The 57,671-nt window shown below is 58.5% G+C and carries 43 protein-coding genes (1 of these 43 running past the window's edge); 31 read left to right on the top strand and 12 right to left on the bottom strand.

Annotation, left to right across the window (positions count from 1 at the left end; all coding sequences use genetic code 11):
* Together ACI5FR_RS18110 and argH are read left to right on the top strand one after the other, a co-directional pair.
* Window positions 1-1,223, top strand: partial view of an argininosuccinate synthase gene (locus tag ACI5FR_RS18110; protein ID WP_405456802.1) — the 3' portion only. Its footprint begins 16 nt before the window's first position; only the last 1,223 of its 1,239 coding nucleotides appear in the window; its start codon lies off the left edge, out of view; the stop codon is at window positions 1,221-1,223.
* 390 nt (window positions 1,224-1,613) lie between these two features.
* Window positions 1,614-3,029, top strand: a complete 1,416-nt coding sequence (gene argH, locus ACI5FR_RS18105; RefSeq protein WP_405456799.1) for an argininosuccinate lyase — start codon at window positions 1,614-1,616, stop codon at window positions 3,027-3,029.
* A 75-nt stretch (window positions 3,030-3,104) separates the two neighbouring features.
* On the opposite strand, the gene ACI5FR_RS18100 is transcribed toward argH, so the two are convergent.
* Window positions 3,105-4,682 (bottom strand): VanW family protein, encoded by a 1,578-nt coding sequence (locus ACI5FR_RS18100; protein WP_405456798.1) that lies wholly within the window; start codon window positions 4,680-4,682, stop codon window positions 3,105-3,107.
* A 286-nt stretch (window positions 4,683-4,968) separates the two neighbouring features.
* On the opposite strand from ACI5FR_RS18100, the gene ftsE reads away from it, so the two are divergent.
* The 15 genes from ftsE to ACI5FR_RS18025 all read left to right on the top strand — a co-directional run bounded on the left by ftsE (window position 4,969) and on the right by ACI5FR_RS18025 (window position 27,730).
* Window positions 4,969-5,655, top strand: a complete 687-nt coding sequence (gene ftsE, locus ACI5FR_RS18095; protein WP_405456796.1) for a cell division ATP-binding protein FtsE — start codon at window positions 4,969-4,971, stop codon at window positions 5,653-5,655.
* Window positions 5,645-6,562: a permease-like cell division protein FtsX gene (gene ftsX, locus ACI5FR_RS18090; RefSeq protein WP_405456795.1), complete on the top strand. Its 918-nt coding sequence runs from the start codon at window positions 5,645-5,647 to the stop codon at window positions 6,560-6,562. Before ftsE ends, ftsX begins: the two co-directional genes overlap by 11 nt.
* 45 nt (window positions 6,563-6,607) lie before the next feature.
* Entirely contained in the window at window positions 6,608-7,804 is a 1,197-nt protein-coding gene (locus ACI5FR_RS18085; RefSeq protein WP_405456990.1) for a murein hydrolase activator EnvC family protein, read from the top strand.
* A 146-nt stretch (window positions 7,805-7,950) separates the two neighbouring features.
* Window positions 7,951-9,402 (top strand): S41 family peptidase, encoded by a 1,452-nt coding sequence (locus ACI5FR_RS18080; RefSeq protein ID WP_405456793.1) that lies wholly within the window; start codon window positions 7,951-7,953, stop codon window positions 9,400-9,402.
* A gap of 247 nt (window positions 9,403-9,649) precedes the next feature.
* Entirely contained in the window at window positions 9,650-10,933 is a 1,284-nt protein-coding gene (locus tag ACI5FR_RS18075) for a PDZ domain-containing protein (protein WP_405456790.1), read from the top strand.
* 352 nt (window positions 10,934-11,285) lie between these two features.
* Window positions 11,286-12,554: an FAD-dependent oxidoreductase gene (locus ACI5FR_RS18070; protein ID WP_405456787.1), complete on the top strand. Its 1,269-nt coding sequence runs from the start codon at window positions 11,286-11,288 to the stop codon at window positions 12,552-12,554.
* 45 nt (window positions 12,555-12,599) lie between these two features.
* Window positions 12,600-13,913, top strand: a complete 1,314-nt coding sequence (locus tag ACI5FR_RS18065; protein WP_405456786.1) for an ABC transporter substrate-binding protein — start codon at window positions 12,600-12,602, stop codon at window positions 13,911-13,913.
* A 49-nt stretch (window positions 13,914-13,962) separates the two neighbouring features.
* Window positions 13,963-16,491 (top strand): right-handed parallel beta-helix repeat-containing protein, encoded by a 2,529-nt coding sequence (locus tag ACI5FR_RS18060; RefSeq protein WP_405456784.1) that lies wholly within the window; start codon window positions 13,963-13,965, stop codon window positions 16,489-16,491.
* Entirely contained in the window at window positions 16,476-17,384 is a 909-nt protein-coding gene (locus ACI5FR_RS18055; RefSeq protein ID WP_405456782.1) for a helix-turn-helix transcriptional regulator, read from the top strand. Before ACI5FR_RS18060 ends, ACI5FR_RS18055 begins: the two co-directional genes overlap by 16 nt.
* 311 nt (window positions 17,385-17,695) lie before the next feature.
* Complete coding sequence (gene uvrB, locus ACI5FR_RS18050) at window positions 17,696-19,705, top strand: excinuclease ABC subunit UvrB (protein ID WP_405456780.1); 2,010 nt, start codon at window positions 17,696-17,698, stop codon at window positions 19,703-19,705.
* Window positions 19,706-19,817: 112 nt separating this feature from the next.
* On the top strand, window positions 19,818-22,751 hold the full coding sequence (gene uvrA, locus ACI5FR_RS18045; protein WP_405456778.1) for an excinuclease ABC subunit UvrA: 2,934 nt from the start codon (window positions 19,818-19,820) through the stop codon (window positions 22,749-22,751).
* A gap of 87 nt (window positions 22,752-22,838) precedes the next feature.
* Entirely contained in the window at window positions 22,839-23,303 is a 465-nt protein-coding gene (locus ACI5FR_RS18040; protein WP_405456776.1) for a GNAT family N-acetyltransferase, read from the top strand.
* A 232-nt stretch (window positions 23,304-23,535) separates the two neighbouring features.
* Window positions 23,536-23,745: a hypothetical protein gene (locus ACI5FR_RS18035; RefSeq protein ID WP_405456774.1), complete on the top strand. Its 210-nt coding sequence runs from the start codon at window positions 23,536-23,538 to the stop codon at window positions 23,743-23,745.
* Window positions 23,746-23,898: 153 nt separating this feature from the next.
* Window positions 23,899-25,683, top strand: coding sequence for a hypothetical protein (locus tag ACI5FR_RS18030; protein ID WP_405456772.1), 1,785 nt, complete (start codon window positions 23,899-23,901; stop codon window positions 25,681-25,683).
* A gap of 136 nt (window positions 25,684-25,819) precedes the next feature.
* Complete coding sequence (locus tag ACI5FR_RS18025; RefSeq protein WP_405456769.1) at window positions 25,820-27,730, top strand: ABC transporter ATP-binding protein; 1,911 nt, start codon at window positions 25,820-25,822, stop codon at window positions 27,728-27,730.
* Here ACI5FR_RS18025 and ACI5FR_RS18020 read toward each other — a convergent pair.
* The 5 genes from ACI5FR_RS18020 to ACI5FR_RS18000 all read right to left on the bottom strand — a co-directional run bounded on the left by ACI5FR_RS18020 (window position 27,706) and on the right by ACI5FR_RS18000 (window position 34,771).
* Entirely contained in the window at window positions 27,706-28,854 is a 1,149-nt protein-coding gene (locus ACI5FR_RS18020) for an MBOAT family O-acyltransferase (RefSeq protein WP_405456767.1), read from the bottom strand. The genes ACI5FR_RS18025 and ACI5FR_RS18020 overlap by 25 nt on opposite strands.
* 141 nt (window positions 28,855-28,995) lie before the next feature.
* Window positions 28,996-30,033, bottom strand: a complete 1,038-nt coding sequence (locus tag ACI5FR_RS18015) for a hypothetical protein (protein WP_405456765.1) — start codon at window positions 30,031-30,033, stop codon at window positions 28,996-28,998.
* Window positions 30,034-30,048: 15 nt separating this feature from the next.
* A complete protein-coding gene (locus ACI5FR_RS18010) occupies window positions 30,049-31,266 on the bottom strand; it encodes a hypothetical protein (protein ID WP_405456763.1) in 1,218 nt (405 codons plus the stop codon).
* Between the two features lie 9 nt (window positions 31,267-31,275).
* The gene (locus ACI5FR_RS18005) at window positions 31,276-31,530 is read right to left on the bottom strand and encodes an acyl carrier protein (protein WP_405456761.1); all 255 of its coding nucleotides are present in this window, start codon (window positions 31,528-31,530) and stop codon (window positions 31,276-31,278) included.
* A 4-nt stretch (window positions 31,531-31,534) separates the two neighbouring features.
* Window positions 31,535-34,771, bottom strand: a complete 3,237-nt coding sequence (locus ACI5FR_RS18000) for an FG-GAP repeat domain-containing protein (RefSeq protein ID WP_405456759.1) — start codon at window positions 34,769-34,771, stop codon at window positions 31,535-31,537.
* A 254-nt stretch (window positions 34,772-35,025) separates the two neighbouring features.
* Here ACI5FR_RS18000 and ACI5FR_RS17995 point away from each other — a divergent pair, with 254 nt between their 5' ends.
* Window positions 35,026-37,470 carry a U32 family peptidase gene (locus tag ACI5FR_RS17995; protein WP_405456989.1) on the top strand — a complete coding sequence of 815 codons (2,445 nt, stop codon included), beginning with the start codon at window positions 35,026-35,028 and terminating at the stop codon, window positions 37,468-37,470.
* 271 nt (window positions 37,471-37,741) lie between these two features.
* On the opposite strand, the gene ACI5FR_RS17990 is transcribed toward ACI5FR_RS17995, so the two are convergent.
* Complete coding sequence (locus tag ACI5FR_RS17990; RefSeq protein WP_405456757.1) at window positions 37,742-37,996, bottom strand: hypothetical protein; 255 nt, start codon at window positions 37,994-37,996, stop codon at window positions 37,742-37,744.
* 335 nt (window positions 37,997-38,331) lie between these two features.
* Here ACI5FR_RS17990 and ACI5FR_RS17985 point away from each other — a divergent pair, with 335 nt between their 5' ends.
* From ACI5FR_RS17985 to ACI5FR_RS17970, 4 genes are read left to right on the top strand one after another with little or no spacing between them, the layout of a single operon-like run.
* Window positions 38,332-39,354 carry an ABC transporter ATP-binding protein gene (locus ACI5FR_RS17985; RefSeq protein WP_405456756.1) on the top strand — a complete coding sequence of 341 codons (1,023 nt, stop codon included), beginning with the start codon at window positions 38,332-38,334 and terminating at the stop codon, window positions 39,352-39,354.
* The gene (locus tag ACI5FR_RS17980; RefSeq protein WP_405456752.1) at window positions 39,347-40,057 is read left to right on the top strand and encodes an ABC transporter permease subunit; all 711 of its coding nucleotides are present in this window, start codon (window positions 39,347-39,349) and stop codon (window positions 40,055-40,057) included. The genes ACI5FR_RS17985 and ACI5FR_RS17980 overlap by 8 nt, the downstream gene beginning before the upstream one ends.
* Window positions 40,058-40,069: 12 nt before the next feature.
* Complete coding sequence (locus tag ACI5FR_RS17975) at window positions 40,070-41,464, top strand: GldG family protein (protein ID WP_405456750.1); 1,395 nt, start codon at window positions 40,070-40,072, stop codon at window positions 41,462-41,464.
* Window positions 41,461-42,372 (top strand): DUF4340 domain-containing protein, encoded by a 912-nt coding sequence (locus tag ACI5FR_RS17970; protein ID WP_405456748.1) that lies wholly within the window; start codon window positions 41,461-41,463, stop codon window positions 42,370-42,372. Before ACI5FR_RS17975 ends, ACI5FR_RS17970 begins: the two co-directional genes overlap by 4 nt.
* A 42-nt stretch (window positions 42,373-42,414) precedes the next feature.
* Here ACI5FR_RS17970 and ACI5FR_RS17965 read toward each other — a convergent pair whose 3' ends face one another.
* On the bottom strand, window positions 42,415-42,621 hold the full coding sequence (locus tag ACI5FR_RS17965; RefSeq protein WP_405456746.1) for a DUF1657 domain-containing protein: 207 nt from the start codon (window positions 42,619-42,621) through the stop codon (window positions 42,415-42,417).
* Between the two features lie 201 nt (window positions 42,622-42,822).
* Between ACI5FR_RS17965 and ACI5FR_RS17960 the strand changes: the two genes are divergently transcribed.
* From ACI5FR_RS17960 to gap, 3 genes are all read left to right on the top strand, one after another.
* Entirely contained in the window at window positions 42,823-43,683 is an 861-nt protein-coding gene (locus tag ACI5FR_RS17960; protein ID WP_405456744.1) for a DUF421 domain-containing protein, read from the top strand.
* Between the two features lie 19 nt (window positions 43,684-43,702).
* Window positions 43,703-44,725 (top strand): stage V sporulation protein AD, encoded by a 1,023-nt coding sequence (spoVAD, locus tag ACI5FR_RS17955; RefSeq protein WP_405456742.1) that lies wholly within the window; start codon window positions 43,703-43,705, stop codon window positions 44,723-44,725.
* A gap of 203 nt (window positions 44,726-44,928) precedes the next feature.
* A complete protein-coding gene (gene gap / locus ACI5FR_RS17950) occupies window positions 44,929-45,978 on the top strand; it encodes a type I glyceraldehyde-3-phosphate dehydrogenase (protein ID WP_405456741.1) in 1,050 nt (349 codons plus the stop codon).
* Between the two features lie 14 nt (window positions 45,979-45,992).
* Here gap and ACI5FR_RS17945 read toward each other — a convergent pair whose 3' ends face one another.
* Complete coding sequence (locus ACI5FR_RS17945; protein ID WP_405456739.1) at window positions 45,993-46,604, bottom strand: class I SAM-dependent methyltransferase; 612 nt, start codon at window positions 46,602-46,604, stop codon at window positions 45,993-45,995.
* Window positions 46,605-46,798: 194 nt separating this feature from the next.
* Between ACI5FR_RS17945 and ACI5FR_RS17940 the strand changes: the two genes are divergently transcribed.
* Window positions 46,799-47,725 carry an acetamidase/formamidase family protein gene (locus ACI5FR_RS17940; RefSeq protein ID WP_405456737.1) on the top strand — a complete coding sequence of 309 codons (927 nt, stop codon included), beginning with the start codon at window positions 46,799-46,801 and terminating at the stop codon, window positions 47,723-47,725.
* A 15-nt stretch (window positions 47,726-47,740) separates the two neighbouring features.
* Entirely contained in the window at window positions 47,741-48,832 is a 1,092-nt protein-coding gene (locus ACI5FR_RS17935; protein ID WP_405456735.1) for a F0F1 ATP synthase subunit beta, read from the top strand.
* Here the strand turns inward: ACI5FR_RS17935 and ACI5FR_RS17930 are convergent.
* From ACI5FR_RS17930 to ACI5FR_RS17920, 3 genes are all read right to left on the bottom strand, one after another.
* Complete coding sequence (locus ACI5FR_RS17930; RefSeq protein WP_405456987.1) at window positions 48,805-49,278, bottom strand: dihydrofolate reductase; 474 nt, start codon at window positions 49,276-49,278, stop codon at window positions 48,805-48,807. The genes ACI5FR_RS17935 and ACI5FR_RS17930 overlap by 28 nt on opposite strands.
* 72 nt (window positions 49,279-49,350) lie before the next feature.
* Complete coding sequence (gene thyA, locus ACI5FR_RS17925) at window positions 49,351-50,145, bottom strand: thymidylate synthase (protein WP_405456732.1); 795 nt, start codon at window positions 50,143-50,145, stop codon at window positions 49,351-49,353.
* Window positions 50,146-50,234: 89 nt separating this feature from the next.
* Entirely contained in the window at window positions 50,235-51,029 is a 795-nt protein-coding gene (locus ACI5FR_RS17920) for a DeoR/GlpR family DNA-binding transcription regulator (protein ID WP_405456731.1), read from the bottom strand.
* Window positions 51,030-51,284: 255 nt separating this feature from the next.
* Here ACI5FR_RS17920 and ACI5FR_RS17915 point away from each other — a divergent pair, with 255 nt between their 5' ends.
* The 4 genes from ACI5FR_RS17915 to ligA all read left to right on the top strand — a co-directional run bounded on the left by ACI5FR_RS17915 (window position 51,285) and on the right by ligA (window position 57,403).
* The gene (locus tag ACI5FR_RS17915) at window positions 51,285-51,863 is read left to right on the top strand and encodes a PspC domain-containing protein (protein ID WP_405456729.1); all 579 of its coding nucleotides are present in this window, start codon (window positions 51,285-51,287) and stop codon (window positions 51,861-51,863) included.
* 317 nt (window positions 51,864-52,180) lie between these two features.
* The gene (pcrB, locus tag ACI5FR_RS17910) at window positions 52,181-52,876 is read left to right on the top strand and encodes a heptaprenylglyceryl phosphate synthase (protein WP_405456726.1); all 696 of its coding nucleotides are present in this window, start codon (window positions 52,181-52,183) and stop codon (window positions 52,874-52,876) included.
* 36 nt (window positions 52,877-52,912) lie between these two features.
* The gene (gene pcrA / locus ACI5FR_RS17905) at window positions 52,913-55,309 is read left to right on the top strand and encodes a DNA helicase PcrA (RefSeq protein ID WP_405456724.1); all 2,397 of its coding nucleotides are present in this window, start codon (window positions 52,913-52,915) and stop codon (window positions 55,307-55,309) included.
* Between the two features lie 93 nt (window positions 55,310-55,402).
* Window positions 55,403-57,403: an NAD-dependent DNA ligase LigA gene (gene ligA, locus ACI5FR_RS17900; RefSeq protein ID WP_405456985.1), complete on the top strand. Its 2,001-nt coding sequence runs from the start codon at window positions 55,403-55,405 to the stop codon at window positions 57,401-57,403.
* Window positions 57,404-57,671 lie beyond the last annotated feature (268 nt).

The raw sequence follows: 57,671 nt of genomic DNA, 5'->3' as shown, positions 1-57,671 counted from the left end.
TCGTCCTGGCCTACTCCGGCGGTCTCGATACGTCCGTCATTCTGGCGTGGCTGAAGGAGACGTACGACGCGGAAATCATTACGTTCACGGCGAATATCGGCCAAGGCGACGAGCTGGACGGCCTCGAGGAGAAGGCGCTTCGCACGGGCGCGACCAAGGCGTATATCGACGACTTGACCGAAGAGTTCGCGCGCGACTTCATCAACCCGATGTTCGCGGCGGGCGCGCTGTATGAAGGGCAATACTTGCTCGGCACGAGCATCGCCCGTCCGCTGATCGCGAAGCGGATGGTCGAGATCGCCCGCGCGGAAGGCGCGAAGTATATCGCGCACGGCGCGACCGGCAAGGGCAACGACCAAGTGCGCTTCGAGCTGACCGCGGCGGCGCTGGCACCGGAGATTGAAGTGATCGCGCCTTGGCGCGACGAAGTGTTCCGCGAGACGTTTCCGGGCCGCGCGGAGATGATCGCCTATGCCGAAAAGCACGGCATCAACGTCACCGCGAGCGCGGCCAAGCCGTACTCGACGGACCGCAACCTGCTGCACATCAGCTTCGAGAGCGGCATGCTGGAGGATCCTTGGTTCGACGCCGCGGCGGATTCGAACCGCGATATGTACGTGCTGAGCGTAGATCCGCAGGATGCGCCGGATGAGGCGGAATACATCGAGCTGGAATTCGAGAAGGGCATCTGCGTCGCCATCAATGGCGAGCGTATGATCCCGCTGAAAATTATGGAGACGCTGAATGAGATCGGCGGCAAGCACGGCATCGGCCGGGTGGACATGGTCGAGAACCGCTTCGTCGGCATGAAGAGCCGCGGTGTGTACGAGACGCCAGGCGGCACGATTCTGTTCACGGCTCACCGCAAGATGGAGTCGCTGACCATGGACCGCGAAGTGATGCATCTGCGCGACGGCTTGATTCCGCGCTATGCTTCGCTTGTGTACAACGGCTTTTGGTTCGCACCGGAACGCCTCGCGATCCAGGCGCTCGTGACCGAGAGCCAGAAGAACGTGACGGGGACGGTTCGCCTGAAGCTGTACAAGGGCAACGTCATCGGCGCCGGTGTGAAGAGCCCGGTCAGCCTGTACAACCCGAACATCGCAACGATGGAAGCCGACCCGACACAAGCGTACAATCAGAACGACGCGACCGGCTTCATCCGGTTGAACGCGCTTCGTCTGAAGGTCGCTTCGGGCGTGCATCAAAACGCGGACAAGTAGGCTTACAGCAACGAAGCTGCAGAACGAATCCAGAATTCAACGTGCTACATCCAGAAGGGGCCGCGCATAGCGGCCCATTTTTGGGACAAAAAGAAGAAGGCTTTCGGCTCTCGGCGGATCGGAGAGGGAAAACCTCCTCTGTTTGCGCCGATTTTATGATTTTCGGCTGCTTCAGGGGGAAAAGCTCCCTCTCTTTCGGGATGAAACCCCTAATTGGATGGATTTCGTCTAAAAGAGAGGGAGGAATTCCTCTACATGGAACCGATACATCGGAAAATCCATCGAAAAGGGGGAGAAATTCCCTCTTAGGCGAGGATTTACGGGGATATTTTTCGGAAGAGGGCGTTTTTTGAACAAAAGAGACTCGAAGTGCGAAAGGAAGTGGATGGCGTGTCCAAACTGTGGGGTGGCCGGTTCACCAAAAAAACGGATCAATTGGTTGAAGAATATACAGCTTCCATCATGTTCGACAAGGAATTGGCGGAGGAAGACATCCAGGGCAGCCTCGCCCACGTCGCGATGCTGGGCAAACAAGGCATTCTGCCTATGGCGGACGTGGAAGCGATCCAGGACGGCTTGCACCGGGTGATGAACCGGATCCGCCGCGGAGAGCTGGAGTTCTCCATTAGCGACGAAGATATCCATATGAACATCGAGAAGGCGCTGATCGACGATGTAGGGCCGGTAGGCGGCAAGCTGCATACCGGACGGAGCCGCAACGACCAAGTGGCGACGGACATGCACTTGTATTTGCGCAAGCGCGTCGTCGAGTTCGTGGGGCTGCTGGGCAAACTGCAGGAAGCGCTGCTCACGCAAGCGAAGGCGAATCTGGAGACGATCGTGCCGGGGTATACGCATCTGCAGCGGGCGCAGCCGATCCTGTTCGCGCACCATCTCATGGCGTATGTGTCCATGTTCCAGCGGGACGCGGAGCGGCTGCAGGACAGCTACAAGCGCATCAATGTGCTCCCCCTGGGCGCGGGCGCTTTGGCCGGGACTACCTTTCCGATCGACCGGCATTTCGTCGCGTCGAAGCTGGGTTTTGACCGGGTGTACGAGAACAGCCTGGACGCCGTAAGCGATCGCGATTTTATCGTCGAGTTCCTGTCGAACGCTTCGATGATCATGATGCACCTGTCGCGCTTCTGCGAAGAGCTCGTGCTGTGGTCGAGCACCGAGTTCCAATTCGTCGAGCTGGACGACGCCTTCTGCACGGGAAGCAGCATCATGCCGCAGAAGAAGAACCCGGACGTGGCCGAGCTCGTGCGCGGCAAGACGGGGCGCGTCTACGGCAATCTGGTCGGGATGCTGACGGTGCTGAAATCGCTGCCGCTCGCCTACAACAAGGACATGCAGGAAGACAAGGAAGGTATGTTCGATACCGTACGGACGCTTCAAGGCGCCTTGCAGCTGTTCGCGCCGATGGTGGCGACGATGAAGGTGAACAAGGACCGGATGCGCCAGGCGGTGAACCAGGATTTCTCCAACGCGACGGACATTGCCGACTTCCTCGTGAACAAGGGATTGCCGTTCCGGCAAGCGCATGAAGTGATCGGCAAGACGGTGCTGTATTGCATTCAGAACAAGAAGTATTTGCTCGACCTGACCCTCGAAGAGTTCACCCAGTTCTCCAAGCTGTTCGACGAAAATATCTACAAAGTGCTGCAACCGGAGCATGTCGTGAACGCCCGCAACGTCTATGGGGGAACGGCCTCGAACCAAGTGGCGGAAGCGATCGAGCGCGCCGAGCAGGAATGGCGGAAGACGCAGGAATGGGTCGACGCTTATTTGGAGAAAAGCAAGTAGAAGGATGTAGACTGTATGAGCCGCAAGTGCGAGCGAAAAGCAAAAAGCCGCATTTAGCGGCTTTTTTGTATGTCTCTACTGCCGGAAGGCTCCCGTGATGCGGTTGAATGTAGGCCCGCTGATGCCGTCTTCCAGGACGTTGCGCTTTTCCTTGGGGGCGCCTGGGGTGGGCTTCTGGGGCGAATCCGCCGCTTTTTGCCGTGCCACTAATGTCGGCTGGGGCGAATAGGTGTCTTTGGAAATGCGCTCTTGGGCTTCAACAACCCCGTTCTTTTTACGAATGCGGTACGTTTCGACAACATAACCGGGTTTGCCTTCGAGCAGCAGCACTTCCTGGTTCGCGGCCAGCGTCGGGTTGGCGACGACTTTGACAGGCGGGGCGATCGTCTCGATCGTGTTGGAGACGATCTCATAGGTCACGGCTTCGTCCATGCGGCCGAACAGCTTCACGGTAATTCCCGTCTCGGTCACATCGGTTCGGATCAGCAGATGGCTGCCCGTGGTGTTCCGGAACCGAAAGTTGATCCAGCCATCCGCGAACGTGGCGTCCTGCCCCAAGGGGGCATAGCTGATCGGCAGAGAGTGGTTTCGGCGCTCCGTAATTTTCAGGCCTGCCCGCAGGACCGCATTGTATAATGTGGTCGACACCTGACAGATGCCGCCTCCGATGCCGGGGACGAGCTTGCCGTTCAGGATGACGGGAGCCTCCTGGAAACCGAATTGCTTCTCCGTGGCCCGGATGATTTGGCTGTAGTCGAACTCCTCGTCCGGTTTCAGCAAGGTGTCTTGAATCGTTTGCGCGGTCGAGCGGATATTGTGCTTGCGTCCCTCTCCGCTGATGGGGAAAAAGGTGCTGAATTCCGCGATTTTGCGATCGACCCCCTGGGCGCGAAGCATGTCGACTGTCACGGCGGGCGGGATCGTCTGCAGGGGGAGCGTGACCGGGATCGGATCCTTGGCGTTCGCCGCCAAGCGGAGGTCCGGAGCGCCCGTCGCGGAGGCGGACCGCTCGCGAAACAGCTGCTCGGCTAGAGTGCCGAGCTGGGTGAGCAAGGCGTCGGCGTCCACCTGGAGCGCCGACTGCCCCGGCACATAGCCGACGCGATCGTCGGCCGTGATGATGCGCCGCGCATCCTGCGGGCGGGCTTGCAGCAGCTGCGGCCAGCGCGAGCCTACGGCGCGCAGGGCGGCGGTGCGCTCGGCGCGCAGCTCGAGCGGCAGGCGCGTTCCGCGGAGGCTCCAGCGGGCGCGCGCCCGCTCGAGCCGGGAGCCGCGGAACAGCCGCTCGGCGTCGGCGTCCAGGCGCGACGCGTCCACCTTCAGCCCTAGCTCCGCTAGGCTGAAGGTGGACGTCGCGCCTGCGCCCGCGGCGCCTGCGCCCGCGGCGCCTGCGCCCGCGGCGACGGCGCCTGCGCTCGCTGCGCCCTGCGGCAGCTCGAAGCGGATGCGGCGCTGCAGCAGCGCGTCGAGCCGCTGCCCCAGCTCGTCACGGAAGGCGGCTTCGCTCATGCCGCCAATCCGCCAATCGCCCCAGGCGAAGCCGGCGGGGAAGGTCTTTTGTCCGCCGTAGACGGCGATCGCCGCCATTCCGAGCGCCCATAGCGCGATCGCAACCGCCAGGACGGTTTTCCACTTCTGCCACATCCACCTCATTTGCGATCCCCCTAGGATGTACGACATGAAAACGGCCCCACGCGCCGGAATGAACGCGTTTTTGAGGCTGGCGATTTATTGGATGGCTCATCCAACCCCTTGTACAACCATCTATATGCGTCTCTCCCGCGAACTATTTCCCCCTCCTAAAATCCGACAACCCGGCCAAATGAGGTCAAACGCCGAAGCACTGTGCTAAAACGTGTTGAAAATCACGAATTTTTAGAGGAATTGCGGCATTTATGTCGAACCCTTAGTAGCTAACTATTTTCAGGATGTGATTTGGTTGATTGAAATGCAGGACGTTTGGAAGACGTATCCTGACGGGACACAGGCTTTACGCGGCGTTAGCGTCAAGATTGACCCGAGTGAATTCGTTTACGTAGTGGGTCCTTCCGGTGCCGGGAAGTCCACTTTTATGAAACTAATATATCGCGAGGAACGCCCGACCCAAGGGCACATTTTCGTGAACGGCTTTAATCTCGACCGGTTGAAGCCCCGCAAAATCCCGTATGTCCGGCGCAACATCGGCGTCATTTTCCAAGACTTCAAGCTGCTCCCCAAACTCACCGTGTATGAAAATGTCGCTTTCGCCATGGAAGTGGTCGAAGCCCCGAAGAAGCTGATCAAGAAGCGTGCCCTCGACGTGCTGGAGCTCGTCCGGCTGCGCGGGAAGGCCGACAGTTATCCAACCCAGCTCTCCGGCGGCGAACAGCAGCGCGTAGCGATCGCCCGGGCCGTGGTGAACAATCCGTCGGTCATAATAGCGGACGAGCCTACAGGCAACCTGGACCCGGACAATTCCTGGGACATCATGAAGCTGCTGGAGGAAATCAATTTTCGCGGCGCCACCATCGTCATGGCCACCCACAACCGGGAAATCGTGAACACGATGCGCAAACGGGTGCTAGCCGTCGAACACGGCCTTATCGCTCGCGACGAGCTCAGAGGGGAGTACGGCTATGAAGATTAGAACCTTCGTCCGTCACACCCGCGAAGGCACGCGCAACGTAATCCGCAACGGTTGGATGACGTTCGCCTCCATCGGAGCCATCTCCATCTCCCTGTTCATCCTAGGCGTGTTCTTGATTCTGGCGCTGAATGTGAATTATTTGGCGACTCAGATCGAAAGTCAGGTCGAGATTCGCGTCTACCTCGAGGTGAACACGAGCGACGCCCAGATCCAGGCGGTACGCAACGAGATCGCGGGAATTCCGAACGTCCGGCAAGTAACCTTCGTGTCGAAGGAAGACGGCATGAAGCTGCTGCGGGAGAAGCTGGGGAACGACGGACGGGAGCTGCTGGAGGGCTTCGACGGCGACAACAATCCGCTGAACGATTCCTTCACCGTGGAAGTCGACGATCCGCATGCGGTCAATCAAGTGGCCGATCGGATTCAGCAGGTGAACCAAGGCAAGAACCCGAAGCCGATCTACAAAGTGAGCTACGGCAAAGGCACGGTCGAAACGCTCTTCCGCGTCACCGCCATCGTGCGCAATGTCGGACTCGTCTTCGTCGGGCTGCTGTCTTTCACCGCGATGTTCCTCATCTCCAACACGATCAAGATCACCATCGTCGCGAGGCGTAAGGAGATCGGCATCATGAAGCTGGTCGGCGCGACCAACGGCTTCATCCGCTGGCCGTTCTTCATCGAGGGCGGACTGCTAGGGCTGGTCGGTTCGGCTATTCCGGTGGCCATCCTGCTCTACGGATACATGGAATTTTACAATTTTACGAAGCTCGAGCTCGGGCTCATGCTCATTAAACTGATTCCCATCAATGAGCTCATGTGGATGTTAGCCGGTCTGCTGTTAGGCATCGGGATCATGATCGGCATTTGGGGTACGCTGCTGTCCGTCCGTAAATTTTTGCGAGTGTAACCATAGATGGATTCGCCCAAGAAAGAAGGAGGCCCTGCATTGAAAGTGAACAAGAAATCGTCCCTGTCCCTGTTCATGGCCGTAGGCATCACCTTGATGATCGCCCTGCCCGGCACCGGCTACGCCCTGACCGACAAAGAAATTGACGACCAGCTCCGGCTGAATGAGAAAAAGGCGGTGGAAGCCGCCAAAGCGGCGCAGGACGCCGAGAAGCAAAAGAAGGAAGTTACGCAGCAAAAGGCGCAAGAGGTCAAAAGCGCGCAAGAAATCGCCAAGCAAATCGAAGATCAGAACGATCAGCTGACCGCGTTGTATCAGCAGACGGAGCAAGTGACCGAACAGCTGAAGCAGACGAACAAGCAGCTCGTCGAAGCCGAGGATCGGGTGACCGCCCGCGACAATCTGATGAAATCGAGAGTCCGGCTCATGTATACGAACGGCTTCGTCTCCTACCTCGAAGTGCTGCTCGACTCCACCAGCTTCAGCGATTTTCTGGACCGCTATCAGGCGCTCAAGTCGATCGTCGGGCAGGATAAGGAAATTCTCGAGGCGAACAAAAAGGACAAGCAGGCCGTAGCGGACAAAAAAGTTCAGGTGGAAGGGCAGCTGGCGCAAGTGCAGACGCTCACCACCCAAGCGGAGATCATTAAGAATTCGCTTGTGGCGAAGGAAAAAGAAAAGGAAGTGTTGATCGCCAGCTACACTAGTAAAGAGAAGGCGCTGGAAATGATCAGCGAGCAGCAGCAGCAGGAGTCGGCGAAGCTGGCCCAGCAGAACAAGGAATTGCTAGCGAAGAAGCGCGAGAATCAGGCGAAGGCGAGCACCGTTTCCCCTTATACGGGCGGACAGCTGCTCTGGCCATTGCCGGGCCGTACGGCGCTGTCCTCCGGGTTCGGCTACCGCGTCGATCCGATCAACAAGGCGGACGCCAACCACACGGGTGTCGATATCCCGGCTCCCGCGGGGACTTCGATCCTAGCGGCCGAGTCCGGCACTGTCATTATTGCGCGTTACGTGAACGGGTACGGCAATACGGTGGTGATCGACCATGGGTCCATCGAATCATGGTATGGGCATATTCGCAACGGCGGGATCGTCGTGAAGGAAGGCGACGAGGTGAAGCGCGGGCAGAAGATCGCGGAGGTCGGCTCGACCGGTCGGTCCACCGGCAACCATTTGCATTTCGAAATTCGCAAAAACAGCACGCCGGTGAACCCGCTGCCGTATGTAACGGCTAAGTAAGCGAGACGCGGGACGCGGGACGCGATTCATAAATCGTACATGCCTGTCATACAATAGGGAAGTCCAACCAATAGAACCCGAATTTCGCATGTGAACGGCATGGAAGTTGGGGACACAAGCCGGGTATGAAGGGCGGTGCGAACCGAATGTTTTTGAAGGGCCGCAATCTGGTAGTATTCATTGCCTTCCTGCTGCTCGGGATGTTTGCCAGCAGCATTCTGACTTTGACGATCGTACAGCCTTCCAGTTTGGCGGAGAGAGGACAAGCAAACCCGCCGGACGGGGCGAGCGGTCTGTCGGCGGCCGAATGGAACAAGCTGTCCACCACGTTCAAATTGATTCAAGACAACTATGTCAGCGAAGTGGATAAAAGCAAGTTGATCGACGGAGCGGTGAACGGCATGCTGGGAGCTCTGGACGATCCTTATACGACCTATATGGATCCGAAGGAAGCGAGCCAGTTCCAGGACGTGCTGAACTCCTCCTTCCAAGGCATCGGAGCGGAAGTCTCGCTGGAGGAGGGCCGGGTGAAGGTCGTTTCGCCGATCAAGGGGTCGCCGGCCGAGAAAGCCGGGATTCTGGCGAACGACATCATCTTAGCGGTGAACGGCGAAAAGCTGGACGGCCTGACCTTGACGGAGGCGGTGGCGAAAATTCGCGGACCCAAAGGGTCGCAAGCGAAGCTGCAAATTAACCGGCCTGGCATGGACACCATCGAAGTGATCGTCGTCCGCGACGATATTCCGGTAGAGACCGTGTATTCCGAGATGCTGGAAGGGCAAGTCGGCAAAATCGAGATTCGCGAATTCGTGCAGCACACGGCCCAGAAGTTCAAGGAAGCGCTCAAACAGCTGGAGGATCAAGGCATGAAGGGACTGGTCATCGATGTGCGGAACAACCCGGGCGGCTTGTTCCCGGCCGTCATCGAGATGTCGGAGCCGTTCCTCGCGTCGGGGAAGACGATTGTTCAAGTCGAGGACCGCAATGGGGAGAAGCAGGCCACGGTGTCCAAAGGGACCGGTAAGAAATATCCGGTCGCGGTCTTGATCAATAACGGCAGCGCCAGCGCATCCGAGATCATGGCAGGCGCGCTGCAGGAGATGGGCGGCGCGAAGCTGGTCGGCGAGAAAACGTACGGCAAAGGCACGGTCCAAATCACATTCGATAAAGAGTTCGGGGACGGCAGCAACATCAAGATGACGATCATGAAATGGCTCACTCCGAATGGGAATTGGATTCATAAGAAGGGCATCGCCCCCGATATTCCGGTCGAGCAGCCGGCTTACTTCAAGGTCGCTCCGCTGTCCAAGAAGACGACGCTGAAGCAGGACATGGCCGGGGACGATGTGAAAAACCTGCAAATCATGCTGGAAGGGATCGGTCAGACACCAGGTCGGACGGACGGATACTTCAACGACAAGACGGTCATTGCGGTCAAGGCGTTCCAGCGGCTGAATAACCTGCCGGTCACGGGCGAAGTCGATGAGAAGACGGCGCAAAAGCTGGAGGAGACGGTCGCCAAAGAGATTCGCAGCGCGAAGAACGATTTGCAGCTTAAGGCCGCTGTGCAATACATCCAGTCCTCGGCGGGGAAATGATCCTCGGACGGGATCGGAGTTCATAACGGGAAAGGCTGGAAACTTGCCTGTAAGGGCAGGATAATGCCGGGCTCGCGTCGAAATGAGGAAAGAAGGGCAAGCAACCCTTCTTTCCTTTTTTGCTCATATAAGATGTTATTAACTCGGGGCCCCCGCAAAGTAATCGGTATAAGCTGCGAAGGCCAACGTCACTTTGTGGGGTTTCTTGTCGTGTCCGGATGCATTGCATTGTTAAAGGAGATGGCCAATGAGTGTTTTCGTAGACGTTTTCGATCGGTTGGGGCAAGCGTTCCTGCAGGGACTGCTGCAGCCTTTTTATTACATAGGGATCCTGCTGGTCGCCTTCCATAGCTACAAACAAATTCAATTGGAGCGCAAGCTGTTCTCCACCCGGCTGCACTCGATGCTGGATACGACCGGACGCACCGTGCTGGGCGGCCTAGCGGCCGGATTCTTAGGCTCGGTCGCGATGGCTTTCGTAGGGGCGACCTTGACGCTCGAAGCTTTGTGGTGGATCTGGGGGCTGACCGTATTGCTGGCGCTGCTGCGGATCCGGTTCTTCTGCATGGCTTATGCGGCGGGGGTGCTCGGCATGCTGCACGAAGTGGCCGCCCTCTTCCCGTCGATCGGGGAAGGGACGTGGCTGGAGGGCGCGGCCGCTTCGCTGCGGGACGTGCAGATGCCCGCGTTAATCGCGCTAGTCGGAATTCTCCATCTGATGGAGGCGGCGTTCGTGAAGTGGCAGGGCAGCCGGCTCGCCATGCCGTTGTTCGTGGAGAACAAGCGGGGCCGGATGGTCGGCAGCTACCGGCTGCAGCAGTTCTGGCCCGTCCCGCTGTTCCTGCTCGTTCCGATGGCGGGCGGCTCGGCTGCCGAACTGCCCTGGACTCCGCTCTTCGGCGGGGAGGCGTGGGCCGGAGGCTGGGGATTCGCGGCCTTCCCCGTCATGCTCGGGTACGCGGAGACGACCCTCTCCCGGCTGCCGCGGGAGAAGGCGGCCGAGAGCGCCAAGCGTCTGCTGATCTATGCCGTAGTCGTGATTGGCCTTGCCGCTCTGGCCGAATGGGTGCCGGCGATGGTTGCGCTCGCTTCCTTCCTCGTCATCGGGCTCCACGAGTTGTTAGTGTGGTTGGGTGAACGCGCGGAAGCGCAGGAACCCCCGAGATACGTTCACGGCGCAAGGGGGCTGACGATCCTGGCGGTACTGCCCCGGGGGCCGGCGGCCGAGATGGGGCTGGAAGCGGGAGAAGTGATCCTGAAGGTGAACGGGATTGCCGTGAACTCTCGACTGGAGCTTCACCGGGCATTAAGCGTCAATCCGGCTTACAGCAAGCTGGAGGTGCTGAATCTAGAAGGGCAGAGCAAGTTTGTAGGACGGGCCATATTCGCCGATGACCATTATCAAATTGGGATCGTGCTGTGTCCGGACGAGCAAGTTCGGTACATTGCGTCGACGAAGGAACGGAGCTTGGTCCAGTTGTGGAAGCGGTCCTGGAAAGGGACGCGGGCGCATAAGGGCGAGACGGTTTAGGAACTCCTCTGCCTGCCCTCCCCACGCGCCAACTGAACGCCAACGCCAAGGGCCGTCCGTCAATGGTTTTTACAATGAACATCAAACCCAATTGGGATAATCGCGGAGGAGCCGGATGCGAGGATCCGCACGTCCGGTTCTGTGAGAGGCGCATGCATTTGCATGCGCCTACTCTATTTAGGCGGTCTATTTGTATTCCCCACGAAAAAAATCGAATGCAGGGAAAAGCACAATCAATGAAAATAAGTGCATATTTCATTAAATTGTTGTATCGTTTTCTTCTGTAAATTCGCTTTATACTGTGGAGGAAATGATAAATAAATGCATATACAGCCAGATAGGAGAGGAATGAATGAGAAGCAACCATACGGATTTCGATGTGATCGTTGCGGGAGGTGGGCCGAGCGGCATCGCCGCTGCGATCGCTTCCGCCCGAGAAGGAGCCAAGACGCTGCTTGTCGAACGTTACGGTTTTCTGGGCGGAGCGGGAACTGCCATGATGGTGAACCCGTGGATGTCGTATCGAGCGGGGGATGGAGGGGAACAAATCATTTTCGGCGTGCTTCAGGAATTGATCGACGGCATGACCGAACTCGGGATGTACGGGCACCCGAAAGCAAGAAACGCGTTCGATCCGGAAGCGCTCAAATATGTCGCCGAGCACCTGTGTCTGGAAGCCGGAGTTACTCTGCTGTATCATACGTTTCTGGCGGGCGCGAAGATGAGCGGGGACGGGCGAACGATCGAAACGATTCAATTGGCCAACAAGGCGGGGCTTGTCGACATGAGCGCACGGATTTTCGTGGACACTACGGGCGACGCGGACTTGGCGTCGTTGGCCGGAGCCGTCGTGGAGAAGGGACGTGAAGTGGACAGCAACTGCCAGCCGATGACGCTTAATTTCCGCATGGCCGATGTCGACATTCCGCGGATGCCGGACAAACAGGAAATCACCCGGCTCTATTTGGAGGCGAAAGCTCGGGGGGAGCTGGATTGCCCGCGCGAGGATGTACTGTGGTTTTATGCGAACCAGCCGGGAGTGATCCACTTCAATACGACCCGGGTCATTTTGAAGGACGCGATCGATCCGTGGCAGCTGACAGAGGCCGAAATCGAAGGTAGACGTCAAGTGCAGCAGCTGGTGGCTTTTTTGAAAAGGCACGTCGCTGGATTTGAAAACGCTTACTTGCAAACGACCGCCCCGCAAATCGGTGTTCGCGAATCGCGGCGGATCATGGGGGAACACGTATTGACGGCCCAAGAGCTCCTATCGGCATGCAAGTTCGACGATGTCATCGCCCGCGGCGCCTACCCGGTCGACATCCACAACCCGACAGGCAGCGGAACCATCATCCAAAAATTAAAGCCGGGAGAATGGTACGACATTCCGCTGCGCTCCCTGATTCCGTTGAACATCGAGAACCTGCTCGTCGGCGGCCGCCCGATCTCGGCCACGCATGAAGCGCATTCGGCTATCCGGGTACAGCCGATCGCCATCGCCATCGGACAGGCCGCGGGTACCGCAGCGGCGCTTTGCGTGCAAGACAACGTCAATCCGCGCCAAATTCAAGCAACCAAGGTACAGCAATCGTTGCAGAAGCAGGGGGCCAATCTGTATTAAGTTAGGAAAGCTTCACAATAGGAGATTAGAGAGGGTGGATTCAGCATGTTTCAAATGGGTCGCAAGTTTTTAAGTTTGATGATGATCGCTAGTCTTGTAGTTATTATGATTACGGCATGCGGCAATTCCGGCAATACTGGCAAATCCGCAGAGAAGAGCAACGTGGCCGACGCTGGGGCTCCGCCTGCCCCGGTTACTCTAACCTTTTTTACCCATGGGAATTCGATCGTCTTGGCGGAAACCATCGAGTCGCTCGTCCAGAAGAAGTTCCCGCACGTAACGCTGAAAACGATCAAGGACGGCAAAGGCTCAACCATATTCGACGTCCTAGGGGGCGGGCAAACCCCCGATCTGATCTCCTACTCGCTCGGCAGTCTGCAGGATTTGAGAACGCTGCGTCTGCTCGGCGACATGACGCCTCTTATCCAGAAGCACCAGTTCGACCTCGATCGCCTGGTTCCCGGCGCCGTGGATGCGGTAAAGGCGTTTTCCGACAAAGGGGAATTCCTGATGATGCCGTTCGAGCTGAACAACAATGCGATCTATTACAACAAGAACATCTTCGATAAATTCGCGGTTCCTTATCCGAAGGATGGTATGACTTGGGAAGAGCTGCTCGACATCGCCAAGAAGGTGACGAGATCCGATGGCGGGGTTCAATACAGGGGCTTCCAATATAATGCGCTAAATGTGGTGTACAAAGACCAGTTAGCGCTCGGCTTCGTCGATCCGAAAACGAACAAGGCGGCGATCAACACCGACTCATGGAAACGTTGGCTGGACGTGATGACCTCCTTCTACAAAATCGTAGGCAACGAACAGGCCGGCGATGAGAAGATTAATTTTCTGAAAAACCAGAATGTGGCTATGCGTACTGGACCGAATTACATTACCGAATTGCCCGCGGCGATGGAGGCCGGCCTGAACGTCGATTTCGTATCGCTGCCCAGATTCGAAGGGATGAGCGCTTCGAGCTCACAGATGAACGCGCCGTTCTATGTGATTCCGCCTTCGTCTCCGAATAAGGATACTGCTTTCCAGGTCATCGCCTACCTTTTGTCAGACGAGGTGCAAACGATTATGGCGCGTCAGGGCAGAATCCCGATCATCAACAAGGAGAGCATCAAGAAGGAGTACGCGAAAGATTTGAAAGGAATGGAAGGGAAAAACTTGTCCGCTTTCTTCCAGGATGCCATAGCCAAGCCGGTGCCCTCGACGGCGTTCGACGGGCAGGCTAAGTCGATTTTCACCAATGCGGCGCTCGTGCCGGTGTATCAAGGCAAAAAAGACATTAACACCGCGCTCCGGGACGCGGAAGAGCAGATTAACAAAGCGATCGAAACGGAAATGAAAAAGTAAGCCGCTTCGTCCAGTACGATCCACATTGATTGGAGGAGGAATGAAACGGATGAGTGAGCACCCGATGAACGATGAACGGCAGGGGGACAACCAAACAAGAGGGAACCGGTTGTCGCGGCGGAGGTTTCTGTCCTATACGCTGGGCGGCTCGAGTGCTTTGCTCGCGGCCGGCATGGTAGGACCGGTCCGTTTCCTGGAAGACCAGTCTACGGTTAATGCGGCCACATATGGAAATGGGGGCGGGGCCGGGAATGTGGTTTCCGGTTTGTTAGGCAGCCAGGCTTCCGCCACATTGGGATTTAAGTCAGTCGCAAGCATGAAGCTGGCTTCCCTGCCGGCCGGCACAACTGTACAGACTACAGGCTATTACGAAGAGCCGCGTGGAGGAACTGCTTACCGGGTTGTCTCCCGCGGCGAGTACGACACGCTTCGAGGCAATACACTCGGTCCTGGAGACGCGCTCAACGGGAGCGGCTACATTGATCATCTGTTGGCCAACGACAATGTGGCCGTTATGAGCGGAAGCGGACCCGTCGATCTGGCCGCGGTCGGATTGCGAGGGCCTAGCGATGCCTACGCGGCCGATAATTCGGCCGCCTTGCAAGCCGCTCTCTGGTATCCTCTATCGGTGCTGACCGCTTTCGGAACATACGCCTTCAGCCGCGAAAGCATCGCCGATCTCGGGCAGGAGGGAGAGCTGGACATCTCCGGAGATTGCCGGTTTCGGCTCGCCGCCGGATCAATCGTCAATACGGATTCGGATTACGACCATCATGTGGCTATTCTCCGCGTGCAGGGGGGAGAACGATTCAGCATTCGCGGCGTCGCCTTTGACGGCAACCGGGACGGTCAAACGTATCCGGCGACAAGGAATACTTTCGGCAGAGGGACGGTCCCGAGAAGGACCAACGGAATCCTTGAGGTGTGTCCGTCCGGAAGCGCGTACAGAACGCGTCGGGTGATGATCGAACAGTGCTCGTTCGAGCATGCTTACCTGAGCGGAGCCATGTTCATCCAATGTGACGAAGTGATTATTCGGAACAATTATTCCGCCAACAATACGATCAACGGTTTCGGCGGCGCCGGCTTTGGCACGCTCCTATTCGAGGGAAATACCAGTTGCCGGGACGGGTGGAGCGACATCTACACTTCCGACCGATACGAGGGGGATCGGGCGCAGCTGCAAATCCGGGAATGGCCGAAGGATTACACGGCTGCCACGGAACGGATGCCGGTCATCGACATCGCCGAGTCCGAACGGAACAAGCGGGTCGTCGTTCACGGGAATACGAGCGACCAGCCTGGTGTGATCGGCATCTTCGTCCGCGCTTGCGAGCAATGCCTCGTCACGGATAATGTCATCCGTAACGCAGGCTACAAACGCCGAAGCGGTAGCTATTCCCCGACCGCGATATGGGGCGATTTCGGAAAATTCTCGATCACCGGCAACGAAATTATGACCTCAGCCGTCATGCCTGGAGACATGCTGCCTGACGGAATACGAGTAGTGAGCTTCACGGGTAACGGGATCGAACGAACCGGGGGGCCATGGATCTCGATGCAAGGGCGCTATTATTCGATCATCGCCGATAACCGGATTACATGCGGCCAGACATTCGGCGCCGGCCCGTTCGACGACAACGCCAGCAAGCGGCTGCTGCACAATAAAGGCATTATTATGAGCAGCGAGTGCCTTGTCCGAGGCAATGTAATCGAAGGCTGCGCCAATGTTCCGATCGAGGCGATCAACGATAACAATTTCAGCAGCGAAGCTTTGCGGGATATCGGCATTTGCGACAATGAAATCTTCAACACGACGGGGAGCAGCATCATCAATCTCAGGAGCTACGGCTCTCCGACGGGAAATCCCCGCAATTTCGAAATAAGCGGCAACAAGGTGTACGACGTACGGTCCGCCATTGCCGGCTCGGACGCCAGGCAGATGGTCCAATTTTCTCCGGCGTGGGCTACATTCGACGTACATGACGTCACCATAGCGGGTAATCGCTTCTATTGTCTCAATACAGCGGATGCCACCAAGAACTACGGGGGTGTCCGGTTTCGCGGAAGCTCGGGAAGTCGGGGCATCGTGATTCGCGATAATCAATTCGTCGATGTGCTGAACGCGGTGCGTACCGAGTCTTTTGCCGAGCTTGGGATAAGAGGCAATACCGTACGAAATGGATTGAGACTGCTGTACGCGGATGTGGCTGCAGGCGGCCATGCCGGCAAGCTGATGATCGACGGCAACAGCTGCTCGGGCATCACCGGGCAGTGCGTCAATCTCAATGTCGGCGGAAGCGGGAAGGTTTTGGCCGAGCTCGTGGTTGTGGCCAATTCATGGAGCGGGACCGGTTCCACCTATGCCGGGTTGTCTCCCGGCGTTTCCCCAGCCGTTTACAATCTGGATCGGAACGTCGACACGATGGCGGTGAGAGTCGTTCCGAGACGGTCTTTCTCTGGCATCCCCACGTTTAACGCGCAGCATCTGGGGGAAATCATCAGAAGCGCCGACGGTCCCTCCGATTATATAGCCGTGCAGGTAGGGACGGGAGCTGGCGATTGGAAGACCCTGTAAGCGCGATAGCGATCTTGATGGGGGGATCGAACTGGGGTACGATGGAGGCAAGCTCAGCATACGAAAGGGAGAATCCGTCGGTGCTTATCCATCCGATTCGTTTGATCAGCATCAGCTATTGGGAAGAGAAGCAGGCTTTCGTACAGCAGGTGGAGCAGGAGCGATGCTGGATGATGATCGCCGTCCAAGACGGCCGCTTCAGGTACGAAATCGATGGACGATCCGGCGAAGCCTCAGCCGGGGATATGATCCTCTGTCCGCCGTATATGGATTTTCACCGCGAAGTGTTTGCGCCCCTCACTTTTTTTTACATCAAATTTTATTATGCCGGGGAGGACCCTCTCGGAGTAGAACCCTTAATCGACCAGCTGCGCCGGTTGTTTTCCTATAAATTCACCCCTTCCGAGCGCGACCGGCTGTTCAACAATTTTCGGCATCTCCTCTGGGCGAGCCGGATGAGTCGGAACGAGCAGATGAGATGGGCGACCCATTTCGTCTACGATCTCTGGCTGCTGTTCTGCATGGAGGCGGAAGCTCTCGCCCAATACGGCAACGTCGTCAACGACCCGCTGATGAAAGAAGCGAAGGAAATGATCGAGCGGCACGCTTTTCGCGATGTTCAAATGAAAGATATCGTGGAATTTATAGGGATCCACCCGGTGCAATTCACCCGCCGGTTCCAGGCCGTATACGCGATGCCGCCCTCTAAGTATTTGTATTCGATCCGGATGGAAAAGGCCAAATCGCTGCTGGTGCAAACCAACTATTCCATCGACCGAATTGCCAGGCAGTGCGGGTACGAGAACGGCCTGTATTTCAGCCGGATGTTCACGAAGTATTATAAAATCAATCCTTCGAAGTATCGGAAAATCCATACCTTCCCTTCGCCGTGAATCGCTGTGGGTGCAAACGTTAGATTCAGTCCTGCCGGCCGCATCCCGAGAAGAGCCTTGTGCAGCAAGGCTCTTTTTTGTTGTGCGCCCAGCAATGGGCGATCATCTCTAGGGTGAACGTCCCGAAAGGGGGCTGGCGAGCGCCTGCCGTTGAGGACTGGGACTAGTCGCCCTCTTCCTAATCGATTCGTCTAGGTGGAATGAATTGGATGGATTTGCAAGCGAAGGGGAACAGGTGTATAATAGATGAGAACAAACATTCGCTATGATGGATAGGAATTCTAATATAGAGCAGGAGCGTTGACGCCAGGATGAAAGAGAACAACGATATTGTCGTCAATCCCCAATTGTTTGAGTTGGTATCGGAATATACGCCTCAGGGCGACCAGCCCCAGGCGATCGAGAAGCTGCTGGAAGGCGTGAGGGCCGGCCAGAAGTATCAGACGCTGCTGGGGGCGACCGGGACGGGCAAGACTTTCACGGCGGCACAGGTGATTGCCAAGCTGAACCGGCCGACGCTCGTCATAGCCCACAACAAGACGCTCGCCGCACAGCTGTGCAGCGAGTTTCAAGAGTTTTTCCCCAACAATGCCGTCTCCTACTTCGTCAGCTACTACGACTACTACCAGCCTGAAGCTTACATCGCTTCCTCCGACACGTACATCGAGAAGGACTCCAGCATCAACGAAGAGATCGATAAGCTGCGACATTCCGCGACGAGCTCGCTGTTCGAGCGGCGGGACGTCATTATCGTAGCGAGCGTGTCGTGCATCTACGGCTTGGGTTCGCCGCAGGAATACCGGGATCTCGTCCTGTCGCTGAGGGTCGGGATGGAACGCCCGCGCAATGAGATTCTGCACATGCTGGTCGACATCCAGTATCAGCGCAACGATCTGAACTTCGTGCGGGGGACGTTCCGCGTACGCGGGGACGTCATTGAGATTTTCCCGGCTTCGCACGGGGAACAGGCAATCCGGGTAGAGCTGTTCGGGGACGAGATCGAACGGATCACCGAGATCAACGTGCTCACCGGAGAGATTCTGGGGGAACGCGACCACGTGGCAATTTTCCCAGCGTCTCACTTCGTGACCCACGAGGAGCGGATGAAGCTGGCGCTCATCGACATCGAGCGTGAGCTCGAGGAGCGTCTGGAGGAGCTGAAGGCGAACGGCAAGCTGCTCGAGGCGCAGCGGCTGGAGCAGCGGACCCGGTACGACATCGAGATGATGCAGGAGATGGGCTTCTGCTCCGGCATCGAGAACTACTCGGGGCCGCTGACATTCCGCGAACGGGGCGCTACACCGTACACGTTATTCGATTATTTCCCGGACGACATGCTCGTCATCGTCGACGAATCCCACGTGACGCTTCCGCAGATTCGCGGCATGTACAACGGCGACCGGGCGCGGAAGGAAGTGCTCGTGGAGCACGGCTTCCGGCTGCCGTCAGCACTCGATAACCGCCCGCTGCGGTTCGAGGAGTTCGAGCAGAAGGTGAATCAGGCGATCTTCGTCTCCGCGACGCCTGGCCCTTACGAGCTCGAGCATTGTCCGGTGATGGTCGAGCAGATTATCCGGCCTACCGGCCTCGTGGATCCGCATATCGAGGTGCGGCCGACGAAGGGGCAGATCGACGATCTGATCGGCGAGCTGAACGACCGGATCCGCAAGGATGAGCGGGTGCTCGTCACGACTCTCACGAAAAAGATGGCCGAGGACTTGACCGATTACCTGAAGGAGATCGGCATCAAGGTCCGCTACATGCACTCGGACGTGAAGACGCTCGAGCGGATGCAGCTGCTGCGGGATCTCCGGCTGGGCGTATTCCACGTGCTGGTCGGGATTAACCTGCTGCGGGAAGGCTTGGACTTGCCTGAGGTATCGCTTGTCGCGATCCTGGACGCCGACAAGGAAGGATTCCTGCGTGCGGAGCGCTCGCTCATCCAGACGATCGGGCGCGCGGCGCGGAACGCTCAAGGCCACGTCATCATGTACGGCGACAAGATCACCGATTCCATGGAGAAGGCGATACGCGAGACCGATCGCCGCCGCGAGATTCAGGAAGCGTATAATGAGAAGCACGGCATTACGCCGCAGACGATTCAGAAGAAGGTCCGCGATGTGATCGAGGCGACGAAGGTCGCGGAGCAGAAGGCGGATTACTTGGGCTCGTTCAAGGACGAGAAGATGTCCAAGAAAGACCGCGCTTCGCTGATCGAGCGTCTGGAGGCCGAGATGAAGGAAGCGGCGAAGAGCCTGCAGTTCGAGCGGGCGGCTGAGCTGCGGGATGCGGTGCTGGAGCTGAAGGCGTTGCAAACTTAATCGTGTGGCTGGAAGGGGGAGCAAACCGGACCAAATCCTGCTTGTTCCCCCCTTCTCGCGGGCATGATACGATAGATAGAATGAGGGTTGTTTCCTTGAAAGGATGATGGCAGTGGCACACGACAAAATCGTGATCAAAGGAGCGCGTGCTCATAATTTGAAGAACATCGACGTGACGATTCCCCGCGACAAGTTCGTCGTCCTCACCGGACTGAGCGGATCGGGGAAATCTTCGCTTGCGTTCGATACCATATACGCCGAGGGGCAGCGGCGCTATGTCGAATCGTTGTCCGCTTACGCACGGCAGTTCCTCGGCAATATGGACAAGCCGGACGTCGATTCGATCGAAGGGCTGTCGCCCGCCATCTCGATCGACCAGAAGACGACGAGCCGGAATCCGCGCTCCACAGTCGGGACGGTGACCGAGATCTATGACTACCTCCGGCTGCTGTTCGCCCGGATCGGGCGCCCACATTGTCCGGTGCATGGCATCGAGATTTCGGCGCAGACCGTCGAGCAGATGGTGGACCGGATTATGGAATACCCCGAGCGGACGAAGCTGCAGATTCTCGCACCGATCGTCTCCGGCCGCAAGGGTGAGCATACGAAGCTGCTGACCGATATTCAGAAGCAAGGCTTCGTCCGTGTGCGGGTGAACGGCGAGATTCGCGACTTATCCGAAAAGATCGAGTTGGACAAGAACAAGAAGCATTCGCTCGAGGTGGTCGTCGACCGGATCATCGTGAAGGACGACGTGCACGCCCGGCTGGCCGACTCGCTGGAGACGGCGCTCAAGCTGGCCGAGGGTCGCGTCATCGTCGACGTGATGGAGCAGGAGGAGCTGCTGTTCAGTCAGAAGCTCGCTTGCCCCGAGTGCGGCTTCAGCATCGACGAGCTGGCACCCCGCATGTTCTCCTTCAACAGCCCGTACGGGGCTTGTCCGGAGTGTGACGGTCTCGGCGTGAAGATGATCGTCGACCCGGACTTGCTCGTGCCGAATCCCGAGATGACGATCGAGGATGGCGCGTTCGATGCTTGGGCTGGCAGTACATCGAATTATTATCCGCAGTTCCTGGCGGCCGTGTGTGATCATTATCATATTCCTCGAGACAAGCCGGTATCCTCGTTCACCCCGGAGCAGATGAAGAAGCTGTTCTATGGGACCGGCGGAGAGCGGGTCCGGTTCCGCTATGAGAACGACTTCGGCCATTCCAAAGAAGCCATGGTGCCGTTCGAGGGCATCGTGCACAATCTGGAGCGCCGATACCGGGAGACAGGCTCCGATGGTATTCGCGAGTACATCGAGCAATACATGAGCGCAAAGCCTTGCCAGAGCTGCAAGGGGCACCGGCTGAAGCCGGAGATTCTGGCGGTCACGATCGACTCCAAGAACATCTCCTACGTGACGCAGCTGTCGATCGGGGAGGCGTCCGATTTCTTCGGCAGCCTGAACTTGACACCAAAGGAGCAGACGATCGCCAACCTGGTGCTGAAAGAGGTCAAGGCGCGTCTCGGCTTCCTCGTCAACGTGGGGCTCGACTACTTGTCGCTCAGCCGATCGGCCGGCACCCTCTCCGGCGGCGAAGCTCAGCGAATTCGTCTGGCTACACAGATCGGCTCGAGCTTGATGGGAGTGCTCTATATTCTCGACGAGCCGAGCATCGGCTTGCATCAGCGGGATAACGACCGCCTCATCCAGACGCTCGAGCACATGCGCGATCTGGGCAACACGCTCATCGTCGTTGAGCATGACGAGGATACGATGCTCGCCGCCGACTATATTATCGACATCGGGCCGGGAGCCGGGATCCACGGCGGTCGAGTTATTTCCGCAGGCACGCCGCAGGAGATTATGGAGGACCCGAATTCGCTCACGGGGCAATACTTGTCCGGCCGGAAGTTCATCCCCGTCTCGCTCCCTCGGCGCAAGCCGAACGGGAAGTGGCTGGAGGTGCGCGGAGCGAAGGAGAACAACCTGCGCGGCGTGAACGCCAAGTTCCCGCTCGGCGTGTTCACATGCGTTACCGGTGTATCCGGTTCGGGCAAGAGCACGCTGATCAACGAGATTCTGTACAAGACGCTGGCCCGCGACCTGAACAAGGCGAAGGTTCGGCCCGGGGAGTACAAGGAGCTCAAAGGGATCGAGCATATCGATAAGGTCATCGACATCGACCAGTCGCCAATCGGACGGACGCCTCGGTCGAACCCGGCCACGTACACCGGATTGTTCGACGACATCCGCGATGTGTTCGCCAACACGACCGAGGCGAAGGTGCGCGGCTACAAGAAAGGCCGATTCAGCTTCAACGTGAAGGGCGGCCGGTGCGAGGCTTGCAGCGGCGACGGGATTATCAAGATCGAGATGCACTTCCTCCCGGACGTCTACGTGCCTTGCGAGGTGTGCAAGGGCAAGCGGTATAATCGCGAGACGCTGGAGGTCAAATATAAGGGCAAGACGATTGCGGATGTGCTGGAGCTGACGATCGAGGATGGCTGCGAGTTCTTCAAGAACATCCCGCGCATCCACCGCAAGCTGCAGACGCTGCTGGACGTAGGCCTCGGCTACATGACGCTGGGCCAGCCCGCTACGACGCTGTCGGGCGGCGAGGCCCAGCGGGTGAAGCTGGCCGCCGAGCTGTACCGACGCAGCACAGGCAAGACGCTGTACATTCTGGACGAGCCTACGACCGGGTTGCATATCGATGACATCGATCGCCTATTGGTCGTCCTGCACCGTCTCGTCGACAGCGGTGAATCGGTGCTCGTCATCGAACACAACCTCGATGTCATCAAGACGGCCGATTACATTGTTGACCTCGGTCCGGAGGGCGGTAAGCGCGGCGGCACGATCGTGGCGGCCGGCGCTCCGGAAGAGGTCGTGAAGGTGCCGGAGTCGTATACCGGCAAGTACCTATTGCCGATTCTGGAGCGCGACCGCAAGCGGACCGAAGAAGCGCTCGCGGTGTCGGGTGCCTCGGAGACCGCCGCGGCCGCTGAAGAAGCTCCGGCTAAGAAGCGCAAGAAGAAGCAAAACGCGGCGGTCTAACCGCCCGTAATGGGAGGAGCCTGGGTTCTGCCAGGCTCCTTTCGTTTATCCTCAGGTGGAACGGAGGGTGCTCCCATTTCGACGAAATTGGAACCTTTAAGACTCGAGCAGGCTTTAGCTATCCAGACATGGAAGTATGAAGGCGACTACGCCTTTTACGATTCGGATGACAGCCCGGAGGTGCTGAGCGAGTTGTTGGACGGCTCTTACTATGGCGTGGAGGGGAGCGACGGAGCGCTCATCGGCTTCTTCTGCTACGGGCGGAATGCCCAGGTGCCGGCCGGCCGGGAGCTGGGTCTCTATGCAGGGGAACGGATCCTGGATATTGGGCTGGGATTGCGCCCGGAATTAACCGGACAAGGCAGGGGAATCGACTTTCTCACCTTAGGCATGCAATTCGCGCGAACCGAGTGGAAGCCGGACAAGCTGCGCCTGACCGTAGCCGCCTTCAACCTGAGAGCGATTCGATGCTATATGAAGGCAGGTTTTCATGAGATCGCCCGCTTCGACTCGAGAGGAACGCCGTTTATCGTAATGCTCACAAGCGAATAGCACGAATTTTGGCCGCTTCGAGTTATAAATGCTGGAAAGAATGGACAACTTAAGCGGGCAGGGTAAGGAAAAGAAATGTAGGGTGAAGGCTCAAATTGCTTAATCGGAACCGTCCTTCTCATAAACGTGACAAACTTGTTAACAATGGAGAAAGGACTTGCAACCGTTCCCGATGCGAGATAACATAGATAGATGAGTATACTGTCTGTTTATACTAAGGAGGTCCCAGACGATGTTATTGGCGGAAGAAGCCGCAAAAACGGCAAGCCGGTTTCAAACGTTCGATGTGTTCGTGATTTTGTTTACGATTGTGATTGCTGTCGCGTTGGTGCGATCCGTTACGGCACCGATCAAAAATAAATTGGCTATCGGCTTTGCCGCCGTGGCTCTAATCGTATTCCTGTTCATGGACGTGTTGATGGTGAAGTACTGGTTAAGCTAGTTACATAGCTTACATTTCGAGACAAGTTCGGGCAGTTGGCACATCGTGCGGCTGCTCGAACTTTTTTTTGTTGCCAGAGCGGAAGGCGCGCGTCTATACTGGAGGCATAGGTATTATACATGTATCTCATTCTGTTAAAAAAGGGTGTGTGAGATGGCCACGGTTGAACGCGGGGAGAGCCAAGTCACGGAAGTGGGCAAACCATGTCGGAACTTTAACATTTTGGCAAGCGCTGTCATTCAGGATCCATGGGATGGGCGTGAGAAGCTCGTGCTGTCCAACTTTGCAGCGGGGCAAACGGGCAACTTGATCTTCATCGACACCCGAACCGGAGAAGGGGAGTCCCTGATGCTCCCGGGAGACGACGGAGCCTGGGGACTCGTGAACTGGCACAATGAGAAGCTCGTCGTGGGGACATGCCCGAACCATGCATACTTGCATTGCCTCGATTTGCGAACGCGCGAATGGGCCGAACCGCTCCGGGACGAGTCGGAGAAATATTTCTGGGACATGACGCTCGGATCGGACGACCGGATCTACGGCGGCACTTGGCCGGGGTGTTCCTTGCTGCGATATGACCCCGTACAGCACAAGCTGGAGAACCTGGGGCGTGTCTCCGACAACCCGAAAAATCTGTACAGCCGGCCAGTAAATGCAGGCGTCCCCGGTTACATCCTGATAGCCGGCGGGTATGACGCGCCTTTCCTGAAGGCGTATCATATCGAGAGCGGGACGTTCCGGGACTTCGGGACGCCGGGGTATATCGTGCGAGAGGCCAATGCTAGGTTTATTTGTACAATGAAAGATCGAGATTTGGAATTCTATGATTCGACCACCTTCGAGAAACTGGAAGACCCGCAGCTGCAAGAGCAGTTGACGGGAAAAACAGCCGTTTTGGCGAATGGAGACAAGGTCCGGGCTCTTCCGCTTGCGGAAGCACGGTGGGCAGGGGTGCGAGGGCAAGACTACTACATCATCGAGTCATTGGATCACGTGCCGGAGCTGAAAAGAATCCCGGTACCTGCCCCTGCAACCCGCATCCATACGATCACGACTGATGCAGAGGGGCACATCTGGGGCGCTTGCGGTTTCGGGCAGACGATCTTCCGGTTCAACCCAGCCGACGGCTCTTACTGGAACTCCTCCTCGGTCTGCAGCTCCGGGGGCGAGGTATACGGCATGCGGTTCGTCGAGGGCAAGCTGTTCCTGTCGGCGTACGTGGGCGGCGATCATATCGTCTACGATCCCACGCAGCCTTGGGATCAACTGGGGAACGTGAACCCGAAGTCGCTGAAGCCGGTAAGGCCCGATTATGTGAGACCGGAAGGGCGGACGGTGATCGGGCCGGACGGAGGGCTGTGGACCGGGTGGTCGGCCAAATATGGAACATACGGCGGGGCCTTGTCCCGGATCAATCCAGAGACGGAGGAAGTCGACGTGTGGAAGGACGTCATCCCGGAACAGCAAGTCGCCGGGGTGGCCGCCGACGACCGGTACGTGTATTTCACGACGAACGGCGGTGCGAGCGGACTGCCTTATCGGGATGTGCAAGGCCATCTTGGTGTCTGGGATCCGGAGCAAGGATTGGTCCATACGATTCAGTTCGGGCTTGAAGAGAAGCTGGGCAGTGGCATCCTCGCAGCGGCGGGACTCGTGTATGTAGGTGTCGGCCAGGAGATCCGGGTGTTCGACCCGGCCCGCATGGATTTTCGAGCGGAACGGACGTTTGCGCTTGAAGCGCCATGCGGCTGGCTCGTGGCCGCTCGTGAAGGCGCCACCGTGGCGGCATTCTGCGGCAAGAAGCTGTTGCTCATCGACACGGTGAGCGGAACCGTGGAGCAGGAGGTCGATCTACCCGGACCGGTGCGTGCGGCGACGGAGCATCCGGACGGGATTTATTTTGCGGTGGAGGAAGCGCTCTATCGGCTATCGCTGTAAAGAGGCGTAAGCAAGCGAAACCAAATGAAATTGCACCGTCCGGCACTCGGGCGGTATTTTTTTCACTTCACTGAAAGGGGATACAAATTTCGGTCGGGATTAGGTACAGTAAGGGAAGGAGAAAGGGGGCAGGCGGATGCATTTTAGCGGTGGGGATTTCGGAATGGGCGGCGGCATGCGTGGAGGTGGTGGTGGCGGAGGAGCCGGTGGCGGCGGAGGTGGAGCAAACCGGCATCGGATGCGCGAGCTGGCGAAGACCGAGACGTTCGATTGGAAGATCATCCGAAGGGTGCTGCAGGCCTTCGTTCCGTACTGGCCCCGGGCCGTGCTGATCGTAGTGCTGATCCTGATCACGGCGATCGGCAATCTGGCGCCCGCCTGGCTCACGCAGCGCATCATCGACAACGGCATCATGCAAGGCAGTACGGAGACGGTCATTCGGCTCTCGGCGATTCTGATCGGCATCGTGCTGCTCATGGGCCTTGTAGGCGTGTTCCAGAGCTGGCTGAACAACTCGATCGCCCAGAATGTGATGGCCGATTACCGGCTGTCCCTGTTCAACCATATTCAGCGGCAATCGATCCACTTCTTCGCCTCGCGTCAATCCGGAGAGCTCGTCTCCCGGGTGATGAACGATGTGACCGCGATTCAGAACGTCGTGACGTCCACGTTGATCGGACTCGTGAATAATTTCCTCGTGATCGTCAGCACGCTCTTCCTGATGTTCCATATGAACTGGAAGCTCACCGTGCTGGCGCTGCTCGTTGTGCCGGGGTTCGTGCTGCCGACGCAGAAGGTCGGGCAGTTCCGGCAGAAGCTGCAGAACGAAATCCAGCAGCGTATGTCATCCATGACGGTGCAGCTGAGCGAAGCGTTCGGAGTAAGCGGAGCGCTGCTCACCCAAATTTTCAGCCGGGAGAAATCCCAGAGCGAGCAGTTCGCTGCCGTCAATCAAGAGCTGCGTTCGCTGCAGATCCGGCAATCGCTTGTCGGCCGGTGGCTGTTCATGTGGCTCGGCGCTTTCTCGTCGCTCGGTCCTGCCATTCTTTGGGGATACGGCGGCTGGCTCGTCATTCATCACCAGATGGGCATTGGCGTGATCGTCTCGTTCACGACCTTGCTGGGCCGGTTGTACGGGCCTCTCAGTCAGCTGACCCAATTGCATGTGAACGTCTATTCTTCGATCGCGCTGTTCCGGCGCATCTTCACGATGCTGGATACGGTGCCGGACATTCAAGACGGACAGAAGACCTTGCCGCCCGGAAGTGTGGAGGGGAAAATTGCGTTCGACGGGGTCTCGTACACCTACCGGAAGTCCGGCGAGGAGCGCTACGAGCCGGTGCTGAAGGACATCAGCCTGACGGTCGAGCCCAGGCAGCTCGTAGCGATCGTGGGGCCGAGCGGGGCGGGGAAGACGACGCTCATGAACTTGATCCCGCGCTTCGCGGATCCGCAGGCCGGCACCGTCCGGCTGGACGATCAGGACATTCGCGAGCTGAGGCTGCCGGCGCTGCGCACCCAGATGGGGCTCGTCCCTCAAGACCCGTTCTTCTTCCATGACACGATCTACAACAACCTCTTGTTCGCTCACCCTACGGCGGCGAAGGAGGAGATCGAAGAGGCGTGCCGGGCGGCGCAAATCCACGAGCTTATCGCGAGCCTCCCGGAAGGGTATGAGACCGTGGTAGGCGAGCGCGGCTACCGGCTATCCGGCGGCGAGCGCCAGCGGCTGGCCATCGCCCGCGTCCTCCTGCGCGCGCCGCGAATCGTGCTGCTCGACGAGGCGACGAGCTCCCTCGACACGCTGGTCGAGCGGCAGATCCAGCACGCGCTCGAAGCGCTGATGGAAGAGCGGACGGCGATCGTCATCGCGCACCGGCTATCGACGATTCTGAAGGCGGACCGGATCGTCGTGCTGGAGGCCGGGCGCATCGCGGCGACGGGCAAGCACGAGGAGCTGCTCGAGTCGAGCGGGCTGTACCGGCAGCTGTACGAAGCGCAGTTCGCCTCGCGCGCGGCCGATTACAGCGAGAACAGCCCCTTATAGATACGCAGCACCGTGTCGCTGTTGCCGCTGTAGACGATGATCGCGAGCAGCACGATCGCTTGGGTAATGGCGCAACGGGCATAGAAGTAGGCAGCCGACACCTTGCGGCGCTGCACGGTCGACTGCTGCAGCAGGCTCTCCAGCCCGATGAGCGCTCCGTGGTAGACGCCCCAGAGCAAGTACAGCCAGCTGAACCCGTGCCAGAGGCCGATCAGCACCATGATGAGCAGCGACACCCCGGCGGCGCCCCAGCGGGACGACAGCTGCCGGGAGAAGATCATGAAGATGTGATCGCGGAACCAGTCGCCGAGCGAGGCGTGCCAGTTGCGCCAATATTGCGTCAGCGTCGGGGACAGGAACGGCTGCTTGAAGTTTTCGGGAATTGTGTACCCCATCATCCGGCCGAAGCCGATGGCGATGTCCGAGTACCCGGAGAAATCGAAATAAATCAGGGCATAAAACCACACCATCAAGAACAAGCTTCGCGCCGGGTCGAGGTCCTGCTCCAGCACGGATTTGAATACGACGGTCATCGAGGCGACGAGGACGACTTTTTTGAACAAGCCCAGAATGACCCGCTTCACCCCGGCTTCGAAGTCGGTCGCGCCTACGGTGTAAGGCTTCTTGCTGTCGGCGATAAAGTCGCGGAACTTCAGGATCGGCCCCGAGGTGAAGGTAGGGATAAACAGCAAGTAGTTCGCGTAGTCGAGAAGCGGCGCGCGTCCGTCCCGGCCAACGTAATAGGCGAAGTAGAGTGCGTCGATCACCTTGAGCACCGTATAGATGAGCCCGAAGGTATAGATCACGTCGAAATAAGGGTGCTCGAACACACCCATCCCGAACAGCCGGAGCGCTGCGACGCCGATCACGTTGAGCGCGATCAGAGCGAGGAACGCGGCCTTGCGCCCCCTCTTCGCATAACAGAGCCCCACATAGGCCGCGTAATTGAGCGCGACATATGCGAGCGAGAAGGCGAACAGCTTCTGGCTGAACACGAACAGGAAGATGAGGTTGAACGCGAGCACGAGCACACGCTTATTCGGCTTCCACCACCGGGTCAGCATCAGCACGGCGATCATGCCGAACAGCGCGACCAGGGCGTACATATTGAGCAAGTAGGACATGAGAAGCTCCTCAATGAAACGACATTCTTAATACACTCTAGCTGGGTCCCCCGCAGCCTAAACTTTAAAAACCTTCGTAAATAAACAGCCCCTTGCCCGTAAACGCGATCAGCACGGCGATCAGCATCGCCAAGTAGACCGCTACTTCGAGGAGCTTGCGAAAGACTGGAGCCATGCGTCCACCTCCCGGGTAAATTGCGGCGCGCCGTCTTCACGGTTCAAGTGCACCAGGTCATGGAACTTGTCCGCCGCATAGGTGTTCGAGACGTCGAGCACCGGCACTCCGGCCGCTTGCGCGGTCTTCAGCACATGCTCCTTCAGCGGCTTCCAGTAAGCCGGCTGCGGATAGGCGGGATCCGGATTGAGCGGCATCAGCACGAGCTTGAGCGGCAGCTGCTCCCGGCGGGCATAGGCGACAACCCAATCGAGCGCGTCCAGGTTGTCCTGCATATCGGCGAGCGTCATCCAGTTGAACAGCTTCTCGTAACGGTCCCAGTCCGCCTTCAGCTGTTCCGGGGTATTCCGGCCGAAATACAGCTCCTTGTCGATCCACCGAGGCTCGTAAGTGTGCAAATCGAGCTCCCCGCGCTTCACGCCGTTCCAAGCGTTCCGGACGAACTCGAGGCACGAATCCTTCAGATAGGAGCGATAGAAATACAGATAAGGCTGGTACCACGGCTTAAACCACGGATAGGTCGGATCCGTTGTGAGCTGATCGAGCATCGTATGGGCGTCGATCCCGACTACGAGCTGGTCCTCTACCGTGTAGAGCCCTTGGTCCAGAATTAGCTGCAAATCCGTCAGCTTCCCGTAAGACAACCCCATCTCGACGAGCGGGTGGGTGGCCCGATCTTCCATGTAGGCGCCGGTCACCGCCGAGTTGCCAAAAAAAACGGGACCGGAGCGATCCCATTGATGATGATACAGCGTTTTGGTGAAATCGTCCTTGTAAAAGCGGCGGCTCTTCGACATCGGGTCCCAGTGCGCCAGGAGCGCGTTGGCTAGCAGGAACCCGGCGGCGAGCAGCAGGATGAAGCTATTGCGGCGCAAGACGCCGGTCATCCGGGGCCCCCAGGGCTTCCGGCTGTCCGACTCTCCCCCGCGGCCCGCTCTCCGGCGCTGAGACCGCGGGCCCAGCGGGCCGTCCATGTGCGTTGAACTTGCCGTAACTCGATTCATACCCGATTCACTCATTTATCCAATCGATTTGGCTTGCCAAGCGTGATATTGCTCTCGGAACTTGGCCGGCCATTGCCCTTCATCCAACCCGAACTGGGCGAGGAAAGCGAACACCCAGCGCTCGATCCCGAAGCCGAGACAGCCGGTAGTTGCCGGGCGCTTGCCCATGCTGATGTTGAAGGCCGTGCCGAACGCGGTGCTGTGGAAATTGACCGAGCTGCAAGCGATCGACTTGCCGATTCGCGGAATTGTGAGCCGCATCTCGTACTTCATTTCCTGATTGCGCTGGAACGAAGCTTTCACCTGGAAGTCGTTCGTAAAGAACGGGTCGTTCGCGTTCTCGATGATGCAATCCAGCTCCCACTCTTCCGCCAGCCCTTTCAGATGCTCGACCGCCTTCAGTCTGTTCTCGCGGACGAACTCCGGCTTGCCGACGAAGATCACTTCCCGCATGCTGAAGTCGAGCAGTCGGCCGAAATCGCCGTGGTTATGCGATTCGTAGCGGTGACACTTCGCGATCGCCGTGGCGATGAGGCCGTCGCCCTCCAGTGTCTCGCCCTGCAGCCCTTCGTAGCAGTGATAGCAGGTGGACGGGTTCATGGCGAACTTCGGCTTAGGCATATTCCGGTTCAGATCGAGCTCCGCCTCCGGCTTCCAGCCGCCCGCCTCGCGGATCGACTGGGAGAACGACTCGATGACATCGAGGTCGTCCCGCAGGTGCGAGAGGAAGTGCAGATGCTCGGGGAACGAGGTGAAATGGTTCGTCTTGTCCAGCGTAGTCAGATGGATGATCGCCGGATACGTCTCTTCCTTCGCGCCGAACGCATTGGCGATCCGCGTCACGAAGGTGTAGTCGAAGAAGCGCATCAGGCTGGAGAACGGCTCCCGGAACAGGAACAGCCCCTGGTCCAGCACCTTGATCGTCTTCGTCTCCACGAGCTCGGCGATAATGTCGCCCTTGTACGGCATCTCGCCTCGGCGTTCATACAAGATATGCTCCTTGAAGCCGAAGTCTCCCTTGGAGAATCGTTCGATCAGCCGCTCCACCTGGGCGATGATGCGGTCGTTGCCGTGTGGAGAGTGATGGACAATATGCAGATTCGTCCCGTCCAGCCAGATTCGCTCGATCGCTTCATCTACGAAGGACGAGGCGTATTTCACTTGGCCATGCTGGTTCGGGTCGAGCCGCTCCAGGGAGACGACGCATTCGCGTTGTTCAGTTGCTTGCTCCATAGCCCTCGCTTACCTCCCGGTCTTCTTCGTAATAAACTCCGCGATTTCCTGAATCGTATTGAGCGGGTAGAGCATGAGATCCTGGTTCGTGACCTGGATGCCGTAAGTTTGCTCGATATGCGCGATCAAGGCCGTGGCGCCGATCGAGTCGATATAGCCGTAATCGAACAGGTGCACGGTTTGGTTGAAATCGCGGTCGTCCGGCTCAATCTCATACCGGTCGCGAATATGCTGCTCTAGCTGTTCTGCAATGGGTTCTATCATGTTCTCACTCCCGCATCAATTGAATCGTCGTTTTCTCCCCGAAATGGGTGATCGTGTAGACGTTGTTGCCTTCCGCTTCGAATTTGTCGATTTTCAAATCCGTGCCTTCGATCCGGAGCTTGTCCGGACTGAACAGCTTGATCTGCTGCATCCCGTCGGAATTCAGGCCGACCGTCCAGCCGGAGCGGCTCTTGTCGATTGTGACCGGCACGTTCACCCGCTCGATATGCAGCTCAGGCTGCTGCTTCCAGTCGACCGCAATCGAGGTTCGGCCCTGCAGGCCAACATAGATCTTCTTGTCCTTCATCGTGACGATATCCGAATCCGTGCCGAACGGGATGTTCGCATAGGCCTGGCCCGGTTCGAAGACGACGCCGACCGCGTCACGGTATTCCTGCGCCATGCCGTCCGGAACGCGGCTCGTGTCCGCCTTGACCTTCAGGCTCAAATGCTTGCCGTTCCCCAGCTTGTTGCGGAGCTTATCCAATCCGTAGGCGAACCAGCTGCGGCTCACATGGATGTCGCTCATAAGGGAAGCCAGCATGGAGCGGGCCATTTGCGGCTCCGAGACGAAGTTGTAGTCCTGCTCGGTGCGAAGCCGGTCGAAGAATTGGGCGAATTCTTGAAAGTAAGCGAGCCTGTATGGCCTTTCCTGGTATTCAATATGCTCAAAATAGTTGATCGGCATGTCGAGCTTGGCCAGTCCTTTATACAGGTCCGTGCCCTCCAGCTTTTGGGTCTCGCTATTATACGGGAGCAACTTGCCCGGGGTAAACAACAGCATCGGCTGCTTGAGCTTCTCGTCGGCGAGCAGGAATGGGAACCCCCAGATGTAGTCCTGCCCGTATTGCGGCTCGAGCGGATCGTTCGGCGGCTTGAACCCGAAGTTGAACCAGATGCCCGCATCGTTCTCGTTGCGGAGCGTCTGCAGGTTGTCGGTATTGTTGATCCGCCATGTATGCTGGTTCGTGCCGGTCAGCGTCCATGGGATGCCTAGCGTCTCGAACGCCTTCTGATGAAGAGCGATCTCTTCCTTCTCCTGCGCGTCGCTCACATAGCTGTGCATGAACAGGTGCGGGTACAGCTCCAGCTTGTTCTTCCGCGTATATTCGAGGAAGTCTTGGAGCTGCTGCTTGTAAGGAAAATTAGGGTCGTCAATCGTGACCGGCTGGCTGTATTCCACCTGGCCGACGATGAGATCGTCCTTGCCGTCGTGGTTCAGGTCGTACCAGACCGGAACCGAGAACTGGCCGCCTACAATCGCCTTAGTGCCTATCTGATTCATCGTCTTGCCGTTCAGCGGACCTTGCGGCAGCCATGTGTCGTAAGTCCCTTGCTGGATATAGACGAGCACATCGCCTTGATGGTTGCCGACCGCGAGGTCCGGCTTGCCGTCGCCGTCCAAATCGCGGATCGACGGAGCGGCGTACTGCGCCGGGAGGTCGAACAGCTGCTCGCCGTCGGCGAACCGCAGCGGCGTCCCCTTCACGCCGCGGTACAGCGTGACGCGGCCGCTTGCGTCGCCGACGACGAGGTCGGCGACGCCGTCTCGGTCGACGTCGCCCAGAGCCGGGGCGGCGTTGTCCGCTTCCGCCGCGATCGGTGTGCCGGCCGGCGTAGTGAGCGGCACGGGGTCGGCGAACGCGCCGCCCGGCCCCTGCAGCGCCGCGAGCACGCGGCCGTCGGCGGTGCCCAATACGAGATCGGCGCGGCCGTCGCCGTCGAGGTCGCCCGCCGCGAGCGTCACGGCGCCCGCCGGGCGCAGCACGCGCTCGGCCGTGCCGGAGGCGAAGCGGACGGCCTGCCGCTCGCCGAAGGCGTCGGGATACGCCGTCCCGGCGGGAACCTGCTGCGTCGACGGCTTCTGGCCGACGTTGCGGTACCACGAGATCGAGCCGTCGGCGCTGCCGGCGAGCAGATCGGGTTTGCCGTCGCCGTCCAGATCGGCGATCGCCGGATAGGCGCGGTACGGCAGCTCCAGCTTCGTTTGCAGGTCGGTGCTCTGGCCCTCTTTGATGGGATACCCCGCCAAGTAGAGCAGCTTGTCCCCGCTGAGCAAATGCGTGCCGCTGGAATAAAACGAGTTAGGGAACTCGCCCACGAACTCGGGCTTGGCCGAAGTGCCGGTGTTCAGGTGGACGACAATGCCTTCATACCAGCGCCACCAGTCGAACGAGGACCGGACGAGCGAGAACGAAGGAATCTCGTTGTACCCTTTGAGCAGCTCGGCCCAGACGATGCCCTCTTGCTTCTCGAACGCGGGTAGTGCCTCGAAGTGGTTCTGAAACGCCATCGCCGGCCGGCCGTAGGGGCCGAGCACGCGTTTGAAGCTGTAGCCGAGCGTCTCCTTGGAGACGAACGCCACGTATTCGCTGCGCAGCAAGTGATTGGCGGCGGCGAACGAGAAGTTGAAGAACGGCTTCAGCTCCAGCCCGGTCTTGAAATTGAAGTAGTTCGCCCGCACGGTGCTCTGGTAGGCCGCGTCGTTGTTATGATCCTCGGTCAGTTGGGCGAAGCCCATCGTCGGGTTCATCCCGCTCTGCATGTCGAAGCCGGTGATGAAATACCGGTTCGGCAGGAAGCCGCTCGCGGTCAGGACGGTCCCGGCGCCGACGCGATTCAGCGTCGCGATCGCCTGGCCTTGCAGCAACGCGATCGGCTCGGCGGTGGAAGGCACAAGCGCCTTGCCCCAGTTCAGGCCGGGCATGTAATCCTTCAGCTTCAGCTGATTCGTAATGACATTCTCCACGAAGGCGCTCGCATATTCACGGAACACATCCTGAAAGCCCTGCAGACGCTCGTCGACCTCCGGGAAGGAGAACTGGGGCTTCTCGATGTCCGCAAAGGATACGGTCGATGTGCCCCCTAGCAAATCTAATGGGAGGACATCGATCAATTCATTGTCGACGTATAGATGGCCGCCTGCCTCCACATAGGCGCGCAGCCGGCCGATGTCCTCTTGCAAGGAAGGACTCTTCGCTACGCTAGGATCCAATACGATCGCATCATAGCTTCGCAGCTTGCTGGGGCCTAGCTCGCCGATCGGCCAGCGGTTCAGCGTCACGTTGGGGACAAGGGACTGTTCGTAGTTCAAATAAGCGGCTCGGTCATAGTCAGGTCCGCCGGTTGCATAGAGCAGACGGATGCGTTCCTCCCTCTGGCCGAACAACAGCAGCAATAGGCAGGCTACGACCAGAAGAAGGCCTATGAGCCAGCGGACTGCGTGCTTCGATACTCGCAATGATATCCCTGCTTTAGTATGAATTTGGGTATTCGCAATATGGCCATTATAGCATTTGCATCGTTTTTTGTTAATCTTTGACGAGACGGAGGGGGATTTTGTCACCTGGCGTCACATGGCAATACGACGCGCTTTTCTGGTACACTATAAGAGGAAGCAAGTAGAAGATAGGCTGGAGGATGCTGCAAGTGGCGAATTTAAACATACGTAAAGAACATATAGAGCTGCTCGCCCCGGCAGGAGACTGGGATTGCATGCGGGCCGCGGTCGCCAATGGCGCGGACGCGATCTTCTTCGGCGTGGACAAGTTCAACGCCCGGGTGCGCGCGCATAACTTCACGATGGACGAGCTGCCGGACGTGATGTCGTTCCTGCACCTGTATGGGGTGAAAGGCTTCGTCACGTTTAACATCCTGGCGTTCGAGGAGGAGCTGGACGACGCCAAGCGGCTGATCGAGGCATGCATCAACGCCGGGGTCGACGCGGTGATCGTGCAGGATCTCGGGCTCGTGAAGCTCATTCGCGAGATTTCCCCGGATTTCCCGATCCATGGCTCCACGCAGATGACGATTACGTCCCCGGAGGCGGTCGAGTTCACGAAGCCGTTCGACATCGAGCGGGTCGTGCTGGGGCGGGAGAACAACCTGAAGCAAATCAAAATGATCGGCGATCAGGCGAAGCTGCCGATGGAAGTGTTCGTGCACGGGGCGCTGTGCGTCTCCTACTCGGGGCAATGCCTGACGTCGGAAATGTGGGGCGGCCGTTCGGCGAACCGCGGAGAATGCGCGCAGGCATGCCGGCTGCCGTACGACCTGATCGTCGACGGCGAGCAGAAGCCGATGGGCGACGTGGCGTACTTGCTGTCGCCCAAGGATCTGGCGGCGCTCGAGCTCGTACCGGAGCTGATCGAGGCGGGCGTGACGTCGTTCAAGATCGAAGGGCGGTTGAAGTCGCCGGAATACGTGGCGAACGTCGTCAGCAAATACCGGAAGGCGATCGACGCCTACTTCGAAGGCCGCGATCCGCAGCCGTCGAAGGAAGAGCTGCGGGAGCTGCAGCAGAGCTTCTCGCGCGGCTTCTCGTACGGCTTCCTGAAGGGGACGAACAACAAGCAGCTCGTGGAGGGCACGTTCCCGAAGAGCAGGGGCGTGTTCCTGGGCCGCGTGAAGCAAGTGCTGCGCGATGGCGTCGTGTGCGAGCTCGAGGCTCCGCTGAAGCGCGGCGACGGCATCGTGTTCGACGCGGGCGACCCGACCCGCAAGGAAGAGGGCGGGCGCGTGTACGATGTACGGCGCAAGGGCGTGAAGCTCGAGGGAGAAGCGGCCGGCGGCCTCATCGAGATCGTGCCGGGACGGAGTGACGTCGACCTGAAGCGAGTACACGTAGGCGACCGCATCTGGAAGACGAGCGATCCCGCGCTCGACAAGCGACTGCGCCAGACGTTCGAGACGGACAAGCCGTACCGCGTGTTCCCGGTCCGCGTGAAAGTGACCGGCGCCCTCGGACAGCCGCTCAAGTCCTGGTGGACCGACCTGCAGACCGGTCACATCGTCATGGTCGAGTCGGAGCTGCACCTCGTCCAAGCGGAGAAGCGCCCGATGGACGAGGCGCTTTTCCAAGAGCAGTTCGGCCGGCTGGGCGGGACGGTGTTCGAGCTGGCCGGGCTGGACGTGCAGCTGCAGGGCGACCTCATCGTGCCCATGCGCGAGCTGAACCAAATGCGCCGCGAAGCGGCGGCGCAGCTCGAGGAGGCGCGCCGCCGGCCGCGCGCCTACATGAAGCGCGCCGTCGAGGTGTACGCCGACGCGATACCCGCTGCCACGGCCACCTCGGCCGCCGCGCCTTACCTGGTCGCACTGTGCCGCAGCCTGGAGCAGGTGCAAGCGGCGGGCGCGACGGAGGTGCCGTGGATCTACGCCGACTTCGAGTTCATCAAGCAGTTCCCCGCCGCGGTCGAGGCGGCCCGCGCCGCCGGCAAGAAGATCGCGCTCGCCACGCCGCGCATTCATATGCCGGGCGAGACCGGCTACTTCCGCAACCTGCTGAATCTGCGGCCGGATGCGGTGCTCGTGCGCAACACCGGGGCGATGTACTGGTTCATGCAGCATCGGATGAACAAGCCCGAGGAGTTTCAGCCGGAGCTGATCGGCGACTTCTCGCTGAACGTGACGAACCACAAGACGGTCGATCTGTTCGCCGCCGCCGGCTGCAAGCGGATCACCCCGTCCTACGACCTGAACATCCAGCAGATGGTCGACCTGCTGCGCCGAACGGACACGGGGCTCATCGAGCTCGTCTTGCATCAGCACTTGCCGATGTTCCATACCGAGCACTGCGTGTACTGCACGTTCCTGAGCGAGGGAACGGACTACACGAATTGCGGCCGCCCGTGCGAAGAGCACCGCGCCTCGCTGCAGGACCGCGTCGGCATGTCGCATCCGGTCCGCGTAGACGAAGGCTGCCGCAACACGGTGTACAACGCGATCGAGCAGTCGGGCGCCGAATACGTGTCGAACTTCCTGGAGCTCGGCGTGCGCGCATTCCGCGTGGAGTTCCTCGAGGAGACCGGCGAGAAGGTGCAGGAGGTGCTCGACCTATACGGCCGTGCGCTCCGCGGCGAGATCAGCGGCACCCAAGTGTGGCGCAAGCTGAAGGCCACGAACCAGCTGGGCGTAACGCGCGGTCAATTGGTGAAGTAAATCTGCAGACACAAATAAGAGGCCTCCCGGGGCTCGCTAATCTAGCGGACCTGGAGGCCTCTTCTCGTGGAATGCGTGCCTTACTTCCGGTTCGCGAACAGCAGCAGGACAAGCAAATACTGCCATTCCGCCCGGGATGACCAATCCCAACCCAAAGCGTTCACCTTCTCTCTCAACTGGCTTTTACTATTAAATGCAAAGTTGATAGAGTTGGCACGGCATACGGTCCTGCGGCTGACGTCCATTTCTCAGAAGCGGGCTTCTAACGTACCTAATTGCGCTTCAGCAAAACGAAACCGGTGACAGCGGTCGTATTCTGGGCAACGACGATGTGGAAGCCGTTGTTTTTCAGACAGCGCAGCGCTTTAGACAGCAATGCGCCTCTCACGAGAAAAGATCGGCAAGGGCTGGCGCTGCCGATTACGCGGACGGCGACGATTCTGCGCTTGGAATTCGGAATCAGCGGGTTTCTCTGCCAGGTGATAAGCACAAGATCGGGCTGTCGGGGGATCGTAGGGAGGGACATGGTCCTCACCTCCTTCAGCGTAGTCATCTCTAATTAATGCTGGAGAGAGACAGGCTGTCACGGCAGAGGATCGAATTAGGCAAATGTTGAAATCCACACTCGTTCACAATTTAGACACATTTTTTTAATCTTATTTTCAGATTCGTTTAAGGTTCGCTTATTGTTCCGCTTGTATATTTAGATTCGTTCGAGAGATAGATAGGCATAATGGAGAAGAAGGTTAGAGAAGTTTAGAGAGAAGGCTAGAGCACGGGAGGCTAGCGACAAGGTTAACGATAGAAGAGAGAAACCGGCGGAATTCAGTGAAAGGTTTGGACGAACAGGAGGGTGAACGCGTGTTAGAAGTCAATGCAGTCAGCAAGCTGTATGAGAACGAACGAGGGGTCCGCAACATCGATTTCTCCATGACCCGCGGCGAGATCGTCGGGTTCCTGGGGCCGAACGGCGCCGGCAAGACTACGACGATGCGCATGATCACCGGCTACTTGAACCCGACGAAGGGATCGATCAAGGTCGACGGCTTGTCGATGGCCGACCATCCGCGGAAGGCGCGCAGCAAGATCGGCTACTTGCCGGAGACGCCGCCGCTCTATCCGGAGATGTCGGTCCAAGCGTATTTGAAGTTCGTGGCCGATCTGCGCGATGTCCCGGTTCGGGAGCAGAAGCAGCGCATCGGCGAAGTGATCGAGAAGCTCGGGCTGCAAGGGCGCGAGAAGCAAATCATCCGCAGCCTGTCCAAAGGCTATAAGCAGCGGATCGGCCTCGCCCAGGCGATCGTGCACAACCCGGATCTGCTGATTCTGGACGAGCCCACGTCCGGGCTCGATCCGAAGCAAATTATCGAGATTCGCCAGCTCATCCGCGAGCTCGGCGAGAACCACACGGTGCTGCTCAGCACGCACATCCTGCCGGAAGTGAACACGCTCTGCAACCGCGTGCTCATCATCAATCAGGGGCAGATCGTGCTCGACGATCACCCGGACAACATCGCCCACTCGATGAGCGAGCAGTTCGAGCTGAAGCTCGAGGTGCGCGGGCCGAAGGCCGACGTCCTCCGCGAGCTGAAGAGCTTGCCGGCGGTCGCCAGCGTCAAGGAATTGGAGGCCGAGCCGAGCGCAGCCGATGCTGCGGAGGCGAGTGCCGCTTCCACCCGATTCCAAGTCACGGCGTCCGATAGGACGGATATTCGCGAAGCGGTGTTCTACCGGATGGCGGAACGCGGGTACCCGATTCTGGAGATGAAGAAGGAAAGCCTCAGCCTCGAGGACGTGTTCCTGAAGCTGACTACGGACGAGAAAGCCGACGCCGCCGCGGTCTCCGCCTCGTCGGATGAAGAGGAGGTAGAAGGCGATGCGTAGGGCTTGGGCCATTTGCAAAAAAGAACTGCAGCTTTATTTTTATTCGCCGATCGCCTATGTGGCATTTGCGTTTTATTTCCTGATCTCGGGTTACTTCTTCAGCATGAACTTCCTGAGCTCGCAAGTGGTCGACGTCCGGATGCTGACCGGCAACGCCATGGTCATCTACTTGTTCGTCATCCCGCTGCTGACGATGCGCCTCGTGTCGGATGAATTCCGCCAAGGCACGGACGAACTGCTGCTGACGTCGCCGGCAGGCATTGGGGAAATCATAATCGGCAAGTACATGTCGGCTTTTATCGTGCAAGTGATGCTCATTATCGGGAGCTTGCTCTATCCGTTTATTATGTCCCGGTACGGCGATCTTGATCAGCCGGTACTGTGGATGTCGACGCTTAGCATGCTCCTGATCGGCATCACGATGATGGCGGTAGGCTTGTTCGCCTCCTCGCTGTCCTCCCATCAAATGGTCGCGGGGATTGCGGGTTTTTGCCTGCTGCTCCTGCTCTGGATGATCGATTGGCTCGGCGAAACGCTCGGCGGCTCGGCAGGCGAGTGGATTGCCCAATTCTCGATCGTTGGCCGAACGGCGAATTTCGATAAAGGCATTTTCGATTTGGCCGATTTCTTGTTCTTTATTATGTTCACGATCGTCTTCGTGATGCTTAGCATTCAAGTCGTCGAACGCAAACGGTGGAGATAGGGGGGAAGACGTGTGAATAAATGGATCCGGGGTACGAACGCGACGGTGCTGTCGCTAGCGGTTATCGGTATTTTTATCGTCGCTACGATCTTCCTGCACTCGCTCACGGGCATTCAATGGGATTTGACCAAAGACAAGCAGTATACGCTGTCGGAGCAGACTCTGAGCATGCTGAAGAAGCTGGATAAGGACGTGAAGATCACCGCGTTTACCGGCGTGCAGCAGCAAGGCGACGACGTCATGAACCGACATGTGATCGATCTGCTGAAAGAATATGAGAAGCGCAACAGCCACATTAAGCTGGAGGAGATCGACCCGATCAGAGAGCCGTCGAAGGCGGCCCAATACCAGATCGACGCCGTCGGGACGACCATCTTCGAAAGCGGAGGCAAAACCCAAAAGGTATATAGCTATGAGCTGTTCCAGCAAGGCTCCACGGAAAGCTCCTATCAGTTCACGGGGGAAGAGAAGTTCACGCAGACGCTCCTTACTCTGGGCTCCGATGTGAAGCACCCGGTCTACTTCCTGTCCGGTCATAATGAGCTTCCGTCCAGTCAAATGTCCGTGTTCCGCAATGGGCTGGAAGGTGCCGGCTATACACTGGGCGACCTGAACCTGTTCAAAGAAGGCAAAGTGCCGGACGACGCGGAAGCGATCTTCCTGATCGGGCCTCAGAACGATTTGGACGAGAAGGAAGCGACGGCACTTAAGGAGTATGTCAAAGGCAAGGGCAAGCTGTATATTGCAGTCAGCTATGCCAAGGACATGACCAAGTGGAAGAACATCAACGACCTGTTGAACGCGATTAACGTAAAAAATCCAAACGCGATCGCGCTGGAGACCGGCCGGACCTCGCTGAACGACCAGCTGACGATTATTCCGGAATACGGCTCCCATGAAATCACCAGCGAGCTGTCTGCTCAGAACCGGGTGACAATCATGCCGCTGGCGCTCGTGCTGCAGACCGATACCGCGAATACGGACTACAGGGCGAACGCGCTGCTCTCCACCACCGACAAGGCCTACGGAGAGACGGATCTCGCCCAGCTTGAAGCAACGAGCAAGACAACGAAGGGCGATGCGGACCTGACGGGACCGCTGGATATTGCCTATGCGGTGCAAGACAAGGACAACAAGCCGAAGGCCGTCGTCATCGGGACCGCGCAATTCCTGATTGACCAGGTTGTCATGCAGCAAGGCAACAAGGACTTCGCGCTCAACGCGGTCGGCTGGCTCCAAGAACAAACGGATATGATCACGATCCGCCCACGGGAAGAAGCTCAAATGCAGCAAGCGATGCTCATGCCGGGCGACCGGACAAAAATTTTCTATGGCACTCTCTTAGGCTTCCCGCTTCTGTTCCTCGTTATTGGCGGCGTGATCTGGTGGAGGAGGAGAAAAGGATGAAGCGTTTCCTGCCGACGATCATCCTGGTTGTAGTCTGCATCGCCGGGTTCTGGTACGCGTCTAGTCAAAATTTCTTCAAGAAGGAAGAAGAGGCAACGACGAAGCCGCTCGTGACGGTGAAGAAGGAAGACATTACCGCCTTTAGCTTAAAAACAGGGACCGATACGGTGGAGCTGCAGTTGAAGGACAACGTCTGGTCCATGTCAAAGCCGTCGGCCCTGCCGCTTAGCACGATGGATGTGGATGGGTGGACGTCGTCATTCGTCTCGTTGACGCAAGACGGGGAAGTGGACGCGAATCCGAGCGACCTGGCCGGGTTCGGGCTGGCGACTCCGGCGAGCGAGTACACGGTGACGCTGAAGAATGGGTCGACTCAGACGGTGCAGGTCGGCAACCCGCTACCGATAGCCGGGTATAGCTATGTCAAGCTTAAGGATGCCCCGAACGTGTATAAGGTGAGCGATACGACGCTTCAGGGCTTGCAGAAGCAGCCGATCGATTTCATGAAGAAGATGCCGATCGAATTCACTTACAGCGACGTGCAGAGCTTGGCGATGACTTGGAACGGCGCGAGCAAAACGCTGACCAAGTCGGACACGACGAAGACGGCGAGTGAGTCGACGTGGAAGTTCGGCGAGAAGGAGCTGCAAGGCACAGATGCGACGGCTGTGCTCGACAAAGCGCTGCTGCTGTCGACCGACCAGCTCGCGAAGCCTGCCTCGCAAGTAACCGCAGGAGCGCCGGAGCTGAAGGTGGATGTGAAACAGAGCAAGGAGGGCAAGGAGACGACGGAGTCGTACACGGGCAAGGTGGACGGCGACAACGTCTGGATCGTCAAGCAAGGCGACACTTGGGCATATGCCGTCGCGAAGACGACGGTGCAAGAGATGTTCGATGCGTTGCAATAAGGGTTGGAAAGGCGAGCCGGTTTTCGAGGCTCGCCTTTTTGGTTAGAAGCCTTTGTATTGAGGTTCTTCGTTTTCCAATTGCTGAACCCGGCCTTCAACCTGCTGAAGAATTTGTTGGGTTTGTTGAGCTGCATTCGTGAACAGCGTTTTGGCTTCTTGATTCTGTGTGGCCAAAGCGAATTGCTCGAGGCTGGCCTGCGCGCTCTTTAAGGAAGCTACGCAAGTTTTCACATCGGACGCTACCGTCATTTTGATCACCTCCCTAGTTGAGAACGAGTATAATTTGTCCAGCTATTGCTGAAAAAAACAAGATAAAAAATGGCAGTCCCTTGGATGTTAATTTCCTGAAGTGGAAATTGATTTTCATCGTTCGGCTTCATAAGGACTGGCGGTTTAACAAACAATTTTAACGGTTGGAATCCGACATGGCTGCTAAGAAGGAGGTTCGGTATGCCCAATTGGGTGGAAGTTGGCGTCCGTACGTTAACCGCAGTTGTCATCCTTTACGCGATGACCAAAATATTAGGCAAACGACAAGTCACTCAGCTGTCCTTATTCGAATACATCACCGGGATTACAATCGGTAACATTACAGCATCTATATCCTTGGACTTGGACTCGTCGTGGTATTTAGGCCTGATTTCCATAACCGTGTGGGTTTGTGTTTCTCTGGGAATCGCCTTTTTACAGATGAAAAGCAAGACGATGCGCGACTTTATCGACGGCAAAGCCACGGTGCTGATTAAAGACGGAAAAGTGATGGAAGACAATTTGAAAAAAGAACGGCTTACATCCGATGAACTGATGCAGCAACTGCGCAAGAAACGGGTATTCAGGGTGGCGGATGTGGAATTCGCGATTATGGAGCCGAACGGAGAAATCAACGTGTTGTTGACCAGGGAGAATCAACCGTTGACCCCAAGGCATCTGGGCATCAAAGTCGGTCCCGAACAGGAGCCGCAATCGGTCATCATGGACGGCCAAATCTTGGACGAGCCTTTGGCTACTTTAGGATTAAACCGGCAATGGTTAAATACGGAATTGGAAAAGCTCGGGGTGGCCTTGGAAAATGTGTACCTGGGTCAAGTTGATTCCTATGGCCAATTATTTGTCGATTTGTATGACGATCAGATTAAAGTTCCCGTACCGCAGGAAAAAGCGGCGCTGTTCGCCACATTAAAGAAGTGCGAAGGGGATTTGATGCTATTCGGTTTAACTACAAAAAGTAAAAAGGCGAAGGACATGTACGAACAATGCTCGAAGCAAATGGAACAAATAATTGACGAATTGACGCCCGTACTTCACCGGTGAGAGAAGGAGGAGTTCAAGGATGCTGACCGGACACCAAAGCTGGACGTTTAAGAATCGGCCGGTTATTCGGGGGGCGGCCACGGTTGTCGGTCCTTTCGAAGGCCAAGGCCCGCTGGCCAATGATTTTGATATCATTCACGGAGATTTGCGGTTAGGTCAGGACAGCTGGGAGAAGGCGGAAAGAACCTTGCTGGAGGAAGCCGCCAAACTCGCGATCGAGAATGCCGGCTTGACCCAGGAGCAAGTGAATTTCTTCCTGGGCGGGGATCTGATGAACCAGATCATCAGCACCAGCTTCGCCGCACGTACATTGACGATTCCCTATATCGGGATGTTCGGGGCCTGCTCCACTTCCATGGAGAGTCTGGCGGTCGCGTCACAGCTCATCAACTCCGGATCGGCCAAATTCGCGGTGGCCAGTGCTTGCAGCCATAACGCTTCCGTAGAAAAGCAGTTCCGGTATCCGACGGAATACGGCTCGCAAAAGCCGCCGACCGCTCAATTCACGGTTACAGGCGCAGGTGCGTCGGTGGTGGCTCGGGAAGGCGAGGGGCCGATCGTGACCCAAGCCACAATAGGCCGAATCGTGGATATGGGCATTAAGGATCCGTTCAACATGGGCGCTGCGATGGCGCCGGCAGCGGTCGATACGATTCAGGCTCATCTTCGCGACCTGGAATTAGAGCCGGGCCATTACGACCTCATCGTGACCGGCGACCTCGGCAAGGTCGGGTATGACATCGCCTGCGAATTGCTCGAGGAACATAAAGTGCCGATCCATCAAACCCGCTATAACGACTGCGGCAAAATGATCTACGACTATAATAAACAGAATGTCCAGGCGGGTGCCAGCGGGGCCGGCTGCTCCGCGGTCGTCACGTACGGACATCTGCTGAAGCAAATGCACAAGGGAGAGCTCAACCGGATTCTTGTCGTCGCGACTGGAGCCCTGCTCTCCCCGCTGAGCTTCCAACAAGGGGAGAGCATTCCCTGTATCGCCCATGCGGTCGCGATTGAAAATAAGGGCTATGCGAATCCGTGAAACTCGGGTGGGATGGCGTGAATAAAAGGAACGACAAGGACCGTCAGGGTGTGCTTCCCCTAGCGGTTCTTCTTTGTGGTCACAATCAATCATATAATACATACTATATAGGGATTAAAGCGAAATATATTGCGTCATAAATGATCTGCGGCTATAATAAAACCAAAAGTAAGCTATGAAAAATGACGGCAGGGGGACGAAAGATGGAACCGAGAATCGCGATCAGCGGGACAGGCCGCATCGGCAGACTGGTGCTGCGGCGTGCGTTTACGAAGGGGTTGAGCCAGGGAGAGATCGTGGCGGTGAACACGACGAGTCCGATTGAGACCGTCGCCCACCTGTTGCAATATGACACCGTACATGGCAAGTGGGACGCCGATATTCGCGTGGAGGATGGGCACTTGGTGCTGAACGGTCATCGGCTCGCGGTCGTGTCCGAGCGCGAGCCGGCGCAGCTCCCGTGGCGTAGCCTGGGTATCGATATCGCGATTGACGCCACCGGGAAGTTCAACGATCGCCGCGGGGCGAGCCAGCACCTGGCGGCCGGTGCGGGGCGCGTTGTGCTGACGGCTCCGGGGAACGGCGCCGACCGGACTGTAGTGATGGGTGTGAACGAAACTAGCTTCCAGCCGGAGAGAGACCGCATCGTCTCGACGGCCTCCTGCACGACGAACTGCCTGGCGCCCGTACTGGATATTCTGGACGAGGCGTTCCGGGTCCAATCCGCCTGGATGACGACGGTGCATGCGTTCACGAATGACCAGAATCATCTAGACAATCCGCATAAGGATCTGCGCCGGGCGCGAGCCTGTACGCAGTCGATCGTCCCGACCTCGACGGGCGTGGGCAAGGCGCTCGCCGACGTCCTGCCGCATCTCGCCCCGCGCATTCATGGCTTGTCGCTCCGCGTCCCGACGCAGGACGTCTCGGTCGTCGATCTGACCGCCCAACTGGCGGCTCCGGCTTCTGTGGAAGCCGTAAGAGACGCGTTCCGCCGGGCGGTCTCCGGACGTTACGCGCCTTATGTAGAGTACAATGAGCTGCCGCTCGTCTCGAGCGACTACATCGGCAATGAGAAGTCCGCCATCGTGGACGGCCTGTCGCTCATGACATCCGGCCATCAGGTGAAGCTGCTCGCCTGGTATGACAACGAATGGGGCTATGCGTCCCGGGTCGTTGATTTCGTCGAATATGCGGCCGGTATGGATATGGTTCGCACCGGGTCGAATTGGAATGAAGCGGCTGCGCAGTAGCGTTTATGCGTCGACTAAGCAAGTACGAGTGATTGGAAGTGCGGAGCCCCGTCCGGCTGCGGAATCGTCTCGAACCGAACGACACGGAACACTTCCTCCACGGCGTGCAGCAGGTTCGTATCGCTGTACATGGCGAAGAACCGCTTCGGCTCATAGTGGTCCTGCTCCCATATGCCCTCGGAGTCGTTCCCTCCATAGACGCCCATGAAGAACAGACCGCCCGGCTTCAGCACGCGCCGGATCTCCTGCAGAACGTCCGGCAGCTCCCGCTTCGGCAAATGCAGCAGGCAATTCAGAGCATAGACGCCGTCGAAGACCGCTTCGGGGAACTCGAGCCGGCGGAAGTCCATCAGGCGTGCGTCCAGCCCCTTGGCCCGGCACAGCCGCACCATCTCCGGAGAGGCGTCCGTGCTCGTCACGGAGAGCCCTTCGTTCTTGAAGAAGTAGCTGTCGCGTCCCGGTCCGGCACCCAGCTCCAGCAGCGTGCGCGCTCCGGCTTCCTGCAGCAGGCCGAGGTATTCGCTGCGGACGCGAAGCTTCCAGTCGCTGATCTCCATGCCGTCCCGCTCCTCGGCGTGGTTGTTGTACGATTGAATGAGTTGCTGTTGAATGATCGCTTCGGTCATTGTCATCATCGCTCCTTGACGAGTGGTCATACGCATACATCTATCATGACAGGAACAACAGTTCGTGTCAATTGAATGCACCTGAGAAAACTGTCTGAGAAATGACAGTTTTTTATTTTGCGTTCTTGCATTGAAGAGTAATTATGTGTACTCTTTAAAGTAATAATACTTAAATTTCTTTAGGAGGCGATCTCTTGACCATTCATGATTTGGAGCCCGATCGAGCAAACCTGCACGGCACATTTTCGCGCGACTATGCCCCCGTCCTGACGATCCGGTCCGGTGATACGGTGCGGTTCCGTACGTTGGATGGAGGCTGGGGGCTGGAACCGGGATTGCCCGGCGTTCGCAAACGTGTGCCCAAGGAAGGTCCCCGCGATCACGGCCACGCCTTGTGCGGTCCGGTCGCAATCGTTGGAGCGGAGCCCGGCATGACGCTGGAAATCCGGATCAACGAGATTCGTCCGGGCGGCTGGGGCTGGAGCGGAGCGGGCGGCTTCGCCCATCCGGTGCTGGAGTGGCTCGACCTGGCGAAGGGCGAAGAGCTGCACATGAATTGGCTGCTGAACGGGCATACGATGGTCGGAACCAGCGACCGGGGGCACCGAGTGGCGCTTCGGCCGTTCATGGGCGTCATGGGCATGCCCTCGGCGGAGAATACCGTGCACACCTCATTCATCCCGAGACCCCAGGGTGGCAATCTGGATTGCAAGGAATTGGTCGCAGGAAGTACATTGTACTTGCCGATCGCCGTGTCGGGCGGCCTGTTCTCGGTAGGCGACGGCCACGCCGTGCAAGGGGACGGCGAAGTCGGCGTTCCTGCGCTTGAATGCCCGATGGACTTGGTCGATCTGACGTTTCGCGTAAGGGACGAGATGCGGCTTACGCTGCCTCGGGCCAAGACGGCGTCGGCCTGGATCACGTTCGGGTTCCATGAGGATCTGAACGAGGCGAGAATGATTGCTCTCTCGGCCATGCTGGATTTGATGGGCGAGCTGTATGGGTACGATCGCCGCGAAGCGCTGGCGCTCGCCAGTCTCGTCGTCGACCTAAGGATCACACAGATCGTGAACGGGATTCAAGGGGTGCATGCGGTCCTGCCGCATGGCTCGATTCGATAAGGGGAGAAACTCGCCATGTATGAAGAGATCCAACTGAATGTGCCGCTGTTGAAACGCCGCGTGCCGAACCTGACGTCGGCTGCCAAGGCGGTCGGGCTTCGTGCGGCGACCGTCTCCAATCTATGCACCGGGCGCATCCCGATCGGACGCGCCGAAGTGCGCACGCTTGTCACGCTGGCCTCCCTCGCAGGGTGCACGCTGGATGAGCTCATCATCCGCGGCGGCGGAGCGGGCATGATCGAGACGGGCATCAAATGCCTCGATCTGTTCGCGCCCTTGGTCCGGGGCGGGACGATCGGCCTGGTGGCCCGGCCGAACATGGGGCAGCTCGTGCTGCTGCAGGAGCTCATGCGGAGGTTGAAGCAGCAAGAGGTAGCTTCGGTATTCTGGACGCCCAAGCAAACCGTAACCGGCGTTGAAGACGTGTGCGGAGAGGCGGAGGCAGTGTGCCGCACGCTGCAAGAAACCGTCCAGGCGGTGAGCCGCTTGCGGGCCGACCGCGACGTCCTGCTGGGCGCCGATCGGGAGGTTGTGCTGTCCGGGGAGTGGTTCGAGCTGCGGGAGCAGCTGCAGGAAGCCGGTGCTCGCCATGTGACGCTCGTGCTCGTCGATACGCGCGGGGAAGCCGTGGACGAGGAGTCCCCGTATGGGCCTCTCGACACGCTGTGGCGATTCGACATGGGGCTGATCGCCCAAGGGTTCTACCCGGCGATCGACCCGGTCTCGTCCGCCTCGGTGTTGTCGGAGGGCGCGTACCTCGATACCGCGCACCTGTCGATCCAGCACCGGGCGAGGAAGCTGCTTCGCCGGTACCGGGAGCTGCGGGCGCTAGTGCAAGCGCGCAGCAACACGAAGGGCCAGGCGCAAGCGCCTGACCCGGAGAAGTTCTCTCTGCCCGAGGCAGAGGCGGCCGTCTATCGGACAGGCGAGCGCCTCGAGGCGTTCCTGACCCAGCCGTTCTATGTAGCCGAGACGTTCACGGGACGAGCAGGCGAGTGGGTCCCTCTCTCCGATACGCTGGAGGGCGTACGCCGCATTCTCGACGGCGCCGTCGACCAAGTGGAGCCCGCCCGGTTGACTTACTCGGGCCGGCTGACTCTCTCGTAGACGAGGAACTCATAGCGGTACGGGTTCTTCTCATCGGTGAGCCCCGGTTCCCTGGATACGAGCGTCCACTCGGACAGATCGAATTCGGGGAAATACGTGTCGCCTTCGAACTCGTGGTCGATCTCGGTGATATAGAGCCGGTCAGCCACCGGGAGGAAGAGGGCGTATACTTCCGAGCCGCCGATGACAAACAATTTCTCCCGCTCGGCGATGCGGAGCGCTTCCTCGACCGTATGCACGACCGTACAGCCTTCAGCCGTGAAGCCGCGTTCCCGGGTCAGCACGATATTGTGCCGCTTCGGGAGCGGCTTTTTGCTAAGGGAGTCATACGTTTTGCGTCCCATCAGGATGGCGTGTCCCGACGTGACCGTCCGGAAATACGCTTGCTCCGCCGGCAGCCGCCACGGCATGCCGTTATTCCGTCCGATCAACCGGCGGCGGTCCATCGCCCAGATGAGCGAGATGGGATGGCTAGAAGAAGTAGTAGTCAATGGGGCCATGTCCTCCAGTCCTGAGTGTTAGATCGCAATCGGCGCCTTGATCGAAGGGTGGTAGCGATAGTCGACGAATTCGAAGTCCTCGTACCGATAGTCGAAGATTGAATCCGGCTTCCGGTTAATCCGCAAGGTTGGCAGCGGGAAGGGCTCCCTGGACAATTGCAGCTCGACCTGCTCCAGATGGTTCAAATAAATGTGCACGTCCCCGCCGGTCCATACCAGATCCCCGACGTCCAAGCCGCACTGCTCGGCGACCATATGTGTGAGCAGCGCATAGCTGGCGAGGTTGAACGGCAGCCCCAGGAACGTATCGACCGACCGCATCTGGAACATGCAGCTCAGCTTGCCGTTTGCGACATAGAATTGGAAGGCGTAATGGCACGGCGGCAGAGCCATCTTGTCGATTTCCCCTACGTTCCACGCGTTCACCAGGTGCCGTCGCGAATCGGGATTGCGGCGGATCGCTTCGACGACGTTCGTAATCTGATCGATGACCCGGCCGTCGGGGGTATGCCATGTACGCCATTGCGAGCCGTAGACCGGACCGAGGTTGCCGTCCGCGTCGGCCCATTCGTCCCAGATCGACACCTTGTTGTCTGTCAAATATTGAATGTTCGTGGCGCCGCTCAGGAACCAGATCAGCTCATGAATGACCGATTTCAGATGAATGCGCTTCGTCGTAAGCAGCGGAAACCCTTGCTGCAGGTCGAACCGCAGTTGCCGCCCGAACACGGAGATCGTGCCGGTGCCGGTCCGGTCCTCCTTGCGCACGCCGTTATCCCGGATGTCTTTCAATAGCTCCAGATAAGATTTCATAAGATCCGTAACCCGCTTTCCGTAAGAAGGATGCCTACATTATAACAAAACGCCGCCCTGAGCGTCAGGCGTAAATGTCCCAAACACACCTATCGCTCGTCCCCGGCGCAGATCCAGTTCACGTCATGCTCCCGCAAATAAGCGCCCCAAGCCTCAGGCGCCGCCACGTCGCTCACCACGATGTGGATTTGCCGCAAATCCGCAATTTTATAAAAATGCACGCGCCCGAACTTGGAACGGTCGGTCATCACGATGCATTGTCCCGACCGGTCCATAATTTTGCGCGCCAGCCGTCCCCGTTCGGGATCGAAAGTTGTAATGCCCTTCTCCAGCATCATGCCGTCGATCGACAGGAACGATTTGTCCACATGGAAGCTCTCCGCCATCTGCTCCGCGAACGCCCCGGATACCCGCGCATGCTTGGCGCTCACGCGGCCCCCGATCATGATGATGTCGCCGTCGAACCGCCCTTGGTTCGCGTAATCGATCAGCAGGTGCAGAACCGGAACCGCGATGGTCAGGACGGTTACATGGCGCTTGTCCAGCATATAGGGAAGCAGCTGCTCCGTCGTCGTCCCGTCATCGATGTAGATCACATCGCGATCCTCGATGAGAGAAGCGGCGGTCCGGCCGATCCGCTGTTTCTCCTCCGCATGAATAATCTCCCGGTTCATATAGGAGAGCTCCTCGCGGGACACGTCGGGCTTGACCGCCCCTCCGTAGACGCGCTTCAGCCGATGCTGCTCCTCCAGCTCCTCCAAGTACCGGCGGATCGTCTCCGAGGACACTTGCAGCCGGTCCACCAGATCGTTCGTCCGGACTTTGCCTTCCAGCTGCAGCAGCTGCAGTATATACGCTTTGCGTTCTTCTCCGATTAGGGACACCGAACCGTCCTCCTTGCTCCGCCCAAGATGCGCTCGATTCCATTATAGCATAAGAATAACGGTGGCCTGTCCATCCTTTCGGGTAGGTGATGACAGGCTATGCAACGAGCCGATTCTGTATTACGATGGAGCAGGGGCATCGCATATGGCGGAAGCCTCGACCATAGTCTAGGATTGCGACCGACCGGGGTCCATAGAAGACGACATCGAGATTCGTTACAATAGAGATACAATCCAGTAGAGGGGCTGAGCACCTTGACCAAATTATACCGTTCGCGAACCGACTCGAAGCTGTTCGGACTGTGCGGCGGCTTAGCGCAAATGATTAACGTAGACTCCACGCTGCTGCGTGTTATCGTCATAATTACCGCGTTCTTCTCCGGGGGGACGGTAATTCCGATTTACTTCATCGCTTGCCTCGTCATCCCGAAGGAGCCGGCCTTCGATTTCCCCGACCCTGCGTCGCACGGGCCTTACTACGGGCCCAACTACGGGCCGACCCCGGGGCGAAATACGGGCTACTATGGCGGCAGCCAGTCGGCGGGGCATTCGACAGGCTTTCAACCGAGCGGAGCGCGCTCTTATGGGCAAGGACAGCCGAACCCGCCTAGCGGATTCGGGCCGCAGCCGGGTCCGCAAGCGCCCGGGTCTCAAGGGCCGGGACCGGTGCCGGGGCAGCCGTTCCCGCCGCGCGAATCGACGGTTGACGAGATGATGCGCGACATGGAGAAGAAGATGCTGCAGAGGGAGATCGACGAGCTGCGCGCCAAGCTCGCCCAGTATGAGCTGAAAAACCGCAATCCGGGTCCGGAAGGCGGCAATGAAGAGCGTTAAGCGGTTAGAGCTTTGATGAGAGCTTTGATGAGAGCTTTGGACACCCCGAAATCGGGACGGTCCGAAGCTTTTTTACGTATGAGGATATCGTAATCCCGGGGTCCCCGCAAAGGGGCTCTGCCCTGGAATAAGCTCCAGAGGCCCACGTCACTTTGTGGGGTTTCATTACGATTGCGAACATACATTCGATTTTGCTATGATAAGGCTGACGACCGAAGTACGGAACCGCAGCGGCTTAGCAGGCAATGCCCATTTGACACCCCTACCGGTGTATTTTAGACTGAGAGTAACAGACCATCACAAGCGAGGTAGCGAAGTTGAGGATTGACTTGAGCCGCTGGCGGCACGTATTCAAGCTGGACCCGGACCGGGAGCTGACCGAGGAAGCATTGGAGCGGCTATGCTCGTCCGGGACGCATGCGGTTATCGTAGGGGGTTCCACCGGAGTCACCTTCGACAATACCGTGGAGCTGTTGGGGCGCATTCGCCGCTACGAGCTGCCTTGCGTACTGGAAGTGTCCGACCTGGACGCCATCGTCCCCGGATTCGACCTCTACTTGATCCCGATCGTGCTGAACGCCTCCGATCCCCGTTGGATCGTGGGCAACCAGATGGAGGCGATTCGCGAGTACGGTCCGATGATGCCGTGGGAGGACATAGTGCCGGAAGGCTACGTCATCCTGAACCCGGCCTCGACCGCCGCTCGGCTGACGGGGGCCGACACAACGCTTGCCGCCAAGGATGTGCTGGCTTACGCCAAGCTGTGCGATCGGTTGCTGAAGCTGCCGGTGTTCTACCTTGAATATAGCGGCACTTTCGGGGACATGGAGCTCGTTCGTCGGGTTGCCGCGGGGCTGGAGCGGTCGCGGTTCTTTTATGGAGGCGGCATCGACAGGTTGGACAAGGCTCGGGAGGCGGCCGGCGCGGCGCATACGATCGTTGTGGGCAATATCGTGTACGAGGACCTGGAGCGGGCGCTCAGCACCGTTCGTATTTTAGAGGAAGACCGGTAGACGGACCGCATTACATGAATGAAAGGTTGTTAGGCTATGAATCCTTCTCTTGACATACATGACGCTATATCGAGATTGAATCCGGAGCAGCAGAAGGCGGCGAGGACGCTGGAAGGGCCTGTGCTGATCATGGCGGGGGCGGGCAGCGGCAAGACCAGGGTGCTGACTCACCGGATCGCCTATCTCATCGCGACGCGGAAGGCGGCCCCGTGGAGCATTCTCGCCATCACGTTCACGAACAAGGCGGCCCGGGAGATGCAGGAGCGGGTGGGGAAGCTCGTCGGTCCGTCCGCAGGCGACATCTGGGTGTCGACCTTCCACTCGATGTGCGTGCGCATTTTGCGCCGGGATATCGAACGGATCGGCTACACGTCCAATTTCACCATTCTCGATTCCACCGACCAGCTCTCCGTCATCAAGAACTGCATGAAGGAACTGAACCTCGACACGAAGAAAATCGAACCGAAGGCGGTTCAAGCGGAGCTGGGCAATGCCAAAAACGAGCTGCAGACGCCCGAGCAGTACGAGGCCAAGGCCGGAAGCGATTACTTCCTGAGCCGGTGTGCGCAGGTGTACAAGCTGTATCAGAAAAAGCTCAAGAGCAACAACTCGCTCGACTTCGACGATCTGATCATGAAGACGACGGAGCTGTTCAAGAACGTACCTGAAGTGCTGGAGTTCTATCAGAATAAGTTCCAGTACATCCACGTGGACGAGTATCAGGATACGAACCGGGCCCAATACGTGCTCTGCCGCCTGCTCGCGGAGAAGCATCACAACCTGTGCGTCGTAGGGGATTCCGACCAGTCGATCTATCGCTGGCGGGGGGCCGACATTACGAATATTCTCAATTTCGAGAAGGATTATCCGGAATCGACGACCGTCTACCTGGAGCAGAACTATCGGTCGACCTCGAACATTCTCGACGCGGCGAACGCCGTGATCAACAACAATACCGGGCGTAAGGCGAAGAAGCTGTGGACCGATCAGAACGGGGGCAGCAAGCTGAAGCTGTTCCTGGCGGACTCGGAGCATGCGGAAGGCTACTATGTGGCGAATGAGATCATTCAGAACCGCAATCGGGGCAAGTCCTATGCCGAGCATGCCGTGCTGTACCGCACGAACGCGATGTCCCGGGTGATCGAGGAAATTTTCATCAAATCCGATATTCCGTATCAAATCGTGGGCGGAATCAAATTCTACGATCGTAAAGAAATCAAAGACCTGCTCGCCTATCTGCGGTTGGTGTCGAACCCGGACGACGATATCAGCTTGGCCCGGATCATCAATGTTCCGAAGCGGGGCATCGGGGACACGACGGTAGACAAACTGGCGGAGATGGCGGGTAGCCGGGGGATCTCGATCTTTGCCCTGCTGGAGCAGCTCGATGCGCTCGAATTGGGCGCCCGGTTCAAGAGCGCCTTGGCCGACTTCTATGCGACGATCCTCAACCTGCATTCGATGGTCGAGTACTTGTCCGTCACGGAGCTGACCGAGAAGATGCTCGAGCTCACCCGCTACCGGGACGACCTGCGGCGCGAGAACACGATTGAGTCGCAGTCCCGGCTCGAGAACATCGACGAGTTCCTGTCCGTAACGATGGACTTCGAGAAGCGGAACGAGGACAAGTCGCTCGTCAGCTTCCTGACGGACTTGGCCTTGATCGCCGATATCGACGCCGTCGATCAGGACGAGGACGAGGGGCCGAAGGAGAGCGTCATCCTCATGACGATGCATAGCGCGAAGGGTCTTGAGTTCCCCATCGTGTTCATCGTCGGCATGGAGGAGGGCGTCTTCCCGCACAGCCGCGCGTTCCTCGACAACGAGGAGCTCGAGGAGGAGCGCCGGCTCGCGTACGTCGGCATCACCCGGGCGGAGAAGGAGCTGCACCTGACCTGTGCCCGGGCGCGCACGTTGTACGGGAAGACGACGGCGAACGCCCCTTCGCGCTTCCTGCGCGAGGTGCCGGAGTCGCTCCTCGAATGGGTCGGCCCCGGCCGCGAGGGCGGCGGCTCGAGCTTCGGCTCGAGCTACGGGGCCACGGGCAGCTACGGCGGCGGCTATAGCCGTACGCCGTTCAGTGCCGGCGGAGCCGGCGCGGGCGCGGGCGGTTATGGCGCCCGGGGCGGCTCCGCCTATGGCGGCGGGCCTGCGGCCGCCGGCAGCTTTGGCACGCGCGCGTCCGCGGCGGCGCGCGGCGTGGCTCCGACCGGCGGGCCTGGCCGGCCGGTCGCTGGCGGTGCGGTCGGCGGCGGAGGCGCGCCGACCTCGTACGGCCACGGCGACAAGGTGTCCCACGGGAAGTGGGGCACCGGGGTGGTCGTGGCCGTGAAGGGCAGCGGCGACGACCAGGAGCTGCAGATCGCCTTTCCGGCGCCGGTGGGCGTGAAGCGCCTGCTGGCCAAGTTCGCGCCGATCACGAAGGTGCAATAATCCTAGTAAGATTAACCTATGAACGAGAGGAACGTGAGTCCGTTGTCCGAAGCCGAAGCGATCCCGACCGCGAACGAGGAAACCTTGAACAGCATGAAGCAGCTGATCGAAGAAATCAGCCGGCATAATTATGCTTACTACACGTTGGATCAACCTACGATTAGCGACAAGGAATACGATGAATTGTATGACCGGTTGGTGGCGCTGGAGCGGGAGTCTGGCCTCGTGCTGCCCCATTCGCCGACGCAGAGGGTGGGCGGCGAGACGCTCAGCGGCTTCGAACCGCACCGGCACCGGGCCCGCCTGTGGAGCCTGGACAAGGCTCAGAATCGGGACGCGCTGATGGCGTGGCACACTCGCGTGCAGAAGCTCGTGAACGATTACAACGCGAAGAACCCGGAGACCCCTCTGCCTACGCCGTCCTTTGTCGTGGAGTTGAAGTTCGACGGACTTTCCTTGAACCTGACCTATGAGGGCGGCCAATTGGTCCAAGCGGCGACCCGGGGCAACGGGGTTGTGGGGGAAGGCATCCTGGCCCAAGTGAAGACGATCAAGTCGATCCCGCTGGAGATTCCGTTCCGCGACGGCCTCATCGAAGTGCAAGGCGAAGGCATGATGTTCCTCTCGGTATTGGAAGCTTACAACAAGACGGCGGTGGAGCCGTTGAAGAATGCGCGCAATGCCGCGGCGGGCGCGCTGCGCAACCAGAATCCCAAGATCACGGCGGAGCGCCGGCTCGATGCCTTTATCTACAATATAGGGTATGCGGAGGGAGTCTCGTTTACCGACCACCAGGAGATGGTGGCGTTTCTGCGGGACAATCGGTTTAAGGTGAACCCTTATGTGCGGTTCCTCTCTACTATAGAAGAAGTGGCTGAAGAGCTCACCCAGCTCGAGGCCATTCGGCATACGTTCGATTATTTGATCGACGGCGGCGTTGTGAAGCTGGCCGATATGCGGACGCGCGAGGTGCTCGGTTATACGGACAAGTTCCCGCGCTGGGCGGTCGCCTTCAAGTTCGAGGCGGAGGAGACGACGACGATTCTGGAGTCGGTCACCTGGGAGATCGGCCGTACGGGCAAGCTGACGCCGGTCGCCACGGTGGAAGCGGTCGACCTGGCCGGGGTGACGGTGCAGAAGTGTACGCTCAACAACATCGGCGACATCGAGCGGAAGCGGCTCAAGCATGCGCTCGGCACCTCGGTGTTTATCCGCCGCTCCAACGACGTTATCCCAGAGATTCTCGGCAAGGTAACGGACGAGGATGACGGTGGCGAGATCATAATGCCGGATGTGTGCCCGGCCTGCGGCTCGACTTTGGAGATGCGAGGCGCGCACTTGTTCTGTCCGAACCGGCTCGGCTGCAAGCCGCAGCTGATCGGCCGCATTGCCCACTTCGCTTCGCGCGACGCGATGGATATCGAGACGTTCAGCGTGATGACGGCCGAGCAGCTGTTCGATGAGCTGGATGTCCGCGATCCCGCCGATCTGTATTCGCTTCAATATGATGACCTGATCAAGCTGGAGCGATTCGGGGAAAAGAAAGCCAAGAAGCTGCTCGAGGCGTTCGAAAAGAGCAAAGGACGCGACCTGCCGTCCTTCCTGTTCGCCCTCGGCATCGCCAACACGGGCAAGACTACGACGAAAGTGCTCGCCGATCATTTCGGCAGCCTAGACGCGCTCATGGCGGCTACGGCCGAAGAACTGACGACCCTGCCGGACATCGGCGGCATCGTGGCGGAGAGCATCGTCTCCTTCTTCGCCGACCCCGTGATGCGGCGGAGCGTGGAGCGGATGCAGGAGGCGGGCATCAACCCGGTCGTCGAGAAGTCCGCGGCCCCGGTCAATACCGACAACGTGTTCTACGGCAAAACGGTCGTCCTGACCGGCACGCTCAGTACGATGGGCCGCGACGAGGCGGCCAAGAAGTTGGAGGCGCTCGGCGCCAAGGTGACGGGAAGCGTGTCGAAGAAGACCGACTTCGTCATTGCGGGCGAGGCGGCCGGCAGCAAGCTGACGAAGGCGCAGGAGCTCGGCATCCGTATTATCGATGACGAAGCGGAGCTGCAGCGGCTGTTGGACGGAGGGGCCTGAGCAGCCCCTTCCGTCAGGAATAGATTTCTAGGCAAGCAACCCGAATTGAGGGTTGCTTTTCTGTTTTGAACCTGCTATTATATGTACTTGTGACCGACAAACTTCGATGAAATCTTCGAGTGTTTTCGGGCCGAAAGTTCCTTGAAAACTGAACAAATGAACGACGATGATAGCTCTTCGGAGCAAATCAAGCTAGTAACGTTTTAGAGCTTTAATCAGATTCACCTTTATGGAGAGTTTGATCCTGGCTCAGGACGAACGCTGGCGG

The sequence above is a fragment of the Paenibacillus sp. HJGM_3 genome (genome assembly GCF_045062745.1).
Lineage (GTDB): Bacteria > Bacillota > Bacilli > Paenibacillales > NBRC-103111 > Paenibacillus_AA.
The sequence above is the reverse complement of the archived record's forward strand: the minus strand, read 5'-3'. Positions and strand labels throughout refer to the sequence as shown.

Coding starts and splice junctions, on each gene's coding strand:
- gap (WP_405456741.1), top strand. CDS start 44,929: ATGGAACCGAGAATCGCGATCAGCGGGACAGGCCGCATCGGCAGACTG.
- ACI5FR_RS18005 (WP_405456761.1), bottom strand. CDS start 31,530: ATGATAGAACCCATTGCAGAACAGCTAGAGCAGCATATTCGCGACCGG.
- ACI5FR_RS17935 (WP_405456735.1), top strand. CDS start 47,741: ATGTATGAAGAGATCCAACTGAATGTGCCGCTGTTGAAACGCCGCGTG.
- ACI5FR_RS17970 (WP_405456748.1), top strand. CDS start 41,461: ATGAAGCGTTTCCTGCCGACGATCATCCTGGTTGTAGTCTGCATCGCC.
- ACI5FR_RS17990 (WP_405456757.1), bottom strand. CDS start 37,996: ATGTCCCTCCCTACGATCCCCCGACAGCCCGATCTTGTGCTTATCACC.
- ACI5FR_RS18100 (WP_405456798.1), bottom strand. CDS start 4,682: ATGAGGTGGATGTGGCAGAAGTGGAAAACCGTCCTGGCGGTTGCGATC.
- ACI5FR_RS17995 (WP_405456989.1), top strand. CDS start 35,026: ATGCGGGCCGCGGTCGCCAATGGCGCGGACGCGATCTTCTTCGGCGTG.
- ACI5FR_RS17930 (WP_405456987.1), bottom strand. CDS start 49,278: ATGGACCGCCGCCGGTTGATCGGACGGAATAACGGCATGCCGTGGCGG.
- ligA (WP_405456985.1), top strand. CDS start 55,403: ATGAAGCAGCTGATCGAAGAAATCAGCCGGCATAATTATGCTTACTAC.
- ACI5FR_RS17960 (WP_405456744.1), top strand. CDS start 42,823: ATGCCCAATTGGGTGGAAGTTGGCGTCCGTACGTTAACCGCAGTTGTC.
- ACI5FR_RS18010 (WP_405456763.1), bottom strand. CDS start 31,266: ATGGAGCAAGCAACTGAACAACGCGAATGCGTCGTCTCCCTGGAGCGG.
- ftsX (WP_405456795.1), top strand. CDS start 5,645: ATGAAGATTAGAACCTTCGTCCGTCACACCCGCGAAGGCACGCGCAAC.
- thyA (WP_405456732.1), bottom strand. CDS start 50,145: ATGAAATCTTATCTGGAGCTATTGAAAGACATCCGGGATAACGGCGTG.
- ACI5FR_RS18060 (WP_405456784.1), top strand. CDS start 13,963: ATGAGTGAGCACCCGATGAACGATGAACGGCAGGGGGACAACCAAACA.
- ACI5FR_RS17945 (WP_405456739.1), bottom strand. CDS start 46,604: ATGACCGAAGCGATCATTCAACAGCAACTCATTCAATCGTACAACAAC.
- ACI5FR_RS18030 (WP_405456772.1), top strand. CDS start 23,899: ATGGCCACGGTTGAACGCGGGGAGAGCCAAGTCACGGAAGTGGGCAAA.
- ACI5FR_RS18025 (WP_405456769.1), top strand. CDS start 25,820: ATGCATTTTAGCGGTGGGGATTTCGGAATGGGCGGCGGCATGCGTGGA.
- ACI5FR_RS17965 (WP_405456746.1), bottom strand. CDS start 42,621: ATGACGGTAGCGTCCGATGTGAAAACTTGCGTAGCTTCCTTAAAGAGC.
- ACI5FR_RS18015 (WP_405456765.1), bottom strand. CDS start 30,033: ATGAATCGAGTTACGGCAAGTTCAACGCACATGGACGGCCCGCTGGGC.
- spoVAD (WP_405456742.1), top strand. CDS start 43,703: ATGCTGACCGGACACCAAAGCTGGACGTTTAAGAATCGGCCGGTTATT.
- uvrB (WP_405456780.1), top strand. CDS start 17,696: ATGAAAGAGAACAACGATATTGTCGTCAATCCCCAATTGTTTGAGTTG.
- pcrA (WP_405456724.1), top strand. CDS start 52,913: ATGAATCCTTCTCTTGACATACATGACGCTATATCGAGATTGAATCCG.
- ACI5FR_RS18065 (WP_405456786.1), top strand. CDS start 12,600: ATGTTTCAAATGGGTCGCAAGTTTTTAAGTTTGATGATGATCGCTAGT.
- ACI5FR_RS18035 (WP_405456774.1), top strand. CDS start 23,536: ATGTTATTGGCGGAAGAAGCCGCAAAAACGGCAAGCCGGTTTCAAACG.
- ACI5FR_RS18075 (WP_405456790.1), top strand. CDS start 9,650: ATGAGTGTTTTCGTAGACGTTTTCGATCGGTTGGGGCAAGCGTTCCTG.
- ACI5FR_RS17980 (WP_405456752.1), top strand. CDS start 39,347: ATGCGTAGGGCTTGGGCCATTTGCAAAAAAGAACTGCAGCTTTATTTT.
- ACI5FR_RS18080 (WP_405456793.1), top strand. CDS start 7,951: ATGTTTTTGAAGGGCCGCAATCTGGTAGTATTCATTGCCTTCCTGCTG.
- ACI5FR_RS18070 (WP_405456787.1), top strand. CDS start 11,286: ATGAGAAGCAACCATACGGATTTCGATGTGATCGTTGCGGGAGGTGGG.
- ACI5FR_RS18020 (WP_405456767.1), bottom strand. CDS start 28,854: ATGTCCTACTTGCTCAATATGTACGCCCTGGTCGCGCTGTTCGGCATG.